General features: G+C 62.1%; 45 protein-coding genes. 28 read left to right on the top strand and 17 right to left on the bottom strand.

Going from position 1 to position 54,170, the window contains the following annotated elements; genetic code table 11:
* A partial coding sequence (locus SGR02S_RS07420) for a TolC family protein (RefSeq protein ID WP_169799656.1) occupies positions 1 to 655 on the bottom strand: 655 nt, incomplete at its 3' end.
* Positions 656 to 707: 52 nt separating this feature from the next.
* On the opposite strand from SGR02S_RS07420, the gene SGR02S_RS07415 reads away from it, so the two are divergent.
* Together SGR02S_RS07415 and SGR02S_RS07410 are read left to right on the top strand one after the other, a co-directional pair.
* Positions 708 to 1,424 (top strand): TetR/AcrR family transcriptional regulator, encoded by a 717-nt coding sequence (locus SGR02S_RS07415; protein ID WP_082797017.1) that lies wholly within the window; start codon positions 708 to 710, stop codon positions 1,422 to 1,424.
* Between the two features lie 24 nt (positions 1,425 to 1,448).
* Positions 1,449 to 1,628: a hypothetical protein gene (locus tag SGR02S_RS07410; protein WP_067107410.1), complete on the top strand. Its 180-nt coding sequence runs from the start codon at positions 1,449 to 1,451 to the stop codon at positions 1,626 to 1,628.
* Between the two features lie 9 nt (positions 1,629 to 1,637).
* On the opposite strand, the gene SGR02S_RS07405 is transcribed toward SGR02S_RS07410, so the two are convergent.
* Positions 1,638 to 2,348 carry a helix-turn-helix domain-containing protein gene (locus SGR02S_RS07405; RefSeq protein ID WP_169799655.1) on the bottom strand — a complete coding sequence of 237 codons (711 nt, stop codon included), beginning with the start codon at positions 2,346 to 2,348 and terminating at the stop codon, positions 1,638 to 1,640.
* A 644-nt stretch (positions 2,349 to 2,992) separates the two neighbouring features.
* Here SGR02S_RS07405 and SGR02S_RS07400 point away from each other — a divergent pair.
* The 9 genes from SGR02S_RS07400 (at position 2,993) to SGR02S_RS07365 (ending at position 11,846) form a co-directional block, all read left to right on the top strand.
* A complete protein-coding gene (locus SGR02S_RS07400; RefSeq protein ID WP_067107406.1) occupies positions 2,993 to 3,526 on the top strand; it encodes a hypothetical protein in 534 nt (177 codons plus the stop codon).
* A gap of 143 nt (positions 3,527 to 3,669) precedes the next feature.
* A complete protein-coding gene (locus tag SGR02S_RS07395) occupies positions 3,670 to 4,512 on the top strand; it encodes a hypothetical protein (RefSeq protein ID WP_067107404.1) in 843 nt (280 codons plus the stop codon).
* A 96-nt stretch (positions 4,513 to 4,608) separates the two neighbouring features.
* The gene (locus SGR02S_RS07390) at positions 4,609 to 5,412 is read left to right on the top strand and encodes a fimbrial biogenesis chaperone (RefSeq protein ID WP_067107419.1); all 804 of its coding nucleotides are present in this window, start codon (positions 4,609 to 4,611) and stop codon (positions 5,410 to 5,412) included.
* A complete protein-coding gene (locus tag SGR02S_RS07385) occupies positions 5,409 to 8,042 on the top strand; it encodes a fimbria/pilus outer membrane usher protein (RefSeq protein WP_255211412.1) in 2,634 nt (877 codons plus the stop codon). The genes SGR02S_RS07390 and SGR02S_RS07385 overlap by 4 nt, the downstream gene beginning before the upstream one ends.
* A gap of 6 nt (positions 8,043 to 8,048) precedes the next feature.
* Positions 8,049 to 8,966: a hypothetical protein gene (locus SGR02S_RS20535; RefSeq protein ID WP_067107403.1), complete on the top strand. Its 918-nt coding sequence runs from the start codon at positions 8,049 to 8,051 to the stop codon at positions 8,964 to 8,966.
* 126 nt (positions 8,967 to 9,092) lie between these two features.
* Complete coding sequence (locus tag SGR02S_RS07375; RefSeq protein WP_067107402.1) at positions 9,093 to 9,506, top strand: hypothetical protein; 414 nt, start codon at positions 9,093 to 9,095, stop codon at positions 9,504 to 9,506.
* A gap of 42 nt (positions 9,507 to 9,548) precedes the next feature.
* Positions 9,549 to 9,935: a hypothetical protein gene (locus tag SGR02S_RS20015; protein ID WP_156483004.1), complete on the top strand. Its 387-nt coding sequence runs from the start codon at positions 9,549 to 9,551 to the stop codon at positions 9,933 to 9,935.
* 8 nt (positions 9,936 to 9,943) lie between these two features.
* Positions 9,944 to 10,876 carry an IS1595 family transposase gene (locus SGR02S_RS07370; RefSeq protein WP_082797013.1) on the top strand — a complete coding sequence of 311 codons (933 nt, stop codon included), beginning with the start codon at positions 9,944 to 9,946 and terminating at the stop codon, positions 10,874 to 10,876.
* Complete coding sequence (locus tag SGR02S_RS07365) at positions 10,869 to 11,846, top strand: P63C domain-containing protein (protein WP_218000118.1); 978 nt, start codon at positions 10,869 to 10,871, stop codon at positions 11,844 to 11,846. The genes SGR02S_RS07370 and SGR02S_RS07365 overlap by 8 nt, the downstream gene beginning before the upstream one ends.
* A 247-nt stretch (positions 11,847 to 12,093) precedes the next feature.
* On the opposite strand, the gene SGR02S_RS20010 is transcribed toward SGR02S_RS07365, so the two are convergent.
* From SGR02S_RS20010 to SGR02S_RS07355, 3 genes are read right to left on the bottom strand one after another with little or no spacing between them, the layout of a single operon-like run.
* Entirely contained in the window at positions 12,094 to 13,479 is a 1,386-nt protein-coding gene (locus SGR02S_RS20010; protein WP_156483003.1) for a hypothetical protein, read from the bottom strand.
* A 52-nt stretch (positions 13,480 to 13,531) separates the two neighbouring features.
* On the bottom strand, positions 13,532 to 13,765 hold the full coding sequence (locus SGR02S_RS07360; RefSeq protein WP_067107401.1) for a hypothetical protein: 234 nt from the start codon (positions 13,763 to 13,765) through the stop codon (positions 13,532 to 13,534).
* Complete coding sequence (locus tag SGR02S_RS07355; RefSeq protein WP_067107399.1) at positions 13,762 to 14,226, bottom strand: hypothetical protein; 465 nt, start codon at positions 14,224 to 14,226, stop codon at positions 13,762 to 13,764. The genes SGR02S_RS07360 and SGR02S_RS07355 overlap by 4 nt, the downstream gene beginning before the upstream one ends.
* A gap of 415 nt (positions 14,227 to 14,641) precedes the next feature.
* On the opposite strand from SGR02S_RS07355, the gene SGR02S_RS07350 reads away from it, so the two are divergent.
* From SGR02S_RS07350 to SGR02S_RS07315, 8 genes are all read left to right on the top strand, one after another.
* Positions 14,642 to 17,467 (top strand): MobA/MobL family protein, encoded by a 2,826-nt coding sequence (locus SGR02S_RS07350; RefSeq protein WP_082797012.1) that lies wholly within the window; start codon positions 14,642 to 14,644, stop codon positions 17,465 to 17,467.
* Between the two features lie 177 nt (positions 17,468 to 17,644).
* Complete coding sequence (locus tag SGR02S_RS07345; RefSeq protein WP_156483002.1) at positions 17,645 to 18,235, top strand: hypothetical protein; 591 nt, start codon at positions 17,645 to 17,647, stop codon at positions 18,233 to 18,235.
* Positions 18,160 to 18,837 (top strand): hypothetical protein, encoded by a 678-nt coding sequence (locus tag SGR02S_RS07340; RefSeq protein WP_169799654.1) that lies wholly within the window; start codon positions 18,160 to 18,162, stop codon positions 18,835 to 18,837. Before SGR02S_RS07345 ends, SGR02S_RS07340 begins: the two co-directional genes overlap by 76 nt.
* A gap of 129 nt (positions 18,838 to 18,966) precedes the next feature.
* Positions 18,967 to 19,434, top strand: coding sequence for a hypothetical protein (locus SGR02S_RS07335; RefSeq protein WP_067107393.1), 468 nt, complete (start codon positions 18,967 to 18,969; stop codon positions 19,432 to 19,434).
* Between the two features lie 148 nt (positions 19,435 to 19,582).
* Positions 19,583 to 19,870: a hypothetical protein gene (locus tag SGR02S_RS07330; protein ID WP_067107391.1), complete on the top strand. Its 288-nt coding sequence runs from the start codon at positions 19,583 to 19,585 to the stop codon at positions 19,868 to 19,870.
* Positions 19,860 to 20,315 carry an MbcA/ParS/Xre antitoxin family protein gene (locus SGR02S_RS07325; protein ID WP_067107388.1) on the top strand — a complete coding sequence of 152 codons (456 nt, stop codon included), beginning with the start codon at positions 19,860 to 19,862 and terminating at the stop codon, positions 20,313 to 20,315. Before SGR02S_RS07330 ends, SGR02S_RS07325 begins: the two co-directional genes overlap by 11 nt.
* A gap of 972 nt (positions 20,316 to 21,287) precedes the next feature.
* A complete protein-coding gene (locus tag SGR02S_RS07320; protein WP_156483001.1) occupies positions 21,288 to 22,280 on the top strand; it encodes a TetR/AcrR family transcriptional regulator in 993 nt (330 codons plus the stop codon).
* Between the two features lie 189 nt (positions 22,281 to 22,469).
* A complete protein-coding gene (locus SGR02S_RS07315) occupies positions 22,470 to 23,978 on the top strand; it encodes an MFS transporter (RefSeq protein ID WP_158501079.1) in 1,509 nt (502 codons plus the stop codon).
* Positions 23,979 to 23,987: 9 nt separating this feature from the next.
* On the opposite strand, the gene SGR02S_RS07310 is transcribed toward SGR02S_RS07315, so the two are convergent.
* Both SGR02S_RS07310 and SGR02S_RS07305 read right to left on the bottom strand, forming a co-directional pair.
* A complete protein-coding gene (locus SGR02S_RS07310; protein ID WP_067107379.1) occupies positions 23,988 to 24,776 on the bottom strand; it encodes an enoyl-CoA hydratase-related protein in 789 nt (262 codons plus the stop codon).
* A gap of 44 nt (positions 24,777 to 24,820) precedes the next feature.
* Positions 24,821 to 26,278 carry a spinster family MFS transporter gene (locus tag SGR02S_RS07305; RefSeq protein WP_053552587.1) on the bottom strand — a complete coding sequence of 486 codons (1,458 nt, stop codon included), beginning with the start codon at positions 26,276 to 26,278 and terminating at the stop codon, positions 24,821 to 24,823.
* 280 nt (positions 26,279 to 26,558) lie between these two features.
* Between SGR02S_RS07305 and SGR02S_RS07300 the strand changes: the two genes are divergently transcribed.
* Both SGR02S_RS07300 and SGR02S_RS07295 read left to right on the top strand, forming a co-directional pair.
* The gene (locus SGR02S_RS07300; RefSeq protein WP_156483000.1) at positions 26,559 to 26,900 is read left to right on the top strand and encodes a hypothetical protein; all 342 of its coding nucleotides are present in this window, start codon (positions 26,559 to 26,561) and stop codon (positions 26,898 to 26,900) included.
* A 10-nt stretch (positions 26,901 to 26,910) separates the two neighbouring features.
* Positions 26,911 to 28,164: an MFS transporter gene (locus tag SGR02S_RS07295; RefSeq protein WP_082797011.1), complete on the top strand. Its 1,254-nt coding sequence runs from the start codon at positions 26,911 to 26,913 to the stop codon at positions 28,162 to 28,164.
* Positions 28,165 to 28,220: 56 nt separating this feature from the next.
* On the opposite strand, the gene SGR02S_RS07290 is transcribed toward SGR02S_RS07295, so the two are convergent.
* The 7 genes from SGR02S_RS07290 to SGR02S_RS07260 form a co-directional block, all read right to left on the bottom strand.
* Positions 28,221 to 29,048, bottom strand: a complete 828-nt coding sequence (locus SGR02S_RS07290; protein WP_053552584.1) for an SDR family NAD(P)-dependent oxidoreductase — start codon at positions 29,046 to 29,048, stop codon at positions 28,221 to 28,223.
* Between the two features lie 49 nt (positions 29,049 to 29,097).
* Positions 29,098 to 30,663: a class I adenylate-forming enzyme family protein gene (locus SGR02S_RS07285; RefSeq protein WP_067107373.1), complete on the bottom strand. Its 1,566-nt coding sequence runs from the start codon at positions 30,661 to 30,663 to the stop codon at positions 29,098 to 29,100.
* Positions 30,660 to 31,049, bottom strand: coding sequence for a c-type cytochrome (locus tag SGR02S_RS19540; RefSeq protein WP_053552582.1), 390 nt, complete (start codon positions 31,047 to 31,049; stop codon positions 30,660 to 30,662). The genes SGR02S_RS07285 and SGR02S_RS19540 overlap by 4 nt, the downstream gene beginning before the upstream one ends.
* A 42-nt stretch (positions 31,050 to 31,091) precedes the next feature.
* Positions 31,092 to 33,533 (bottom strand): polyvinyl alcohol dehydrogenase PvaA, encoded by a 2,442-nt coding sequence (pvaA, locus tag SGR02S_RS07275; protein ID WP_082797010.1) that lies wholly within the window; start codon positions 33,531 to 33,533, stop codon positions 31,092 to 31,094.
* Positions 33,534 to 34,161: 628 nt separating this feature from the next.
* Positions 34,162 to 34,377 (bottom strand): hypothetical protein, encoded by a 216-nt coding sequence (locus SGR02S_RS20005; protein WP_156482999.1) that lies wholly within the window; start codon positions 34,375 to 34,377, stop codon positions 34,162 to 34,164.
* A gap of 262 nt (positions 34,378 to 34,639) precedes the next feature.
* Positions 34,640 to 35,452: a phytanoyl-CoA dioxygenase family protein gene (locus SGR02S_RS07265; RefSeq protein ID WP_067107362.1), complete on the bottom strand. Its 813-nt coding sequence runs from the start codon at positions 35,450 to 35,452 to the stop codon at positions 34,640 to 34,642.
* Positions 35,452 to 36,357, bottom strand: coding sequence for an SDR family NAD(P)-dependent oxidoreductase (locus SGR02S_RS07260; protein ID WP_067107359.1), 906 nt, complete (start codon positions 36,355 to 36,357; stop codon positions 35,452 to 35,454). The genes SGR02S_RS07265 and SGR02S_RS07260 overlap by 1 nt, the downstream gene beginning before the upstream one ends.
* Before the next feature lie 384 nt (positions 36,358 to 36,741).
* Here SGR02S_RS07260 and SGR02S_RS07255 point away from each other — a divergent pair, with 384 nt between their 5' ends.
* Positions 36,742 to 39,252: a TonB-dependent receptor gene (locus SGR02S_RS07255; protein WP_082797009.1), complete on the top strand. Its 2,511-nt coding sequence runs from the start codon at positions 36,742 to 36,744 to the stop codon at positions 39,250 to 39,252.
* Between the two features lie 381 nt (positions 39,253 to 39,633).
* Here the strand turns inward: SGR02S_RS07255 and SGR02S_RS07250 are convergent, their stop codons facing one another.
* A complete protein-coding gene (locus SGR02S_RS07250) occupies positions 39,634 to 40,899 on the bottom strand; it encodes a 3-hydroxyacyl-CoA dehydrogenase (RefSeq protein WP_067107353.1) in 1,266 nt (421 codons plus the stop codon).
* A gap of 16 nt (positions 40,900 to 40,915) precedes the next feature.
* Positions 40,916 to 41,788, bottom strand: a complete 873-nt coding sequence (locus SGR02S_RS07245; RefSeq protein WP_169799653.1) for an alpha/beta hydrolase — start codon at positions 41,786 to 41,788, stop codon at positions 40,916 to 40,918.
* A 115-nt stretch (positions 41,789 to 41,903) separates the two neighbouring features.
* Here SGR02S_RS07245 and SGR02S_RS07240 point away from each other — a divergent pair, with 115 nt between their 5' ends.
* From SGR02S_RS07240 to SGR02S_RS07215, 6 genes are read left to right on the top strand one after another with little or no spacing between them, the layout of a single operon-like run.
* The gene (locus SGR02S_RS07240; RefSeq protein ID WP_067107347.1) at positions 41,904 to 43,106 is read left to right on the top strand and encodes an acetyl-CoA C-acyltransferase; all 1,203 of its coding nucleotides are present in this window, start codon (positions 41,904 to 41,906) and stop codon (positions 43,104 to 43,106) included.
* A gap of 11 nt (positions 43,107 to 43,117) precedes the next feature.
* The gene (locus SGR02S_RS19535; protein ID WP_082797007.1) at positions 43,118 to 43,945 is read left to right on the top strand and encodes an acyl-CoA thioesterase; all 828 of its coding nucleotides are present in this window, start codon (positions 43,118 to 43,120) and stop codon (positions 43,943 to 43,945) included.
* Positions 43,942 to 46,104, top strand: a complete 2,163-nt coding sequence (locus SGR02S_RS07230) for a CaiB/BaiF CoA-transferase family protein (protein ID WP_067107343.1) — start codon at positions 43,942 to 43,944, stop codon at positions 46,102 to 46,104. The genes SGR02S_RS19535 and SGR02S_RS07230 overlap by 4 nt, the downstream gene beginning before the upstream one ends.
* Positions 46,101 to 49,376, top strand: coding sequence for a carboxyl transferase domain-containing protein (locus SGR02S_RS07225; protein ID WP_067107341.1), 3,276 nt, complete (start codon positions 46,101 to 46,103; stop codon positions 49,374 to 49,376). The genes SGR02S_RS07230 and SGR02S_RS07225 overlap by 4 nt, the downstream gene beginning before the upstream one ends.
* A 45-nt stretch (positions 49,377 to 49,421) precedes the next feature.
* Positions 49,422 to 50,930 carry an MFS transporter gene (locus SGR02S_RS07220; protein WP_053552568.1) on the top strand — a complete coding sequence of 503 codons (1,509 nt, stop codon included), beginning with the start codon at positions 49,422 to 49,424 and terminating at the stop codon, positions 50,928 to 50,930.
* Between the two features lie 51 nt (positions 50,931 to 50,981).
* The gene (locus tag SGR02S_RS07215) at positions 50,982 to 51,959 is read left to right on the top strand and encodes a phytanoyl-CoA dioxygenase family protein (RefSeq protein WP_067107339.1); all 978 of its coding nucleotides are present in this window, start codon (positions 50,982 to 50,984) and stop codon (positions 51,957 to 51,959) included.
* A gap of 103 nt (positions 51,960 to 52,062) precedes the next feature.
* Here the strand turns inward: SGR02S_RS07215 and SGR02S_RS07210 are convergent.
* A partial coding sequence (locus SGR02S_RS07210) for a TonB-dependent receptor domain-containing protein (protein WP_067107336.1) occupies positions 52,063 to 54,170 on the bottom strand: 2,108 nt, incomplete at its 5' end.

Here is a 54,170-nt window from a genome sequence, read left to right as displayed (position 1 = left end):
CCTGGTTGTCGAGCCCGGCGCGCGCGCGGTCGGCCGACAGCGCCGCGCTCGCGGTGCGCACGCGCAAGGCTTCGCGCGCGACGTCGAGCGCTTCGTGATGGGCGGCGAGGTCGGCATAGGCCGCCGCGATGCCGGTGGTCAGCATCAGCCGCGCCTGCGCCGCATCGACGCGCGCCGCCTCGGCTTCGGAGGTCGCCGCCGCCAGCGCGGCGCGGTTCCGGCCCCACAGGTCGAGGTCGAAGGACAAGGTCGCGGCGACGTGGCCGGTGTCCTGAATGCCGTCGGGGACGAACTGCGGCGGAATGCCCATCGTCCCGCTCTGCTTCACGCCGCCGGCGCTGCCTTCGGCGCCGAGGCGCGGCAGCAGCGCCGCCCCCGCCTGCCGCGCCAGCGCATCGGCGGCGCGCACCCGCGCCGCGGCGGCGGCAAGGTCGGGCGATCCGGCGAGCCCTTCGGCGATCAGCGTGTCGAGCTGCGCGTCGCCCCACGCGCGCCACCAGCCTTCGACCGGCCATTCGCCGTGCGCGTCGGCCAGACTGGCGCCCGACGCGAGCGAGTCGGCGGCGACGACCTGTGGCCGCGGCCCCAGGTCGGGCGCCGCGCAGCCGGCGAGCAGGCCGAAAAGGGCCGTTGTCGTAACAAGGAAACGGGGCATGGCGTCCAACGATACTAGCTGGTATCGTGCGTCCATAATGGGAGGAGTCGAATTGTCAATCGAAATGATACCAGCCAGTACGGGACCCGCCGACGACGCGAGCGAGAAGCGCCGCCAGGCGTTCGTCGATACTGCGCGCGAAGCCTTTTTCGCCCACGGCTATGCCGGCACGACCATGTCGTCGATCGCGAGCAAGGTGGGCGGGTCGAAGACGACGCTCTGGACCTATTTCCCGTCGAAGGAGGAATTGTTCGAAGCGGTGGTCGACGACATCGTCCGTCAATATGGCGAGATGCTGCACATCGACCTGCCGGTCGACGAGGATGTCGTCGCGGTGCTGCGCCGCTTCGCCAATATCCTGGTCCCGACGCTGATGACCGATCCGCTGCTGTCGCTCTATCAGCTCGTGGTCGGCGAGGCGAGGCGCTTCCCGCATCTGGCCGAGGCTTTCTATGAGCGCGGGCCGCGGCGCGGCAAGGCGCGGCTCGCGGTGTGGATCGGCGAGAAGATGGAGCGGGGCGAGCTCAGGCGCGGCGATCCGCTGCGCGCGGTCCAGCATTTCACGGGCCTGTGCCAGAGCGGCTCCTATCAGTTCGCGGTGCTCAACCTTCCCGAGGCGCGGCGCTGCGACCGGGCGCGGGTGGCGGCCGAGATCGAGGGCGCGCTCGACACCTTCTGTCGCGCCTGGGGGCCCGAAAGCATGGGCGTCGGCGCGCACGCCCTGTCCCAAAAGGCGACAGCCCCGTCGCGCGGCGATGCGAAGGCCTGAGGATTCCCGTGGTATCGAGGCGGCGTGGAACCGATTCGCGACGCCATCTATCATGAGCAACTGGCGCGCGTCGCGCGGCTGAAGGCCGACGCGAGCGGCGATCCCTTCCTCGCGCGGCGGCTCCGCGAAGCGGCGGTCCGGCACGAGCGCACGGCGCGCCGCCTGCGGCGCGAGGAGAGCGCGGCTTCCGACGGAGGGGGTTGAAGCTTTCCCCTAAAGCTCGATCAGGATGCGGATGGAGGCAGCATCGACCCCCGCCGCGCGCGCGATGCGCTGGCGCGCGGTGGCGATCTCGGCCTTCAGCATGTCCATGTCCTCGGCCGCGGCTCGGCGGCTGGCCGCCTGCGCCGATGCCCGCAGGCCGACCATGGCGGCATCGCCGACGATCTCCTGTTCGGAAACGCGCAGCGCGGTCGCGAGCGCGTGCAGGCTTTTCCGGCGCGGCACGGTGGTGCCCTTTTCCCACGCCCAGACGCTCGGCTTGCTGAGCCCGGCCGCCCTGGCAAGGCCCGCAAGGCTCATCCCGCGCGCCTCGCGCAGGCGGCGCAGGCGCATGCCCAGCGGCTCGGCGGCGTCGGCAGCCACAGCCTCGCCCCCGTCGGCCGGATCGACATCGGACGGCAGGGGATTGCGCAGGCGCGCGGCGCTCAGCACGGCGCGCGGCAGCGGCTGGCGGAAGCGGCAGCCGAACAGCCGCTCGCTCTGCCACACGACCGAGGCGACCACCTCGCCCGCCTCGGGCAGCACGATGGTGAAATCCTGGCCGAGCAGCAGGTTGGCAGCGGTTTCGATCAGCGCGCCGGTCACCGACAGATTGTGCACGGTCACGGCGGTCCCGCCCTGCCCTGTCGTACCGCCCTCGACCGTCAGGTTGAGCCGCAGGCGGTCCGCGCGCTGCCGGGCGGTGCCGGCGGACGGTTCCATCATCGTTCCGTGAATGACCATAGGCGCGCGATCTTCGCAGCGAGGCGTTGCCGAGGGGTTAACGGCCCGCCGGGAAACGCCCTCTCCGACATCCGCCGACGACCCGCGAACGGAGCGGGAGGCGGATGACGGGATGGCGGCGGGCGGGAAGACCGGGGGAACGGACGAGGACATGATGCCTTTCATTTCGGCCTGGTCGCCCAACCGCCAGAATCCGGCCGGATAGGCCGTGCCGAGCGAAACGCACACTCGTCAGCGAACGTTGCCGCGATCCGCCGCAAGCTTGGTGCGGTCCGGCGTGGATGCAGTTCGTGTCGACGCTCCGCAGAGCAGAAATCCGGTTAAGATTCGGATGCAGCCTGTTCCATAACAGGACGGCTTGCTTGCCCGGCGTCGCGACCGGTCCGGCGGTTAACCCTCAAGACCCTCGCGCTTCCCGGCTTTCCTCGATTTTCCGAGCATTTACACGCCGTTCGATTTGATCCCGCAGAAATTTTTGGGGTTCACATAAAAATTAACTCCCGTATTAAATTGGCCCTAACGGAGGGGGGGTGAGTCGGGTCGCGACTTCCCCGGGCATAGGGGATGCCCAGGACCGCAATTACGCGGACAAAAACCGTTCAGGTTTATTGGGGGAAGCGTTCATGCGCCTGCTGCTCATTGCGCTCGTTGCGACGGCATTCGCCGCGCCGGCTGCCGCAGCCGACATGCAGATCGACAATGCGCGCTCGATCGACATCGCGGTCAGCGGCTCGATCCGCGAACATTGCGCGATGGGCCAGATTCCGAACGTCGATTTCGGCAACCTCGAGCAGCGCGGGCTGAGCTTCCAGATGGACGTGCCCTTCGACTGCAACCTGCCCTTCACGATGACGATCAGCGGCACGGGCGGCGGCCTGGCGCACACGACGATGCCGAACGGCCAAGGCCCCTATGGCGGCAAGCTGCCCTATAATCTGAGCGTGCAGATGCCGGTTCGTTATCCGAACCGGTCGATGATCAGCCAGTCATTCACCAGCAGCCAGATTCAGGCGGGCGGCGTGATTTCCAGCAATGGCGGAATCGCCACCGACGGCATGACGCTGGCGGTCGAACTGGGCCGCCCGACAGGCGAAGCCGGGCTGTTGCTGGCGGGCGATTATGCGGAGGTGATCACGATCACCGTCACGCCGAGTTGAGATTCGCCCGCGGGGTGTCTCGCGGGCGGAATTAGGGCGATGGGCAGGCACCGTGTCCATCCGCCTCTCCGACCAGCCGGTGCGAAGGAACGGCCGCATCTCCGAGAACCGGGGACACGGCTGAAAAATGAGGGAAGAAGATTATGAAGAAGATTCTTTGCGGCACCGTCGCCGCCCTCGCGATCATCGGCATGGCTTCGCCTGCCGCTGCGCGCACGAATGAAAAGCATTATGCGGGAACCGGAGTTGTTAACGTCAACGTCGGCCCCATCAACCTCTCGGCGCCCGTCGACTACACGTTCACCAATCCGCAGCCGACCAACATCAACCCGATCCCCTTCTTGCCCCCCCTCATGGTCAACGTGGGTGAGGTCCTTGGTGAAACTGGTATCAATCTGGGAGTCGGCACCCGCTACACCGTCCAGGCGACGGGAAGCGACGACAGCGAAACAGCAACGCCGACCGTTGACGTGCAGTTCGCGATGTCGGGCACGGTGAGCAAGGACTGCTCCTTCTATTCGGGCAACAACTACACGACCAACGTCCGCGATATCGACCTCGGCGTCATCGGCGTGAAGACCGGCGACAACGAGAATGTCGGCCAGGCGTTCGAAATGACCGGCAACATCGACGTCGACATCCAGACGCTGACCGCGGGCTGCAACTTCAACAACCGCGTCACGATCGAGAAGGACAGTGTAAAGGGCCTCGTGAACACGGCTCCCGGTTCGTATGACACCGATGAATTCCGTGCCAACATCCCCTACACGGTGAGCGCAAGCTGGCAGGGTGTTCCGCGCGGCGGCCCTTCGGCTGGTTCGACGCAGAATCTGTCCGTCGGCGACAACAGCAAGAGCGGCTTCCTTCTGCAAGGCGCGTGGCGTTCGCAGATGGACATCAACATCACCGCCGCTGCGCTCAGCGACAAGGGCCTGGTCGCCGGTACCTATGAAGGCACGACCACGCTGACGCTGTCCGCTTCGTAAGTTCGATCGGCAAGCAAAAGGAAAGGGGGAAGAGCGATCTTTCCCCTTTCTTTATGAAATAATGGAATTATGCCCTGCTTTGGGGGGAATAAGATGATGTCGGCACTGACGATGCTGAAACGCCGTGCGCGCACCGTCCTGGCCGCGCTGGCCGCGATCCTGTTGCTTGCCGTCCCGGCGCTGGCGATGCGTGTCTCGCCGATGGTGCTGGAAATGGAATCGCGCGGCAGCGCAGCCGTCGCCCGCATGGAAGTGCAGAATATCAATACGGGCACGCTGGCGTTCCAGACGCGTGTCTATCGGATGAACTACGAACCGAACGGCGAAATCACCGAAACGCCGGCCGACGAGGATTTCCTGATCTTTCCGCCGCAGGGGGTGCTGCCGACGAGCGGCCGCCAGGTCATTCGCCTGCAATGGGTCGGCGATCCCGACATCGCCACCTCGCAGGCCTATTATGTCGCGGTCGAACAATTGCCCGTCGCCCTCGATCCGACGACCGAGGAGGGCATCGGCGCCAAATTGCAGGTGCTTTACAACATGCGCGCGCTCGTCGTCGTCGCGCCCCCTGGAGCGCAGCCCAATGTCGCTGCCACCGACGCGCACCAAGTCGATTATCAGTTGCCCCCCGCCCCCGGATCGACGGAGAAGGGACCGATGCAGGACGGTGTCGCGGTCACGCTGACCAACAGCGGCCGCCGCCATGCGATGATGTCGGACCTGACGTGGCAGATTGAGGGCACCGATCGCGAGGGCCAGTATCTGCGCGTCGACCTGTCGCCCGAGGAACTGAGTCGCATTGTCGGATCGGGCTATACCCCCGCGCAGGGCCAGCGCACCTTCAACCTGCCGGTTGCGGGATTCGGGCCGGGGCCGATCAAGGTCCTGTTCAAGAAGTGAGGCGCGCCCTCGCCCTTTGCTCGGTCGCGCTGCCTGCCTTGTGGGCGAGCGCGGCGGCGGCGCAGGTGTCGATTCCCCTGCCGACGCGGCCCGGCACGGCCGAGCGTACGCCGCCCGAAGGCACGTCGACACCGATTCCGCTGCCGGGCACACCGGTGCCGTTGCCAACCCCAGCACCTACCCCGACCGTACCGCAGGTGCCGATCGGGCCGCACGGGCGCCCCGATATCAACCCCTATGACCGCGACATCGACATGACGGTGCCGCTGACGTTCCAGAATCGCAGCCTGGGCGATATTCCGATGCGGCTGACCGCCGACGATCGCTTCATGCTCGACGTCGCGACCTTCATTCGGCTGATGCGTCCGGTCCTTAACGACGAAGCGCAGGCAGGCCTTGTCGGCCGTCTGCAGGGCATGGAGAGTTTCGGCCCCGACGACCTCGACCGGACGGGCGTCCAGTTGACCTATGACCCCGGTTCGCTGGCGGTCGTCGTCGTTCAGGTTTCGCCCGAGCAGCGCGCGATTCAGGATATCTTCGCGCCACCGCGCGATGACCTTAACGATACATCGCTGACACCGGAAGGTTTTTCGGCTTTTCTGAACCTGAACTTGATCCAGAGTTATGTCTGGGATCTCGATCAGGCGGATCGGCCGACGGTCAATTTCGACGGCGCCGTCCGCGTCGGCCCCGTCGTGTTCGAAGGCGACGCGCAGTTCGCCGAGCGCATGACCGACACCGGCGAGAAGTATCTGTTCCGCCGCAACTATGCCCGACTGGTCTACGATCAGCCCGAAGCCTATCGCCGTTGGTATCTGGGCGACCTCGATCCGGAGACGCGGGGGCAGCAAAGCTATGTGCGAATGGGCGGCGTCGGTGTCCTGCGGCAGCGGCGGCGGTTCAACGCCTTTCGCGCTGCCGTCCTGCAAGCCGACCGGCAATTGGTCATCCAGCGCGAATCGACGGTGCGCTTCATGCGCAATGGCACTCTCTATCGCGAGGTGCGCCTGCAGCCCGGTCGCTATGATTTCAGCTCGCTGCCGCTGGTCGCAGGCAGTAACGACGTCCAGATTCAGGTCACCGACAACAGCGGCGCGGTGCAGAACCTGTCCTATCAGCAATATCTGGACCCGATCGACCTCGATCCCGGCGATTTCGAATATGGCGCCTTTTTCGGTCCGACGAGCCGATCGTTCGGCGGCGCGCCCGATTATCGCGGCCCGCTCGCCTTCACCGGCTTTTTCCGCAAGGCGTTCTTCAACCATCCGGCACTGGGCGTCGGCGGCCAGGCCAGCGAGGATGTCCAGGCACTGTCGGGTCAGATGCAGTTCGTGCTCGGCAACGGCGGCCGCATCCTCCTCGACGCGGCGGGAAGCCATGCGAAAGTAGCGGGCGAGGGCTTTGCCGGCGGCTTCAGCTACGAACATTATTTCGATCGCGGCGGGACGTCCGATTATTTCTCGCTTCGCGCGGATTATCAGTCGCCGCATTTCGCGACGCTGGGCAACCCCAATGCCGTCAACGCCAGCGCCTTCACCCTGACTGGTCAATATACCCGCCAGTTCGACCTTCGTCTGGTCGGCACCGCGAACGCCTCCTACACCAAGTCGCGCTTCGGCCTTGGCGACAGCTATCGCATCGGGGCGGACATCCAATATAATATTGACCGCCGCTGGTCGGTACGCTCGGGCGTCGATTATACGAAATATCCGTCCGATTTCGCTGGTCGCGGCAGCGGCGTCAGCTTCAACATCAGCCTGGTGTTCCAGCCGAGCTTCCGGCGCCGTGCCGAAGCGCGCTATGAAACGCGCGCCAACACGGCCGAACTCTCCTATAATCAAAGCGGCCTCAATCAGCTCAACAGCGTCGGCTTCGGCGGCGTGGTGATGCGCCAGGACGGCAATGCCCGCCTGCTCGGCTACGGCAGCTATTCGGGCAACCGCTTCGATGCCGCGCTCAGCCACGCCAGCTTCGGCCCCAGCCTGTCCGACATCACAGCGTTGAACGTGACGACGGCGCGGATCGGGACGACATTGGCTTATGCCGGCGGCATGTTCGGCGTCGGCCGCCGCGTCAACGACAGCTTCATGCTGCTCGAACCGCACGAAAATCTGGGCAAGCGCCGCGTAGTGGTGGGCCAGTCGCTGTCGAAGAATGATTATATCGGCCGCAGCGGTCCGCTGGGCGCGGCGATGAACAATTTCCTCGGTTCATATAGCATGCAATCAGTGCAATATGACGTCGAGGACGCGCCGGCCGGTTATGACACGGGACCGGGCATCGTGCGCGTCAAGCCGCCCTACAAGAGCGGCTATACGCTGCGCGTCGGGACCGATGCCTTCGTCAGCGTCATGGGCACGCTGATCACCGCGCCGGACAAGCCCGTGTCGCTGATCGGCGGGCGCGTCACGCTGCTTGATGTCAAGGACGGCGAGAATCCGAAGCCCGTGCCCTTCTTCACCAATTCGGTCGGCCGTTTCGCCATTTCGAACATGCTGCCCGGCCGGCGCTATCTGGTCGAAACCTATGGCCCCAACGGCACGATCGACAAGGCATTTGAATTCACCGTCCCGGCCGATACCGACGGCCTCGTGAACCTCGGCACCGTTCGGCCGGGCTCGAACAGATAGGAGGCCATGATGCTTCGCTCCTCCCTTTTCATCGCCGCGGCGCTATTCGCCGCGCCTGCATCGGCGCAAACCACGCCGGCCGCAACGGCGCGATCGCCCGAATGCCTGGTCCGCATCACCGCGACCCCGGCGAGTTGGCTCATCCAGGGCTTCGACCCGTTCGACAACCGGAGTCCCGAGGGCAGTTTCAACGTGACCTTCCTCAACGAAGGCGGATCCGAATGCCGCATCACGCCGGTTTTCGAGCTGCCGCAGCCGCCCTTCGGCCTCAAGAAAAACGGTGGGACCGCCGTGCGCTATGCCCTCCTCAACCTTTCCGATTCGCGCGACGTGACTCCCTACGCGGCCCGTTCGTTGAGAAAATTTTCCGATCCGGAACTGGTACTGGCTCCGAACCAATCGAAAATGCTGACCTATAAACTGGTCGTCGATCCCAGTCAGGTACGCGAGGCGGGGATGTTCACGCAGGACGTGACGATCGACGCGCAGGATCGCAACTTCGTATCCTTTGGTTCGACGAACCTAGCGCTGGGAATCCAAGTTCTGCCTTCCGCACGGATGGGCCTTTCGGGGGCTTATTCAATGAACAAGGGCCAGGCCATCGTCGACCTCGGCGAGTTGCGCACAGGGATCGCGCCCGTGGTCCTCGGACTATATGTGAACAGCACCGGTTCCTACGACCTACAGGTCCGCTCCAACAATTTGGGTAAGCTGCGTCTCGGCTCCACCGAATGGACCGTTCCCTACGCCATCTCCATCGGTGACGACGCGATCAACCTGTCCGGAGTCAGCAGTTTGTCGAAGCCGGCTGGCGCCGCTCCCCTTCTCGATCCGCTCGACATCCAGTTCGTGATCGGTGACGTGAGCGATCGGCGCGCCGGCACCTACAGCGATGTGATATCGATCTCCGTCACCGCGCGCTGAGCTCTCTCTACCACTCGCCGTGCGATGCCATCGCGCCGCGCAGGCGCGGCGGCGCTTAACCGATTCTTAGATTTGCGCCGCTAACACCACCCTACGCTTCGGCCAGTTCGGCGGAAAGGGTGGCGAATGACACGGAAACTTTCGATGGGCCTCGCAGGCCTCATATTCGTTGCGGCGCCGACGACCGCGCTCGCCGCCTCCTATGGCTTCAACCTCTTCGCGCGGGTGGCGGTCCAATGCACCGTCAACCATCAGCCCACCGGGTTCGGCGCGATCCAGGGCGACGCCGTATCGCTTGGCATGTTCCGCGAATATTGCAACGCGCCGGGCGGCTATGAGCTCGTCGTCACCTATGCGCCCGGGACGCTGGTCGGCACCCGCCTGATCGCCGGCAACGACGAGATCCTGCTCAACGGTTCGGGACAGGCCGTGCTCAGCCGCGCGCAGGGCCCGCGCGTCCAGGAACGGCCGATCGCCGCGGTGCCGGGCGGCAACGGGTTCGATTCGGATCATCTGGACCTCCAGATCATTCCGAGCTGAGCCTCGACCGCCGCCGGCACGGCCACGCTCCGCTCGAGGGGAATGGCAACTACGATCCGCTCCAAGCCTCCGGAATCCATCCGTCCAGGCAAAATCGATGGCGGAGCAGCCGACCACTGTCGCCAATATCTTATGACTAATGTAGCTGAAACGCTCCGCTTGGTGGTGCTCACCCGCTCTGTCCGCGAATATGAAAACCGCGATGAAGAAGATTTTTTCCGGTCGACCTGGTATTGCCCTATGGCGCTACCTACGATTTTAGCAGTAACTGTCAACTCCGGCCGCGCGCAATCGAAGAGTGGAACAAAGCAAAAGTTAGGATTCCGAATTTGGAATGGTCGGAATGCCGCCCGCTCCGAACAGCAAAAAAGGGGAGCTATATATCTAACTAGCCAAAATAATTTGACACCTGCAGGAGTTTATGGCTAGTAGGGCTCATGACCGACAAGCCCGAAACCGTCAGCCTCTATCAGTTCTTTCAGCGCTTCCCTGATGAGGCCGCCGCTCGCCTCTATTTCGAGCGCAACCGCTGGGCCGATGAAATCTCCTGCCCGCATTGCGGCAGCCTCTCGGTCGCCGAGGTCAAGAACCACAAGCCGATGCCCTACCGCTGCCGAGACTGCCGCCAGCATTTCAGCGTCCGCACCGGAACCGTTCTCGCCGAAAGCCGCCTGCCGCTGCACAAGTGGCTCATGGGGATCTACATGATGACCACGGCGCGCAAGGGGATCCCTTCGACCCAGATGGCGCGCGAGCTTGGCATTACCCAGAAGTCGGCATGGTTCCTCGCGCAGCGCATCCGCGAAACTTGGCTCGCCAAGCCGGGCGACGACATGGGCGATCACGTCCAAGTCGATGAAACCTTCATCGGTGGCAAAGAGAAGAACAAGCACGCCTCTAAGCGCCTTCATATGGGCCGTGGCGGCGTCGGAAAGACCGCTGTTGTCGGTATCCGCGACGATAATGCGCAGGTGCGCGCTACTCCGGTCGCCGATACCACCAGCAAGACGCTGACGAGCTACGTGGAGGCTAACGTGCCGCAGGGCGCTAGCGTCGTGACCGACGAGTTTTCGGCTTATCGCGGCCTGACCAAGAAGGGCTATATCCATCACACCGTCAATCACTCGGCGGGCGGATATGTCCGTCACTACTGCATCCATACCAACGGGATCGAAAGCTTCTGGGCGCTGTTGAAGCGCGGCCACTACGGCATCTACCACTACATGAGCCAGAAGCATCTGCATCGCTACGTCAACGAATTTTCGTTCCGCCAGAATACGCGCGAAGCTGGCACCATGGGGTTCATCGACCAGACCATTAGCCGCATGATCGGCAAGCGCCTCACCTACAAAGGACTGATTCATGCCTAAAGATAAAGACACCATCGAACCGATCGACGCCGACTTTGACGCCGTAGCAAAGGCAATGGTCGCGTCTGAACGCGGCACCGAGGAAGATGGGCCGGGCAAGGGCAACCGCGAGGTTGCTGACGCCGATCTTCCGGCGGCAAAATGGCGCGGCATAATCGATCTCGGAGGAAACGAACTCGACTGTTACGTCCTTGAGGATGGGACGCGCGTTTTGTCGTCCGGCTCGACAACGAAGGCGATAGCCGATGTCGAGCGCGGGAGCCTGCAGGACTATGTAGGGCAGAAAGCACTTAAGCCCTACATTAACGTGGAAAAAATCCTGCAGGAAACCATCCGATTCCGCATACCGGGAACACAGTGGCCCGGCCTTGGCATCACGACCGAGCATTTTGAACTGATTTGCAGGGGTTATGTCCAAGCGCTCTATGAGGGCGCGCCGCTCACTGACCGCCAGCGGGAAATGGCCATTCGGTGCGCCGTCCTGACTGCTGGCTTGACGCGGATCGGGCTTGATGCGCTGGTCGATGAGGCGACTGGCTACCAGTATGAGAGAGCCGACGATGCCCTGCAGGTGAAGTTGCGCGCCTTCATCGCGGACGAGCTTCGCGATTGGGAGAAAACCTTTCCCGACGAGCTTTGGGAAGAATTTGGCCGCCTCACGAATTGGAAGGGCTCGCTTCACTCTCGTCCTAAGTGGTGGGGCAAATTGGTCATCGAACTGATCTACGACACCCTAGACCCCGACGTTGCGGCTTACCTCAAGGCAAACAAGCCAAAGCAGGGCGAGCACTGGCACCGGCAGCTGACCGAGAACCTTGGCGTGCGGCAACTCGTGTCACGTTGCTACGAGGTCATCGGCATGGCCAAGACCTGCCACGACATGCGGGAACTGCGGGACAAGGTCGCCGAGCACTACGGGAACCAGACAGTCCAATTCACGCTGTCGCTTCCAAGGCCAAAGCGAGACTAAAGAGGCGGGGCCTTAGCCCCGCCTGCTACTTGGCTAGCTAGATATATAGGCCCCCAAAAAAGCCCACTAAGCTCTTAGCCTAGTGGGCTTTCTATGGTTGCGGGAGTGTGCAGCCATCTTGATTTGCTGATCTCGGCACGGTGCTAGAGTCCTTGGATCCGTAGCGGCAGTCATTTCCCTCCTCACGAGCGCGGCCTCTAAAGGAGGCTGTCGAGGGCAGCAATTTCACAAGCGCAGCACACGAACACTATCGACCCAAACGGGTCGCGACGCAGACATCTAGGTCATGAAGTGTCCTCATCCGGCCCACAGGTTCCCCATCGGTCGGAAGAGGTGTGCTCAACGCATCCGCGATGAATTTCTCTGCATTAGAGATATGACTATGATCATGTCCTGACACGGCCTCGCCATTCAACGGCCCCGCGTTATGCAAGATAACACGATGAAGATTGTGAACCAGATCAGCAACACGTGTTTTTGAACCAACATCTTGAGGCAAGTAAGTTCCAGGCTGCCAATACTTGTTCTTCACTCCAAAAAGATGTGTCTGCAAACGTTCTTCCCAATAAACGAGCCGAAGTGCAGCTAGGGCCGACATCTCGGCTGGAAGCAGTCCACGATACCAGACCTGACTCATGGTCATGCCTGCAAATCGACCGGTAGGTTCTTTCAGTTCAGCCCAGAATTCGGGATTCTGCTTTTCGAGAGCCTGAGGCAAATCCTGCATGAAACGATCCCGACGGCGTCGAGAAAAAAGCCCGCGATTCCCACCGAATCCGACAAAATCAGCAAAGGCAGCTCGATTGTTTTCTGGAAGACTTTCTCTAATCGTCGCTACATCGTCGTGCTTCGACAATTTGCCTTCCGGCTTGCCCTGGCGAATTTCCTGATTGGTCCGGTATTTAGGAAAATTAAGCTTTGCGATCGTAAAGATCGGCCTCACCACGGCAAACACGGTGTCCGCCTTCATATTTTGCGCCCACCCCGCAATCAGCCCAGCTAGCGGGCGAGTTTTAGACAGGCGTGCCGCTGCGACAGTCGCTTGAACATCATGGGCAGCCCAGACCAGCGCCATCCTGCTGATCAGGCGTACTGCCCGAACACGGGTGAGATGTCTCGAAGCCTCCTTCCGCGCCTGATAATCTAGGGCCGTCCCATGCATGCCTCGTACGACAGCATTAAAAAAAACAGGGTCAGTCCGGCTGGTTTTCCACAGATCCTGGCAGAATTCGTCAAAAATCCTGCCTCCAGGCCTATTGTCATTTTTGCTGCGCCATCCCTCCAAGAAAATATCCCGCAGCGTCGAATCATTTGTCCGATCCAGCAACTTTTCGCAGAGCTCGACCAATGCCTCTTTGGAATTGGGAACCAACCCGGTCGGCAACGGCAACCAGCAAGCGTCAAGAACAGCGGGGAGACAATCGTCCCAAGGGCCGAAAGAATAAAGCTCGGCCTGCAGTTGTTCAGTGGTTTTGTTCAGACCCCGGATATCGTTGAAAAGCTTGCCGAGGAGAGCCAAAGCTTCCTCAACGCTCTGGGATTTTGCTGCGACCACTTGGGAGGTCAGCCATCTGAAACGCCATGACAGCGTGCGCGCTAAATTTTTGTTCGTTGTTGGTTTGTTTGTCATCACGTCTCAACCCTGAATTGCGGAACTCTAAGCGGCAATCTTCCTTAGGTTCTCGTTAAGTTGAGCTAGGCGGCGGCTTCGCTCCGATTTCTGCCAGGGCGTCATCTATGAGTTCGGCCAGGAGACCAGCCACGAACTTGAGTTCTTCATGGAGCCGGTTCGCTTCGCGAAGCGCGCCGACGCCGCTCCTGCCCGCGGCCTGCTCCGCCTCGCAAAGAGAGAGCACATCCGCCAAGGCGTTTTCCTTGATCTGGAACTGCTCATAGAGAGCATCGATATCCATGGTCATGCCTCCCACTCCGCTGGCTCGGTGGGTTCATGCCAATGGGCGGGATTGCCGCCGCGTTCATAAATCCAGTCGAAGGCTTCGCCTTTCGTCAAGCCCTTGGGCAACGGCTCGTCGAGGAGATCGCAAAGCTTGGCGATGAGCGCGATCTGGTCGCCGCTGGCATCGTGCTTGCGCCAACCTTCCTCCGCGCCGGTCGGTCCAGCTTCGATGAACGAAGTCACCGCGGCGTCATATGCTCTCTTGTTATGAAGGCGCCAATGATAGTTGCCCCATTCGCGGCACCAGTCGAGCCGACCAGACTTGCTGATCGCAGCAGAAACCAGTTCGACGAAGGGGATAGCGCCCCGTTCAAGCCGGGCTTCGCATAACCACTGAAGCGCCCGGTCCCCGCTCGCCAGCAGGCCCAGAAGGGCCAGATCATCTGCGCCGGCAAAGCCGAGCTGAACCAGAACGGATCCCAACTTGTATTTCTCTGCATCCGCACTTCCCTCCCCACCGCGTCGCTTGGGCCGCGCCCGAGCCTGCCTTCGGAGTTCAGACAAACTCTGTTCGGCCAAGATGGTTTCCGACCGAGCGTCTCGCTCCAGGGATCGCAGCCTTGCCAACAAGCCGAGCAGGACGTCGTCATCTAGTGGTAGTTCGCATGTCATACGCAGCGACATAGCGAAGGCGGTCCAATCAGGACTCCTGCTCACCCCCATAGATGCCGGTGACGCCTGACACGTTCGACGTTGGGGGGTGAACAGGACCCGCCACCCCATGGGTTTCACTACCTAGAGGTAGAGAGAGAGGGGGTGGTGCGCGGTAAAGTGTTGTTTGTCATTTCGACCATCCAACCCAACGGCCACCCCCTCTCGACCGAAGCAGGAAGAGAAAATGCAGCTGAGTTACGGTCAGGTGAAAGAGCGTTCGGCGGCGGTCGCGGCGGCTATGGCCGCCGAACGCAGCGCTCGTAACCTGGCTTCGCGACGGCGTGCCGAGGATGCACGCGACGAGCGCGAGGCCAATCACCATCGCCGCCGGCGCAAACGCAAAGAGGCCGAAGAGCTGAAACTACTTCGCCAGAGATTGCGTGTCCGCATGCCGCAGGAGGAGCGGCCAAGGATCGGTACGAGCACGGCCAGGAAGCTCTTTCACCGCACCGCTGACATGCTCGTCGGCACGGCCGGAACGACGGACGCACGCGGGCCTGATGGGCTATACTCGATCCATTTCGCCTTCATTGCGCGCGGATTTGCGTCGACCAAGGGGCGCCGCTGGCGAAACGGCGAAGCCGAACGGGCAGCTCTTTATATCGTGCGCGAAGACGCTCTCGAAGGCGGAGAATGCGGCTGGTGGTCGAACATCGCGGCAAACCGCAACGAACTCGCCGCTTATTATCGCACGTCGGAAGCGATCGAGCGGCATGATCGTAGCAATGCGAACGTATACATCGCCGAGATCATCGCCCTGCCGCATGAGCTCAGCGCCCGGCAGCGCCGCAAGGCCGTCCGCCGCATCTGCCGCTTCTTCGATCAACGCGGGCTGCCTTACACCGCCGCTCTCCACCTCCCCGACCGGGCGGGCGATCAGCGCAACTATCATGTCCATATCATCTATTCGCTGCGGCCGTGCGAACGCCACGGAGCATATGACTGGAGCTTCGCGTTCGGCAAAGAGGCCGACATCAATACGCCTGCAGGCATCAAGGCCCGGCGTATCGCCGTGGTCAAGGCGATCAACAAGACGCTGTCCGCAGCCCGCATCGACAAACGCTATACCCATCTCAGCAATAAAGCCCGCGGGATGGCTGCGGGCCAGGCGAAGATCGGTCAGGAAGCCACCTGGATGGCGCGCCGGCTGGAAGCGCTTGAGAAACGGGTGGAACAGTTGCAGCAGTTGTCGGCGATAGCGCGCCGAGTGCGACATGTAATCAGCATAACCGGCCTGGCGCTCCAGCGCGAGCGATCGGTCGCGGCCGAGCGACTGCACGACATTCGTCGCACTTCCGCGGTTGTACCCGCGGACCTCCAGATGATCGACCTTGAAAGCGCCGTTCACGCACGCCTCGCGCTCCAGGCATCAACAGCACAGAATGCGATTGCGACCTACGAGAAGCGTGTCGAGGCGATCGGCAATCAGACAGCCCATGCGACGCGGCGCGAGAAATTGCTGGGGCTGCGCCAGTTGATTCTCGCCGCGGCCCTATCACTGCGGATTAGCCAGATTGCCAAAGATGAACATCTGCGGGGTATTGCAAATCGCGTTCGTCGCACCTTCTCGGAATCGTCGGAAAGGCACATGCAACTCGTGAACCTCAGCGCTACCGCGGAAAAACTCGAGAAAACCGCACATTTGATGGAGTGGTCTTCAGCGATCCACCAAAAATCGACCGTATTCGACGGTGCCATCGACGATACGCGCAATGCGGTCGCGAAGTCGATGTTGGCCAAGAATGAGGCTATCGAGCGCCGGACGAGAGAAGGCTTTTCTCGCCTCGAAAATATCCATCGCGCAAGTGAGCGCATTGCGGCGACCGATCGACTGAACGGGCTGGCCGCCAATCTGGAGGATATAACGGCGGGTGCCATCTCCCGCATGCTGGGCGCCGGACAACGGGTCAGTAATCGGCTGAATCGCATCAGACCTGATACGTCGACCGCCGTGACACTCGCACAGGTGCTCGCCAGTCTCGGCGAGGTCGCCCAGCGACACCATCGTGATCAGCAGCTTTCGGAATTAGCTATCACGGTCAAACAGGTGATCGCATCGGCGGATCGACGGCTGAATGCTCTACATCAGCGAGCGGCGATGCTGGATCACGGCATTGACCCGGTCATTCCGGTACCGTTGCCGCGCACGGTGCCCGTCCCAACCAACGAAACTCGCGGGGACAGCGATCGGCGCAAGGCAATAGCGGCAGCCGCTTGGCAATTCCGCCGAACCCCCTTCCCACCGCAAGTTCGGACGGCAACGGGATTTGCGATTGCGCAGGGCTTCACGTCGCAACATATCGATGTCGATCGCTTTGAAGCCGAGGACATCATCCAGCGCATCCATGCCCGTAAATGGGAGGCAATGCTCACGGCGTTGAAACGGCATGTTGAGAAAAGCGCCCGATCGCCATTTGTCGCCGGCGAAGGCCGGCCAAAGCTCGATCCCTATAGTCTCGATATGCATCTCCGGAATGCCTATTGGGCAGCCTATCCGTCGCGCGACATGCAGATGCTTCTTGAAGGGCTGCGGCGGGATTGGTTGGTCCGCGAAGAGGCGAAGCGCCGCGAGCAGAAGAAGGTGGCGCAGGCGAAGGCCGAGGCCGACGCTGAGCTCCGCGAGCGCGCCGACCGGATTATCGCGCGCGCCGAGACATTGGTCGAACAGGGGAAATGGCCCGGGGCCAATGATATGACCCTTGCCGCCGTGGGCGTGATCGCAAAGGCCACCATCAAGGGGCAGTTTGCGATGCGCATGGTCGGTAGCGACGTACATGTCTACTGCGAGTCCGAGGCCCTGCGGAGCATTGCCGGAAAACTCGAGGCTTCGCCAACCGGGCGGAACGCCCTGGTCGCGCTCGGCAAGCTGACCGCCGACCGGCCGATCGACCGCAAGGCGCTCCCGCTTGCCTGGACATTGCTCCTGCCGCGGGCCGCGCGCAGCACGGAGAGCCCGCCCGAACCGTCACGCCCCGGTCCGTCGCGCGGGCGCGGCGGCCACGAGCGGTGAACCGCCGGACGCGGGTTGCGTGCACGCAACCCGCGCCAAGTAGGCAGGATCGCGGCGGTCCCCGCCGCTTGAATGGGGAAGATGAGCCAGGTGGCCCTGCTGAAAGGATGAAAGACATCTGAAGGAGAGCTGCCGCCCGAACCCCGGCAACCGGGTTCCCAATTAAGAGCAATGCCCGTGCAATTTTCGACGATATCCGATTCACTGGACCTGGCCGATGGTTCCGGCTCCATGATTCACACAGCCCTCAGGGGCAGTGTTCTACTCCCCGCAGCGACGCGCCCCGACAGCAAACTCATGCACCATGTTGCTGCGCTTATGCATAGTTCCGCCCGTCCCGACCGTGGAATGGCGGCGACGTTGCTCCCCGGGAGCCTCTTTCTGAAGACGCCGGGCGTTGTTGTGCATGCCACCGCGGCTGCGGCTCCGTTGTTCCTGGGCGAGACCGAAGTCGTCGCGATCGCGACAGGCCACCCCGTCCTGTTGCTCCGGCGAGCGGCCGACGGATCATCGACCGATGTGACGGTCGACATCGCCCTGCCCGGCTCTGCCGATCTCGAATGGTTTCTGGGCTATCGCCTGTTCCGCAGCCTCGCCGGCGATAGCTGGCTCGTTCCGCCGGGCAGCGGCCCATCAATCCATCTGATGCGGCGCGGTCTGTTCCTGTCCGAGCATCATCCCTTTGCCGATGAGTGGGACCACGAAGCCGGCATCGAGCGGGCGAGCGCTCATCTTGCCTCGCACCGGATCGGAGGCTGGTCGTGGTAATGAAGAAAATCCCTGCCCCCGGTGACCTCGACTTCGTGCCCATTCCCGGCGGCGATGATCCGAACTTCATATTCGGCGTCGTGCGCCGGCAGATCAAGAATGGTCCCGTCCGGACTGTTCCGACCTCGGTCCTCAAGCGTCTTTGCCCGGGGCAAAAGGTCGACGTCTCGGCGCCGTGGGTACCCAGTTGTTATCGCTGGGACGTTCTTTTGCCACCCCACGCGAACGACGAGTTCCTCGACCCGAAACACCTCTGCGAAAAATATGAGGAGCAGGCGTGTAGCCAGCTCAAGGATCTCCTCGTCATGATCACGCTGCGCTTTCCCAACCCCGATCGCTTGCATCGGGCTTGGGAGGATGTTCGTGCGTTCGCGATCGAACGATTGTGCCGCGAGCGCAATGTCGCCGTGATCGCCGCGATGCACCTGCCGGTCACCGTGGGCTCGACCAATCCGCCGCATATCCATTTGATGGCGCCCGCCCGCGAGCTTCAATGCTTCGGCTTCGGTCCGTTCGTCCGGCCGTTTTCCGCCGATGCGGGCAAAGCGATGGTCGCAGCCGAATGGGCCGAATGGCAGAGGCAGCCCGTTAGCGGCGAATGACCGGTGTCGGCCACATCGACGCCCCAGGCCTTGGCCGATCACTCAATGAAGAAGCACCAGCTTTTGGCTGGGACGAAGAGATGAAAGCAGCGGCCGTCCAGCCTGAGCCGCCGCAAGAATGGATTGACGATGAAAAAATATATGACCGCGAGAGACCGGGCCGAAGAGGCCGAGACCCTCAAGATCGCCCTCACGATCATCGAGATCGCCGGCCTCGATCTCGACAGCGACATTTCGATGCTGCCGCGCCAGTTCGCGCAATTCCTGATCGCACCCGACGCATATCTTCTGATCGTACCAGCCGTCTCTTTGGACGAAGGCGGCCGCAGACGGGTCGAGAATGCCATGTGCATGTCCAAATGCGACGCCATCGTTGTCAGCGTTTCTAGACCCTCCATCGGACCCAGGAAGGTCACCCTGGAAATCGGCATCGATGGCCTCGTGCCGGTCTGGTATTCGGAATATTGCGCGCGCCTCATCGATGGCGCGCTCTATTTCGCACCCGCCTTCGATCCGGCCGGGCCGCTCTTCAAACTGACGAAAAAAGGCCTGACAGCGTCCTCCGATTTCGACGGGGTGTGCTTCGGCGAGCAATGAAGGAACGAACAAGGCCCTTCTCGCGCCTGCGCTGCGTACCTTTTTCCGATTGGCCGAAAAATGGCCCTTGGATGAGGCCCTGCGAAAAGCGGAGGCGAAGGGTAACCCGCCGACGCGTACCTCATAATATGGATGTTAGGAAAATTATATGCTGGTTGTAACTGTCGAGGTCTGGCCGTGGGGCCGCGCCGAGCTGAAACGCAAAGTTGGCGAGATCACCGCGGGGAACATCGCGGGCTCAGGACCCATCGGGACATATGAAATACGCGTACATCAGGATGAATATCGGGAAGCTGGCGTCGCCGAGATATCCGAAGAACTAATACTGCGCGACCATGACCGCCGCGCCGGCCCTCTCGCGCTGGTCCGCGATGCTTTGATACTGGCCATCCCCAAGTCCGGCGACACCGGGAGTGGGTCTGACGATGACCGATGATCGCCGCCGCCTGAGCGCCCCCGCGCTCCGTACCTTTCTAGCCATCGCAGGCCTGTGGAGACTGACCGGGGAGCAGCAGCGCCTGATCCTCGGCTCTCCATCCCGCTCGGCCTATAGTCGCTGGCGCAAGAGGGTTCGGGAGCATCGCGAAATCACCTTGAAAGAGAACGCCTTGATGCGGATCTCGGCGGTGCTCGGAATTCACAAGGGCCTTGGAGAACTATTCGCCAACGAACTCGAAAGCGTCGCCTGGTTGCACAAACCCCATAGCGCTACCTCGTTCGGTGGTAATCCGCCGATCGACCTCATTGCCGATGGAACCTTGGAGGGACCGATGACCGTCCGGCGTTTCGTCGACGCGGCGAGAGGCGGTCTGTACATGCCGCCCACCTCTGAAGAGGCAAATGTCACCCCTTACGAGGATAGCGAGATCATTTTCGAGTGATCGTCGATGCCCCACGCTTGTTGCATTGATCTCGGCAGATTTCTGAACCCGCGCTTCTCTTGCTCGCGCGATGGCCTGCGCGTCCACGAATTACGGAGCCCCCAACCCGTGAAGATACCGCCCAACCGGCGTAAGACAGCCCGCGCATCCCTGCGTCGCATTGCGAAAAAGCTCGGCATCCGATTTCAGGTCGGCCGCTCGGTTCGCACGTCTCTCAGCGAGCGCGATCCCTCCGATCAGACCAGCGAATAATGGCCGTTTTCCGCCGATCCGTTTTGGCGTTACCGTACAATAATCGTTCCGTCTGCGACGCTATCCGCCCCGTGCGACCCAGGAGAGCTCTTCCTTTCAGGAAACACAGCTCTTCATCTGACGCCCGCCCGGTTTCGATTGGGCGGGCGTTCTTTTTAGCGCGCTCACAGATCCGCTGCGGCTCGAGAAGTTGGCCGATAGCGGCCAGTCCTTGGGCGCAGATCGGTAATAGCGGCCATTGTGCCCGACGGTCGATACGCCGTTCGGCAGGCACTGTTCCTCTGGAGGCGCGAGCGCGGTCGCGGGTTCTGCGATCATGCGACAAGCTATCAGCGAACAGTTCCACTCGCCAGCGACCCAAATCAACAGCCTTGACGCCGTGCGCTCCCACCGAGGCAAAAGGGCATCGCTTGCTAGCGAGGGCGCTCGTTGGTAGGCAGAATGACATGTATATGAGGAACCCACCTATTGCCTGAGACGGTTACATTGAGTTCGCAATCTCCTGAAAAAAAGAGGCGGCCTCGTTTCGAAGTCCGCAAGCAGGAGATTCTGGACGCGGCGGGAGCGCTTTTTAACGAGCACGGGTTGCGGGACGCGACCCTGTCCGTTGTCGCTTCCGAAATCGGCCTCAATTGAAAAAGCCTTCGTTACTATTACGAAAAGAAGGAGGATTTGGTTTCGGCAGCGTTTCTCCACTCGATCTCATTGCACGACGAGTTGGTGAGCGATGCCCTGACGATAACGCCCTTCGAGAAACGGATCCGCTCGTTTCTGAACAGTTACTTCGCGCTGCTCGCCAGAGTAGCGCGTAAAGAGATTCCCGAGTTTGTCCATTTCGGTGACGTGCGCGCGCTCGGCGAACCCCATCTGAGCACGGTTGGAGCGGCGTACGTCGGGCTGTTTCGCGCCACGCGGAAGCTGTTCGACGACATGCCGCGCGCAATCTCCCAGGAGCAGCGCAGCGCCTATGCCCATATGCTGCTGTCGCAGATGCATTGGTCGGTGGTCTGGATCTGGAACTATGTGCCGGAAGACTTCACACGCGTTGCCGACCGCATGGCCGATGTGCTGCTTCATGGTCTCGCCGCTCAGCGCGTCGATCTCACCAATGCCGCGGCGGCTATTCCGACGCCGTTCGTGTCGACGGATAAATTGTCGCAAGACAGCTTCCTTCGCGCGGCGACCGATCTCATCAACGATCATGGCTACCGCGGCGCTTCGGTCGATCGCATTTCGGCAACGCTGAAGGTCACCAAGGGCGCCTTCTACCATCACAACGAGACGCGCGACCAACTGGTCGTGGCATGTTTCGAACGGACGTTCGACATCGTCCGCGAGGCTCAGAACCTGGCCATGGCCGAAGAAATGGACGGACTCTCGCATGTCGCGGCGGCATCGGTATCCCTCGTTTCGAGGCAAATGCTTCCCGAAGGAGCCCTTCTGCGCACATCGGCCCTCACTGCGGTGGGTCCCGAGCTCCGCATGGAAATGCAGCGCAAGCTGACGCTTTCGACCTATCGGTTTGCCGACATGCTCAATGACGGTCTTGTCGACGGGTCCGTGAGGCTATGCGACATGCGCGTCGCCTCGGAAATGGTGACGGGCATGGTGAACTCGGCGCAAGAACTGCAGCGGTGGGTTCCGAGCGCCTCAGTCGAAAATGCCGCGCAATATTATGTGTGGCCCCTCTTCTATGGCTTCCTGGCCGAATAGCGCGGCCGGGCAATTCCCGCCTCACTGCTGATCGATCCTTCCCCCTTCGGGAAGCAATGATCCGCGTCCGGCGAACTGCATCCTCGTGGGGGCGCAATTCATCCTATTGACATAAGCGAACCAACCGATAGCTTGCATTTGAGAAAAACGGTATGCCGCATCTGAGCAATGCCGTCGGAGGGGATGGACATGGCGTCAGCAGCGGCTGATCGTGAAGGCGCGCAGGCCCGAGCCGATGCGGGGAGCGGCCAGCCGGCCAAACGCCCGTGGCGCGTCAAATTCTTCTACGGCCTTGGGTCCATCGCCTTTGGCGTTAAGGACAATGGCTTCACCTATCTGCTCATGATCTTCTATAACCAGGCGCTGGGCGTGCCCGCCGCCGCGGTGGGCCTGGCCATCATGGTCGCCCTGCTCGTCGATGCGATCGCCGACCCGCTGATCGGGACCTGGTCCGACAATGTCCGATCGAGGCTCGGGCGCAGGCATCCTTTCATGTATGCTGCGGCCCTGCCCATCGCGGTCAGCTATTTCTTCCTCTGGAACCCGCCGTCCGATTACGACGCGCAGGAGCTGTTCTGGTATCTCCTCATCCTGTCGATCCTCATCCGGCTGTGCATCTCGATGTACGAGATTCCGAGTTCGGCGCTCGTCGTCGACCTGGCCGAAAGCTATGACGATCGCACCGAGTTCCTGAGCTATCGCTGGTTTTTCGGATGGATAGGCGGCTTGACGATCAGCATATTGGGCTTCAGCGTTTTCCTGCGCTCGACCCCTGAACATCCGACCGGAACATTGAATATCGAAGGATATTCGCTTTACGGGCTGACCGCGTCGCTGATGATGTTCGCAGCCATCCTCATCTCGAGCTACGGCACGCAGCATCTGGTCAGGACATTCCGGCCAGTGCCCGAAAGGCGTCCCTTCATTTTCGCCCGCTCGGCGCGGGAAACGATGGAGACGATCGTCAACCGGCCGTTCCTGACGATCGCCGGGGCAACGCTGTTCAGCTATGCGGCAACCGGTATAGCCGCCGCCGTTCTGACCTATTTCCGGGTTTATTTCTGGGAATTGACTGGCGACCAGATTTCGCTGCTGCTGGTCGGAAATTTCGCCGCGGTGTTCATGGCCCTGTTCGTCGCGCCGCGTTTCGCGACGCGGATGGGAAAGAAGCGCGCCCAGATCATGCTGTGGATCGCCTTCATCATCGCGAGTCCGGCCATGTACTGGAGCCGCCTGATGGGATGGCTTCCGGCCAACGGGACCGAACTGCTCTACTGGCTCCTTTTCACGTCGAGCTTCATCAACACGCTGCTTGCGGTATGCCTCGGTACGATCGGATCGTCGCTGCTGGCCGACGTCGTCGAGCATAGCGCCGCGCGGACCGGCCGGCATTCGGCCGGGCTGATCTTTGCAACCAATGCCTTCATGCTCAAGGCAACATCGGGAATCGGCGCGTTCGGAGCGGGCATCATCCTTGCGTTCGTCGAATTCCCCGAAAATGCGAAGGTCGGCGACGTCAGCCAGCAGGTGCTGGTCAATTTCGCCTGGACCGAACCTGCCGTGATCATGGCGCTCCAGCTTTGTGCGCTCGGGCTGATTATCGCCTATCCGATCACCAAGGCCATGCACGAGGCCAATCTGCGGACGCTCGCGGAGCGAAGCAAGGCAAGCGAGAATAGCGCAGCGCTGGGAGGCTAGAGGCCCGGGTCAGGCCCCCGCCCATCGCGGCGGACGACGTTCACGAAACGCCGCAATGCCCTCGGCCTTGTCGGCTGTTCCCATCAGGGCGATGAACCGTCGCCGTTCCTCGGCATGATGCGCGCTCAGCGGCAGCTCATCGGCTGCGCGAATACAGGCTTTTGCTTCGCGAAGCGCCAGCGGGGCTCGTCCGGCCAGAATAGCTGCGATCTCTGCGGCGCGTTCGAGCGCGCTGCCGGCCGGCACGACCTCGGCGATCAGGCCCACCGCGAGCGCGCGATCGGCGCCGATCGGCTTTCCGGTCAGGATCATCATGCTGGCAAGCGCCCGCCCGACCCGGCGTGTCAGGAGGCCGGTTCCGCCGCCTCCCGGGATGAAACCGAGATTGGTCTCCGGCTGACCGAATTGCGCTTCATCGCCGGCGACGACGATATCCGCGACCATCGCGAGTTCGAGTCCCGCCCCGAGGCACCAGCCTTCGACGGCCGCGACAAGGGGTTTGGGAAAGGCGCGGATCGACTGCCAGGCGCGATATCGGGTGCCGTCGACCGGATCGTCGGGGCCGAGCATTTCGATCTCGCCGATATCTGCCCCCGCGGCGAAAATATCCCGCGTGCCCGTCACGACCGCGACGCGGCATGCGGGATCGGCAGCCGCGGCTTGCAGCGCGGCGGCAATCGCCTGCAACACGTCCGTGGCAACCGCATTGCGCCGCTCGGGCCTGTCGAGGCGCAAGATCAGCACGCCCTGCGCATCGGGAACTGCCAGCAGATTCGCTTCCCACGGCTCTCGATCCATGCTCACTCCAGCGTCTTTAAGAAATGAGGTATTCATTTCAGCGCCTAGACGGCCCGCGACTCCCTGCTACGCCGAAGGGCCATAGCCGCCAGAAAATAATGAAACGCGGCCCACAGGCTGATGCCGAATGCGATCAGCACGCCTTCGCGGGTCGCGACTTCGACGGCCGCCTTGCAGGCCCGGTCGGCGCCGCTTCCCGCCACCGCCCCGACGCCGCCGGGACATGCGGCCTGAAAGCCCGACGTGTCGGCGCCAAAGGCCTGGGTGAAGGCCGACCATGTCGAGAGCGGATCGGCGGCATAGAAATGGGCCGCGCCCAGATGATCGATCAGCATGCCCGTCAGAGGCGGCCCGAAGCCCAGTGCGATCAGGTTCAGCACGAAGAAAAGAACGGCGGTCGCCGTTGCCCTCTGCGCCGGCGAGAAGCTGTTTTGGACCACGCCATAGGTGGGGCCCATATAGGTATAGGAAAGCGCACCGGGAAACAGAAGCCAGATGGCCGCCATTTGCCAGCTTTCCACCGTGTATATGGCAAGGATGAATGGATAGGCGGCAGCAATACCGAGGGCAGGCACCAGGCCATACCATACAGCCTTGCCCGAGCGCGCCAGCCGGTCGCTGAGCAAACCGCCGAACAGAACGCCCACGCCCTGACTAAAGCCGCCGATAAGCCCGGTGATCAGACCGATTTCAGCATAATCCAGACCAAATGCGCGGCTCCAATAGGGCTGGATGAACGCACCGCCCCCATAGCCGGCAAAGGAGACAAGCGTGATCCCGATCATCATGTTGAACAGAATCCAGTTGCCGAACAGCTTCCTGCCGACGCAGGCAATCTCGCCGAGGTCGCCGCGCAAGCTGTAGGCGGGCCGCGGCGGCGGAGGAACCTCCTCCATCGCGCCGCGAACAGGTTCCTTCACCAGCCATTTCATAGTCAGCGCCAAGATGACGCCCGGGAACCCCAGCGCGATAAAGGCGACCCTCCAGGAATAGTTCTGCGCAAGCCAGCCTCCCGCCACCGCGCCGATCATCACACCGATGGGGACGCCCAGCGAATAGATGGAAAGCGCCGATGCCCGCTTGCTGGGTTCATAGCTATCGCTGATCACCGAATGCGCGGGCGGCGACAATCCGGCCTCGCCGACACCGACGCCGAACCGGAAAAGCGCCAGCCAGAAATAGCTCGTCGCCAGACCGCACAGGGCAGTAAAGCCCGACCAGATGAATATGGCAACGGCAATGATGTTGACGCGCGACACGCGCTCGGCGAGCCTTGCCAGCGGAAGCCCCAGGATCGTGTAAAGCAGCGCGAAATACAGGCCGCCCAAGAGGCCGAGCTGGGTGTCGGTGAGCTTGAGGTCTACCTTTATGGCCTGCCCGATCGAGGCGATGATCGTCCGGTCGACGAAATTGAGCGTGTAGGCGGCCGTCATCATCGCGAGCATGACTTTGCGCTGGTGATGATCGACCGCACCAACCTGCGTCGTTTTATTGCCGCTCATCCTCGCTCCCTTGCCAGACCTATTTTCTTATATCGTTCTGCTTAGCGTCAAATCGCGTAGGAGCAAGCGCCATATTCCGTCGATCTAACTTCATAAAACCTCACTTCCAATGACTCGTCACCTGACAGACGGAAAGAAGGTTGAGACATACCAATATTCTTAATATAAGAGATCTAGTCATTGCAGTGACACCGCGTCGTCAAGGCGTCCATGCGGTCAAAGCACATCGCCCATCAGCGGGGTGAGTGCCAGAATGAGGAGGAGAGGAATGAAATCGATTTTGACCCTGATCCTGTTGGCCGCAGCCGCCCCGGCCATGGCCAGCGACGCACAAAGTCCGATGGCAGGCGCGTTCGGCAACACGATCCTGTCTATTTCGCCGGACGGCGTCGAGACGCGGACCTATGTCGACCCTGACGGCACGTACCGGTCGGTCACCGAGGGCGTGGAATCTGCCGGGACCTGGCAGGTCGTGAAGGGACAGATTTGCTATCAGGCGCCGGCAGCACCGCCGCTTTGTGCGCTCGGACCGAAGAAGAAGGTCGGTTCGAAGTGGAAGATTTTCGTCACCGACGACCGATATTATTCCAATTCGATCGTCGCGGGGCGCGAGGGAAAGTAGAAACGCGCGAATGTCGGAGGGGATAGCGGCTCGCGGCTCGTTGCGAGGGGATCAGGACGGGCCGCCGGCTTATGCCGCGCTGACCCTCGTCGGCATCCTGTTCATCAACATGGTCGGCTTCGGTATCGTCATACCGTTGCTCCCCTTCTATGGCCTCGCCTTCAGCGCCGAGCCCTGGCAGGTCGCACTCATTTTTTCGGCCTTTTCGGTCGGCAGCCTGTTCGGCGAGCCATTATGGGGGCGGCTCAGCGACCTTTATGGCCGACGCATTCTGCTTATTTCGACGGTCTCCGGCAATTGCCTCTGTTATTTGGCACTCGCCTTTGCCGACACCGCATGGCTTGCTTTCGCTATCCGGCTGCTCGGCGGGTTCGCCAGCGGGAACGGTTCAGTCGTACAAGCTTATATTGCCGACGTAACGCCACCCGAGAAACGGGCGCGCAGAATGAGTTGGCTCGGCGCGGCCTTCGCCATCGGCCTGATCGTCGGTCCCGCGATAGGGGGTAGCTTTGTCGATGAGAGCCGCGGCGTTCCGGGCTTTCGCATCCCGCTGCTCTTGGCATCGGCTGCATCGGCATGCTCGTTGGTCGCGCTCCTATTGTTCGTCAAGGAACCGCGCACACGGATCGTCGTCGCCCGTCCGAAATTGAAGATCGGCTCCGCACTCGCGCAGGTCGTCAAGCATCCCGTCATCGGCCGCCTGATGCTGCTGACCCTGCTCGTGAGCTTTGCCTTCACCGGGGTCGAGGTGATGTTCGGGTTGTGGGCGCATGCGCGTTTCGGCTGGGGGGCGCGTGAGATCGGGCAATGTTTCGCGATTGCGGGCGCAATTTCCGCCTTTACCCAGATTTTTGTCACCGGCCGCTTGTCGGAACGATATGGCGAAGCCCATGTCCTTGCCGGCGGGATGGCCATGACCGTCGTCGGATGTTTTCTTCAGCCTTTTTCGAACGGCCTGATGATGACCACCGCCCTGATTTCGCTGACGGCGGCCGGGCAGTCGATTGCATTTCCCAATGTTGTCACGCTGATCTCGCGAACGTGCGATCCCTCACGCCAAGGTCAGGTGCTCGGATTCAACAACGCGACCGGAGCATTTGGGCGAACGACGGGCCCCTTCACCGCAAGTCTCGGATTTAGCCATATCAGTCCGAACCTCCCCTATTTCGCGGCCGCCGGCCTCGTGGCCCCCGCAATACTCCTGGCGCTGAGCGCCGTACGGCATGAGCGACGGCACAATATATCGAAAGCACCGCCCAAATAAAAAGGCCGACCAGAGCAGTTCCGGTCGGCCTTGCCGCAACGCTTGACCTGGGTGCCCTACCAGGTCGGTGCTGGCGGCTTGCCTTCGAAGCTGGTCTTGCCGGCAGCGGTCATGCCCGCGTCGATCACCAGATCGTGGCAGGTCACGAACCGACCCTCGTCGCTCGCCAGGTAGAGCGCGCCATAGGCGATATCTTTCGGAAAGCCCGAGCGTTGCATCGGCGTTGCCGACGCCAGATTCTTTTCGAGCTTCGCCATACTGGCGGCGACATGCCCTTCCTCCATGCCGGCCGCACGTTCCGAACCGCCGAAGAAGATCGGCGTCGCAATCCCGCCGGGCGCGATCGAGTTGACGGTGATGCCCCATGGTGCCAGTTCCGATCCCGCGACCTTGGTGATCTGGCGGACGGCCGCTTTCGCGCCACTGTAGAGATGACCGCCATAGTTGGTACGCAGTGCGGCGACGCTGGCATTATTGATGATCGCGCCCGAACCCTGCGCCTTCATGATCGGCGCCGCATATTTGATACCGAACACCACTGGGGCGACCAGCAAATCCATCGCATCGCGATAATCGTCCCAGGTGACGGTCTCTAGCGTTCCGCGCGTCGGGCCCCCGGCATTGTTGAAAAGGCAGTCGAGCCGCCCGAACCGGTCCGTCGTCGCGTCGATCGCCGCCTTGACGGCCGCTTCGCTGCGGATGTCACCTTCGACGAAGAAGGCCGCATCGCCGAGGCGCGCCGCGATGGTCGCACCCTTGTCGGCATTGCGTCCCGTAAAGACGACCTTGCAGCCCTGTTCGATAAAAAGTTCGACCGTCGCTTCGCCGATCCCGCTCGTCCCGCCCGTAATCAGCGCGACCTTACCCACAAGCCTTTCGCCCATATCCCTGTTCCTTGATCGATGTTGAAAATCGTAGTTTGCTTGCCGGAGCTCAGGCCGCGCCTTCTGAGGCCATCAGGTCCTGGAGCTCGCGCTTCAATATCTTGCCGATGGCGCTTCGCGGCAGCGCATCGACAACGCGCACTTCACTGAGCCGCTGCGTCTTGCCGAGCCGGGCATTGGCGAAATCGCGCAGCATGTCGCCATGGGCTTGTCCTCCGGGCACGAGGGTCACGAACCCGACCGGTGTCTCCCCCCAGTCGCGCGACGGCACACCGATGACGGCCGCTTCGCGCACGGCATCATGCGCGACGAGCGCGGCCTCGAGGTCGACGGGATAGATGTTGAAGCCGCCCGAGATGATCATGTCCTTCTTGCGGCCGATCAGCGTGAAGAAGCCGTCCTCGTCGACCGAGGCGAGATCGCCGGTGCGAATATAACGATCGCCCTCCGGGCTGTACCATTCGGCTTCCGCCGTCTTGTCGGGCTTGTTGTGATAACCATTCATCATCGCGCCCGACCGGCCCACCACTTCGCCCACTTCGCCGGGCGCGGCAAATTTGCCGTCGGCATCGATGACCCGGATCTCATGCCCCGGGAGCGGCTGGCCCACGGTGTGCAGCTTGTCGGGATGTTCATGGGCGATGAGCTGGCACGAGCCGCCGCCTTCGGTCATCCCGTACCATTCGATGAGGCCGCCCGGCCAGCGGGCGAGCACTTCGGCCTTTAGCGCTGCCGAAAAGGGCGCCGATGTGCAGAATTTCATGATGTAACTCGAAAGATCATATCGGTCGAAGTCGGGCACATCGAGGATGCGGCGATATTGCACGGGCACCAGCATGGCATAGTTCGCGCGATGCTGTTCGCTCAGTTCGAGGAAGCGGCGCGCGTCGAATTTCGGCATCAGGACAACTGTGCCGCCGGTTGCCAACGCCGGCAGGAACACGACCAACGTGGTATTGGAATAAAGCCCGGTCGAGATCATCGTGATCGACCCCGGCCCATAGCCGCCGAGGCGCCCGACATGATTCCATCGCATCTCATGGGATTGGACGATGCCCTTCGGAGTCCCGGTGGTGCCCGACGAGTAGATGATGTTGAAGGCCCAGTGGGGCTCGACCGGAACAGGCGTCGGCGCCGCCCCGTCGGCCAGCAGCCAGTCTGCGAACCCCGCACCCCGCGCGCCGTCGTCCAGCGCGACGCGTTTTGCGGTAATGCCGTCCTCGACGCCGGCAAGGTCTCGCGAGACCGAACCATCGGCAAAGAGGTGGGTCGCTCCGCTGTCGGATACCATGGCCGCAAGCTGGTCCGGTGTTGACGTCGGAGACAAGGGCGAGATGGCCGCCCCTGCCCGCAAGGTCCCGATGAAGACCGCGACATAGGCGATGCTGCTCGACGCGCATATGGCGACAACGTCGCGGCCCTCGACACCATCGCGCTGCAAGCTGGCAGCGACACGATCGGCAAGCGCATCGAGCGCGCTGTAACTGATTTCCTCACCCTCGCAGTTCAGGGCGCACGCATCGGGGAAGGCTTTGGCGTGGAGCGCAAAAAGCCGTTCGAATGTACCGAATTCCTGCGCCTGACAGGAGGCGATCTCAGCCGGGATGTCGGTCATTTGGATGCCGTCAGATAGGCAATGATCGCGTCGCTGTCGGCCGTCTTCGAAATATTCGGATTGGGCATGGTCGTGCCGGGGACAGTCGTCTGGGTGTTCTTGAGATAGGCGGCGAGATTGGCCTTGTTCCAGACAATGCCGCTCTTCTTGAGCGCCGGCGAATATCGGCCACCCGGACGCGTGGCGGCCTTACTCCCGACGATCCCGGCAAGGTTCGGACCCATTTTATTGGGCGCGCCGCGAACCACCGAATGGCAAGCTGCACATCGGGCGAATGCGGCCGGCGCTGCAGGGGCCTTAGCAGATGCATCGGTCTCGACCGTGAGGGTCGCTACAAGGAAGGCACCGACCGATCCGAAAACAGTCAACTTGCACGCATCATTCATCCAACGCTCTCCACTTGATCCTCGCCCGACAGGCATTAGCGATCATTTTCCATCGACCGAGAAGGCCATCAGGATGTTGCCGTCCGTGCCGCGCAGGTCCCGCCCGCCGCTTTCGCTCGATCGGCCGGCATAACCTGAATGGACATAGACCATTCCGCCGGCGATCGTCGGCCCTGCCCCGTCCATCACGCCGCCAAAGGCTTTCGCGCCGCTCAGCGTCGTGACCGCCTTTGTGCCGGTATCGACGTCCCAGATGATCTTGCCCGTCGCGGTATCGAAGGCGCGGAAATGTCCATCATAGCTGCCAGCGAAGATCGCACCGGGAATAACGCTGATCGCCTGGCTGAAGGCGCCATGGCACCACCAGTTGTTCCAGCGGCACTTCGTATCCGGCGCGTTCAGGAAGTTCCAGGCGACCTCGCCGGTCCGAATATCGAGCGCCCAGAGACCAGGTTTACCGCGGTCCTTGGCCTGACTCGCGATATCGGAAACACCCGCATAGACCTTGCCGTCATCGGCCGCCGTACCGAATTCGATGCCGCCAAGCGCGCTACCAAGGCTCAGCTGCCGCTCCCAGATCTTCGCGCCCTTGTTGGCCGGATCGAGCGCGTAGATCATGCCCGATTTCTGCCCGACAAGGAGAAACTCCTTTCCGTCCGCCATCTTCCTGTAAATCGGCGCAGCGCCGATCGAGAAGTCGGGGCCAAGCGGGTTGGGGCAGTTCGCATGCTCCTTCCCCTTCTGCCAGCAGCCGTCGATATAATTGTCGTCGGCGAGCAGTTGCACGGTCCAGCGAACGGCGCCGGTGTCGGCATCGATGGCCATCACCGAGTCAGAATTGTCGTAGGGAACATCGGTATAGCTGTTCGACGTTCCCACATAGATGAGGCGGCGCGCCTCATCGACCGTCGGCGTTACCCAGATCGCGCCGCCCGAAGGTCCCCACATTTGCCGGCCGGCCTTGTTGAGCTTGAACGGCCTCGGTTCCTGTTCGGTTGTGTAGCGCTTCCAGAGGATTTTGCCCGTCGCAGCATCGAGCGCCACAAGCGCGCCCCGGAACTTGCAGCATTCCCATGTCGGGATTTGCGCAAATGCCTCGGTGCCCGACGAGATCGGCACATAGATCTTACCGTCCCAATATGTAATCGAACCGGTCATCTGCAACGCCGGCTGGTCGTCGACCACCGTCTTCCAGAGCTGCTGGCCGGTTTCGGCATCAAGTGCGACAGCCGCCTTGGTAAAGTCCGAGAAGAAGAGCGCGGTCTTCGCTGGCGCGCCTTCGGGCAGGGCCGCGATGACGGGGCTGGTGCGCGTCGCGCCTTCGGCGGCGTGCCGCCAATAAACGCAGCCGGTTTTGGCGTTGAGAGCATAAACCGCGCCCGACATGCTGGTCGTGAACAGCCTGTCGCCGATGACCGTCGCCTGCCCGTTCTTCGAGCCGGGATACTGGAATGCCCATTTCAGTTTAAGCTTCGGTATGTCGGCGACGTCCAGTGCGGGCTTGCGCTGGAAACGGCCGTTATCCTTTTCGGTGCTCCAGCCGTTCCACTGGTTGGCCGCGCCGAGATCGACGGGCGTTGGCGCCGAAGAACATTGTGGTGCATCAAGCGGCGTCCCTTCGACGCTGTTGCCCCAGATCCGGCGCAAGTCGATGCCGTCGTCGGTTTTTGCGTCTGCCTTCCCGACCGCACGCGCGATCGCGGTCATTTCCTCGAGCGTCAGGCCTTCGGCCATCGGTACCATCGCGCCCGTTCGCATGCTTGCGAGGATGAAACTGGCCGGGTTCTTCGAAAGCACCTCCCGGCTCGGTGTACGCCCTTCCGCATTGTCGTGGCAGGCGGCACAGCGCGCCTTGTACAGGGTCTCGCCATCGAGCTGGTCTGCCGGGACAGCATGCCCGGATTGGGGCGCCGTTTCGGCCACGGTGCCGGATGCATGTACGACCGACCCGAAAGCGATCAGTGTCGCTGCCGAAAAAACAGCCCCGCCCCAAGCATGGGAGCCCATGATCCGGCTCATCGCTTCTGTGAGCTTGCTCATTTGTAATGATCCGTAAATCGTCCGATTTTGCACGAATAACCTTCCGGCGGGGCGGTGAGTTTGAAATCCTTGGGCGAGCTGCCCTTGGGATGCGACGCCATCGTGTTCAAAGCCCAGAGATTGAAGGCGTCGGTATTGACCTGCGGCCACATATGTCCGTGCGTAGCGCTGCACGCGACATGGACGACGTTGGAGATCGAGCTGAAATAGTTGGAACTGGCCTGCGTGGTGGGGCGATAGTCCGAGCAAAGACCGAGCGGAGGCCCGCAGTCCCACAAGTCCTTTTCGCCTCCCCACACAGTGATCACGACCATCGGGTCTAGCTTCGACGGCAAGGGATAGGGGCCGACGCGGCCCTGCCAGATCTTGGCCGGCGCGGCCGCCACCATCTTGCGCGTTTCCTGGAAGGGGACGGTGCTTCCATCGTCCTTCGTCGAATACCATTCGCCCGAGATCGGCATTCCACCGGCCCAGAATTCGGAATCGAACAGCAAGGCGCGGTTCGTCATCGTGCCACCCGCCGAGATACCGCCCAGGAAGAGGCGTTTGCGGTCGAGCTTCCACTTTGTCCCGACGCAGCGGACCATCGCCTCGAAGAAGCGGACATCGTCACCCGCATCGGTCTTGTACTTGTCGCCTGAAGCATCGGGTGCACGCCCGTCGTTCCAAGGGTTCCACGTCCATCCATCCTTGCCCACGCCGTTGCACGCGCCCGCCCCGAGATTCGGATCCTGCTCCGCACACTGGCGAACAGGAGAAATTACCATATAGCCATGCTCGGCCAGCTTCGCGTTATTGCCGCTTCTAGGTGCGTTGAGATTCCAGTTGGTTGCCTCGACCGTGCCGACCATCGGAACCCACACGGGGGCACCCCCGGCCGAATCCTTCGGTGGAACGACGACGAAGGCCCGCTTCTTGCCGTCGGATGGGAAATCGGTGTTTAGGCCCGCCTTAGGCGTAAATCCCTCGGGGCAGGCCCATTCGCTCTTGGCCTGCGCTGTTGAAGAGAGGGTCGCGGCTACCATCGCCAGACAGCCGGCAAGATAACAAAACGAACGGCTTGGCCGCGACTTTACAACAGGTTTGAACATGCCTCTCTCCCATATCTTTCCGCCGACATACCAGTTTTCTCATTAATGTCCAGAGGCACCATGGCGCACCCCACCTCCGCGATCCCAAAATGGCAGCCCAAGCCGATTACGCGCACGGTAATGACGTTTTTCTGTCGATCATCGTGAATACCGGGAATCGCCTGACAGCGGCCGATCTTGATTGCTGCATCAGCCATCTTCCAGCCTGCCCAGCAAAAAACCAGAAGGCGACGGCATCAAAAACTCCCGGGCACCAGCGAGCCGCGCACCCTCGTTTATCCCCTTAATAAATAAACAAAAAAAAATCCCCGAATGGCCGGCTTCTCTCAGCAGGAGGGACGCCTCGCGGGCCTGCCCTCCCCCATTGAAAGATAACCAAGTCTTGATGCGAGAGAAATATAGTATGCCGCGGAAAGCTGGGCATCAGACGCCACGGGAATTTTCCGGAGCATCGGAACTTCAATCCGCTCCCCGCCGGCCTGCATATATCCGGGTGCGAACATCGGGCAGGATCGCACGCATGGGATGACGCCCGTCGACCCAGCCGACAAACTGGCAAATATCGTAGCCCAGCAGCTTCTGAACGTCGTCGGGCAACAGGCTAACGACTTGGGGATCAAGCCCGAGATACTGGTTTTCCTGCTGGCGAAGCCACCCGCGACAATAGTTGAGGCTGAGGCCGAAGCGCGCTTCCTGCGTTACATTCGCGCCGCCGCCATGCCAGAGCTGGCCGTCCCACAGCAATGCCGAACCCCGCGGCATCTCGATAGCGATCGAGGGCGCTCGCGTATCGACCGGATCCGAACTCAGGTGCGAACCCGGAACGACGCGCGTCCCGCCATTGGCGTCCGTGAAGGGCGTCAACGCCCAGATCGTGTTAACGACCAGCGGAGGATGCGGGCGTACCGGGAAATAGGCATCGTCCTGATGGATCGCCTGCGCAGTTTCTCCGCCATGGATTTCCATCGTGGATGCGATCGAGAGTTGCGCTTCGGGGCCCAGGAGATGGCGGACCAGCCGAACCACGGAGGGCTCGGTCAGCAAGGCATCCAGCTCCCTGGTCTTGGCGAAGAGATTGAAAACGCGCTTCGTTCTCGTTCCCGCAAAATCATTGTCGCCGAAGGCCTGCGCATCATGCAGCGTGTCGAGGCATGCCCGAAGGCGATCGCAACCGGCGTCGTCTATGAGACTCGTGACGATCGTATAACCGTCGCGCTCCAGTTGCGCTTCGTGGTGGGCGATCTCTTCGTCGGTCAGCGTCCGAAATCTCATCACACAGTCCCCGAGATAGCGTGCCAGGGCAGGAGCTCACGTTCATCGAGAGGGCGCCGATCCTCGCCCCACGTCATGACCAGCGGATTTTCGGCACGCATGGCGCGCCCCATGGTCTCCGCCAAGAATGCCGACCAGGTGTTGCCGGCAAAGATATAGAAGCTGCCGTTCCGGACCCCGTCGAAGGTCGCATCGGCAATTTGTTCCGGGCTCAGCCCGCGACCTTGAAACTCTTCACTGCCTTGCCTGAACGCTTCGTCGGCATATTCGCGGTCGCTCCAGGCATTGTCGGCCTCTGGCCTGTTCCGCCAACTCCGGTGGATTTGCGTTGCAACCATGCCCGGACACAGGATGGATACGCCAATGCCGGTCATCATCGCCGCCATTTCGCTGTAGAGCGATTGGCTCATCCCCAGCAGGGCCGCCTTGGACGAGCAATAGGGCGCGTGATCGCCATTGCCGTTGAACGAAGCCAGCGAACCGGTGTTGATGACATGCCCGCCCTCGCCCCGATCGATCATGTCGGGAAGAAAGGCGCGTATGCCATTCACCGCTCCCCAGACATTCACGTCCCACACCCAGCGCCAGTCGTCGGGCGACATCTTCCAGGTCGGTCCCGTGATCGAAACACCCGCGTTGTTGAACAACAGAGCCGTATGGCCAAATGTCGAATTCACCCGATCCCGCAGGCCCTCCACCGAATGAAGATCCGAAACGTCGGTCCGGTGACCCTCCGCCTCGATCCCGCTGCCGCGCAGCTGATCGACCGCGACCTGCAGCGCCTCCTCCTCGATGTCGGCCAGCATGATTCGGCACCCTTCGCGCCCGAAACGATTGGCGAGGGCCAAGCCGATCCCGCTGGCGCCGCCCGTAATCACGGCCACCTTGCCCTTGAAGTCCTTCATCGCACACCCTCTCCTTGCCGCGACCGAGTCATGATCAAACCTCTTTTCTTAAAATATGTAATTATCGAGATTATACAATAAATTATAATATACCTTATATCTGTTAAAAGCATGATTGCGTCGATGGACAGGGGACCGACGAACCCCTCCGACGGGGAGCGGCCGAGAGCGCGGAGGCGGAACGCGAACCTGCGCATAGAGGATTCATATTAAGAACATAGGTATGAACGAGATTCGCCCGCATATCCTCCATCCCCTCCTTCATATAGCGCAATATAGCTGCTTGACTATCACACCGAAAGAGTCAAAACATCGTTTTAAGAAATACGGTTTGGATTAACGAGCCGTGAATTCCCGAATGATTCGGGCAGGGAGAGGGAAGTGATGTCGGTGAAATGTCTTTTGCGCATGTCCTGCGCTGTTTCGGGGTTGCTGATCGCGAGCACGGCGGCGGCGCAAGTCAGTGACGAACGGGCGGAGCGTCCGGCCGAGGCCAGCACGCAAACGACCCAGGAGGACTCCGAGACACCGGATGAAGCCCCTCGATCGGGGGTCGAGGAACGCGAGATCACGGTTACGGGCAGCCGTTTCAGCAAGCTTCTCGATCAGCCGCAGCCGAAGGCCGTCATCTCGGCGGAAGATCGCAACTTGGCAGGCGTGAATTCGGCGAGCGAGTTGATCCGCTCGCAACCGGGTTTTAACATCACCGGCGATTTCGGGATCAACGTACGCGGGGTTGGCCGCCAAACCGCGCAGACGCTGCTTGGGCAAGAAAACACCGTGATCCAATATATCGATAATTTCATCAACCTCGTGCCCGAGGACATCGCCGAGTCGACGCTGTTCGGGGGCAATATCACATTTGTCCGCGGGCCGGCCGGCACCACCTATGGGCGCAACGCGATCGCGGGCGCGATCAACGTCATCTCGCGCGCGCCGACCAAGGATTTCACGGCCCAAGTCGTAGCCGGTACCGCGCGGGCGGGCGCTTATAACTTCGGCGCCAACCTGTCCGGCCCGATCACCGACAATCTGGGTTTCCGTGTCGGGATGCAGCGCTTTGTCCAACCCAGCATCTTCAAGGCGGTCGGCGGCGCAAAGGGCGCGGGCTTTGCTATCGACAACACCTATTTTGAATTCCAGCTCGACTGGAACATCGGCAATCTGCATGTCCGCAATCGCGCGACGACCTTCAGCTACGACAACCAGCCAGGTTACCCGACTGTCAGCCGCTACAACAATGGCCTTAACGGCAATACGAGCGCGGCGTTCGGCGACTTGTCGCCCAATCCCGCGTTCGGATACGACGGACCGCTTCCCAACCAGCCATATCAGACCAACGTCAATGTCGTCGGCTACGATCGTCTGCGCGGCAATTTCCAGAATGTGCTAAACGCTGATCTTGATCTCGGCTTTGCCACATTTTTCTATACGGGTGGCTATCAGGAATATGTATCGTCCGGCGAAGCGGATCGGGACCTCACGTCGCGTGTGAGCTATGATGGCGATACGATCGCGCCGGGTACCTTTGAGCCGGGCACCCAGGTTCCAACCGACTATCGGACCAATTATCTCAACGACAATTATTTCTGGTCGCAGGAAGTCCGCCTCGAGGGCAACGGGAACGGCCCGCTCGACTGGGTGCTCGGCTTTTACTATTTCAACCAGAAATTCGACGAGCAATATTGGGAGAATATTGCCAACGCGACCGACGCAATCCTCAATCCCATCGTGGGAACCCCCGGACTGACGCTTGCGCCCAACCCGCGGCGCTCCACGTATGAACAACGCAATCTTTATGAAATCCGGTCGAATGCGGTGTTCGGGAATGTTACCTGGGACATTACGCCCGAAATCCGTTTCGACGGGGGCCTCCGATATACGATGGACGAGAAGGAAGCGCAGACCGACTTCCGCCTCATCTATTATTATCCGCCACTCTATGCAGGCGATTTCTCGCCACTCGTCCACAGCGCAAATCCAGAGCGGCGTGACAAGGGGCTGTCTGGACGGGCCGCGATCGCATGGCGCCCCGGTCCCGGCGACCAGATTTACGCATCCTATGCGCGCGGCTATCAGTCGTCGGCATTCACGCTTGGACAGGGCCTGCCGCCGGACAATATCGCCGACAAGGAATATCTCGACGTCTTCGAGATCGGGGGTAACTGGACAAGCGGTCGTCTGCGTTTCGATGGCTCGATCTTCTATCAGATCTTCCACGACCAGCAGATTCCCATCCGGACGCGCGGAACGTTTGTCGGGCCAGATGGACCGGTGCTGGGACCGGTGTTCACCACCTTCGCAAACGCCAAGAAGACCGAGATCTACGGCGCGGAAGCGCAGTTGTCCTGGCGGCCCAACGACTTCTCCAACGTCGTTGCATCCTACACTTATCTGCACCCAACATTCACCGATTTCTGTCCGCAAGCTCCGGGATCATCGACGTGCGGCGTCGTCAATATCGCAGTACCGGAGTTTCTGGATTCGCCGACCAATCTCGTTCCCAACCCGGATTATGGTCCCCTCGACCTGACCGGTAATGAACTTCCGCGCGCGCCCCGACATAAGGCGTCCCTTTACGGCTATTACGGCATCGATATGGGCGCCGCCGGCCGCCTCTATCCCGGCGGCAGCATCTATTATCAGTCGAGTTTCTATACGTCGCCGTTCACGCTTCCGAACTTTCGCGTTCCCGGACGCGCGCTCGTGAACGCGACGCTGACCTATCGAACCGCCGACGAGCGGCTCGATATCACTGCGGTTGTGAGCAACCTGTTCAGGAAACGTTATGCCGATAGCTCAGTTCTCGCGACCTTCGGCTCGGGTTCGGTGCAGCAGAATGTCTATTACGGTGCGGATCGACACTGGTCCCTTACGGCCCGCTACCGCTTCTAGTGGAGGAAATGCCTCTCCGATTATCCTCTCAACTGGCCCTGTCGCAAGACAGGGCCAGCTTTTTATGGGCCTACGCCGTGCGCAACGATCTTTCCTGGCAGGACGGGCAGCCGTTGCCCGCCTTGCCGGCACGCATGTTTGGAAGCTCGAAATAGCCAGCACTCGCCCGCTAAACTGCTACCCCATTTTACCGAGAGCCAATGCGGCGGCGCAGCCAGCGCGCGACCGTGCACGAGCAGACGCGCGCGTCTGGGCCGGGCCTTCGGCGTGCCGTCCTTCGTCATGCAGGACGGCACGCTCCTATAAAGGCCGGGGCAGTCAGACGATCCCGGCTGACTGCCCCGCTTGGGCGATACAGATCTTCGGCAGTGACCGGACCTTTTACAGGTCGGCGAATTTCCTGTTCTCGCTCACCAGCGTCTTGAGAAGCGCTGCCGGCGCGTACCAGCCATTATCCTTGCCGAGTTCCTCGGCCTTGGCTGCCACCTTCTCGAGGCCCACTTTGTCGGCCCAGCGCATCGGGCCTCCGGTGTCCTGCGGCCAGTTGTAGCCGAACATCCAGACGACGTCGACATCCGAAGGGCGCTGCGCCATCTTCTCTTCGAGGATTTTCGCGCCTTCGTTCACCATCGGGAACAGGCAGGTCTCGAGGATCTCGTCATCGGACGGCGGCGTTGCATCGGGATCGACCCCGAGCGTTTCGCGGATCAGTGCCGCCACTTCGTCCGACGGCGTGGCAGCCCGATTGGCATCATAGTCATAATAACCCTTTCCGGTCTTCTGACCGCGCCGCTCGCGCTTGCACAGTTGGTCGCGCAGCGGATCCCCCTCGCCCGGCACCCAGCCGATATCGAGGCCGGCCAGATCGCTCATCTCGAAAGGCCCCATCTTGAAGCCGAAGGCGCGGAGCACGCGGTCGACATCCCAGGGCATGGCGCCGCGCTTCAGAAGTTCGGCCGCCTGAAGCTGGCGCGGATACAGCATCCGGTTGCCGACGAATCCCGGGCAGACGCCCACGACGACGGCGACCTTGCCAATCCGCCGTGCCATGTCGAGCGACGTCGCGATGACTTCGTTCGACGTCTTGTCGCCGCGCACGATTTCAAGCAGCTTCATGACATTGGCCGGCGAAAAGAAATGCAATCCGATTACTGCTTCCGGCCGGCTCGTGACCTCCGCGATCTGGTTCACGTCGAGACCCGATGTGTTGCTCGCCAGGATCGCGCCCTGTTTGACGATGCCGTCGAGCTTCGCGAATATGCTCTTCTTCAGTTCCAGGTCTTCGAACACGGCTTCGATCACGATGTCGCAGTCGGCAAGATCGGTCATATCGAGCGAACTGGAAATACGCGCCATGCGCACATCGACCTCTTCAATCGGAAAGCGACCGCGGTTTGCGCTGCGCTCGTAATTGCCGCGGATGACGCCGAGGCCGCGATCGAGCGCTTCCTGCTTCGTCTCGACGATGCGGACGGGAACGCCGATATTCGCGAAATTCATCGCGATCCCGCCGCCCATCGTCCCGGCGCCGATGATCCCGACTTTCTCGATTGCGATCAACGGCGTGTCGGCGGGAACGTCGTCCACCACGCGCGCGGCTTCCAGGGCTTGGCTGACATAGGCGCTGCTGTCTTCATATTCGGTCATATTCGCTGCTTCTTCCTCATAGATATTTGTGGAACCACGCGATCGCGCGATTGGTGGAATCGCCATAATGCTCGTCGTAAACGGCGTAGTGTTTGCACGGATAGGTCGCGTACTCGGCCGGAGCGTTTTGGCGGATCGCCATATAGGCGGCCCAGCCGTGTTCGAGCCGGTTGTTGAGTTCCTCGAACTCGGCGTCGAGAATGAGCGTCGGGACCTTGACGCGCGCCGCGGCGCCGAGCTGCGAATGCTCGGCCATCCGGCCTACGTCGGGCGTGCCCTTGAGACCCTCCACGCCATCGACGCCGTCTTGCGGTACGATCGTGTCTAGTTTGCCGCGCGCCTTGTCGGCCGCACGCTCGCGCGCCCAGTCGCGATGCTCAGGCGGAAAACCGAAGCCGCCGATCTGCGCCACGATCGCTTTGACTCGGTCGTCATTGCCGCCGGTGAATACGGCATGGCCGCCGCCATAGCTTGTCCCCCAGATGCCGATCCGCGAACGGTCGACGCCCGGTTCGGACCAGAGATAGGCGAGGCAATTGCGGATGTCGGTCGTCTGATCGACCGGGTCGACGATCTCGCGCAGCACGCGCACCTTGAGTTCGATCTCGCCCGCCTCGAGCAGCCGGGGCGCGTCGCGGGTTGCGATGACGCGCCCGTCCGATTCCCCCCACCCACGATAGTCGAAGGTCATGCAGACATAGCCTGCTTCGGAGAATTTTCGGGCGTAGCGCGCCAGATGATCCTTCAATCCGCCCCAGCCATGGCAGAGCAGGATCGCGGGCCAGCCTTCGGGCGGCGCCTTGCCGGTCGGCGTGAAGATCTCGGCCGCGATGCGGCTGCCTTCGCTGTAGAGCGTGACCTCCTTGGGCGACGCATTTCCCATTGCCATATACCTCTCCGCATCGGTCATTCCAACAATCTGATATAGCCGCCCTTGACAGATTGATCGTGTTATTACAACCATACCTTAATTCTCAAAACGATTTTTAGGGATGGATGCCACAATGCATGAAGCCGTAATTGTCTCGACCGCCCGTACGCCCATCGGAAAAGCCTATCGAGGTGCGTTCAACGATACGCAGGGGCAGGCGCTCGCCGGCCATGCGATCAAACACGCCGTCGCTCGCGCCGGCCTGGAAGGCGACGAAATCGAGGATTCGGTCTTCGGCTGCGCGCTCCAGCAAGGGTCGACCGGTTTCAACGTAGCGCGCCAGGGCGCGCTGTGGGCGGGACTTCCCGAAACGGTTCCCGGGACCACGCTAGACCGTCAGTGCGGATCGGGCCTGATGGCAATCGCTGCTGCGGCCAACCGGATTCAGGCGGGCGAGCAGAAGATTGCGGTGGCGGGCGGGGTCGAATCGATCAGCCTCGTTCAAAACAACCACTTGAACGGCTATCGCAATGCCGATCCCAAGCTGCTCGCCGAGATTCCGCAGCTCTATATGGGCATGCTCGAAACTGCGGAAATCGTCGCGGATCGCTATGGTATCAGCCGCGACGCGCAGGACGAATATGCGCTCCAGTCGCAGCAGCGTGTCGCCGAAGCGCAGGCGGCTGGCCGTTTCACGGCCGAAATCGCGCCGATGACCACGACGATGCTGGTCACCGACAAGGCAACCGGCGACACGTCGCGACGCGAAGTGACGCTGGAACAGGATGAAGGCAATCGTCCCCAGACGTCGCTTGCCGACCTCCAGAAGCTCCAGCCGGTGTTCAAGGGTGGGCAGCAGGTGCAGGAAGGCCGCTTCATCACCGCCGGCAATGCCTCGCAACTGTCCGATGGTGCGGCGGCGGTCGTGCTCATGGAAGCCAAGGAGGCCGAACGGCGCGGGCTGCAGCCGCTCGGCGCCTATCGCGGCCTCGCGGTCGCCGGCTGCGGGCCGGAGGAAATGGGGATCGGCCCTGTCTTTGCCATTCCCAAGCTGCTCGCGGCGCACGGCCTCGGCGTCGACGATATCGACATGTGGGAGCTGAACGAGGCCTTCGCGAGCCAGGTCCTTTACTGCCGCGACAAGATCGGCATTCCCAACGACCGCTACAATGTATCGGGCGGGGCGATCTCGATCGGCCATCCCTACGGTATGTCCGGCGCGCGCATGACGGGGCACATCATGCACGAAGGCAAGCGCCGCGGCGCGAAATACGGCGTCGTCACCATGTGCATGGGCGGCGGCATGGGGGGAGCCGGACTCTTTGAAATCTTCTGAGTGCATTCCGCATGCATCCGCAGCTCCAATCCGAGCCGCTTGGTGGCGACCGCTTTGAAAGTCCCGCCGGCGGCGGGGACGAAAGGCGCACATTCGGCGGCCTCGTCATAGCGCAGACGCTGGTCGCGGCAGCCGCCACGGTCGAAGGCCGGCCCTGTCACTCGCTTCACCTGTTATTTACGGGGGCGGGAGATGGAGCCCGGCCCGTCACGCTCGCCGTCGAGCGTCTGCGTGACGGCCGAGCTTTTGCCGCGCGCGGCGTCCGCGCGGAGCAGGATGCCAAGCTTCTCGCGAGCGCCACCCTCTCCTTTCATGACGGCGATGAGGGACCGCGTCACCAACCCGCGATGGGCGATGTGTCCGATCCCGAGACTCTGGAAGATCAGCGCGAAACGCGGCGGCGCAACGCAGAAGCGCGCGGCAGGCCGGCGAGACGTAGCGTAGCAGAAGAACTGGTCGACGCACGGCCTGCGGAATCATTGTCCGTACAAGGCGGCCAGGAGGTGCGACGCCATCTGTGGTTCCGCAGTCGGAAACCGCTCGGCGACGATCCGATATCGCACCAGGCGCTCATTGCGTTCGCATCCGACATGGGTCTGGTCCATCTCCAGCTCCTTGCGAACAATGCGGCGGGGGGTGGCCCCCTCGATTCCGCGAGCCTCGATCACGCGATCTGGTTTCATCGTCCGGCGCGAGCCGATGACTGGCTGCTTCATGTCCAGCATGCACCCGTCGCCCATGGCGGGCGCGGGCTGACGCTGGGCTGCATCTATACGCAGGGCGGAACGCTGGTCGCCAGCGTCGCGCAGGAAGTGCTGATCAGAGAGCCGCGGCCATGAACCGCCCGCTGGCCCGTTTCGACGTTCTCGATCGGTCGACGAGCGTGGCGGGCCGATATTGCGCCAGGCTGTTCGCTCAGCTCGGTGCGCATGTATGCCGGACCGCGGCGACCGACGATCGCTTGCTCGGCTATGGCGGCGAAGCCGGTATCGCGTTCGGGAAGTGGCTCGACGCGGGAAAGGTGCGGTCGGCAGGAAGCGCCCCATCTTCGGCAACCGTGGCGATCGTTGACGATGGCGAGCCGACACCGGACGATATTCTGCGCCTCGAGATCGGATGGTTTTTTCCCGACGGCCCCTATTCGCACTGGCTTGGCAATGATCCGATCGTCCAGGCGCTCGCGGGCCTGGCCCACGGGTTCGGCCCTGCCGAAGGTCCACCCATACTCGCGCGTGGACATGCGCCACAGATCGTCGCGGGCACCACGGCATTCATCGCGGCGCTTGCCGGACTGATCGGGCGGATGCGCGGCGCGTCGATCGACAGCGCCGCCGTGTCGATATTCGAGGCGGCCTGCTGTTTCAGCGAGCCCAACGCAGTTTCCTACGCGCATTTCGGACATATGGGCAGCCGGCTGGGGATCAACCGTTTCATTCCCACCTATCCCTGCTCGATCTATCCCGCCGCCAACGGCTGGCTGGGCGTCACCTGCCTGACGCCCGCCCAATGGGGCGCGCTGGCCGACATGATCGGCAAGCCCGAACTCGCCCACGACGGGCGTTTCGCAACGACATTGGATCGCCTCGACCATGCCGATGCCATCGATGCGATCCTGCGCCCGGCGTTCGCCGATCGCGACGCGATCGAAGCTGCCGAAGAAGGCCAGGCGCGCCGCATCCCGATGGCTGCCGTGCCCGACCTGGCAGACCTGCCCGCCATTCCTCACTGGCGCGATCGTCGATCCTTCGATGCGAACGGTGCCCCCACCCTGCCCTTCCTGCTCGACTGGGACGCGGCGACATCGCATCTGCCGGCAATCGGCAGCGACGATCCGCCGCTCGCCGGCATTCGCGTCGTCGATTTCACGATGGGCTGGGCGGGTCCCCTGAGCACGCGCACGCTTGCCGATCTGGGCGCTGACGTCATCAAGATCGAATCCGACGCGCGGCCCGACTGGTGGCGGGGCTGGGAACGTCCCGAACCCGGCGCCGCGGTCGAAGCGGCGCCCGTATTTTCCGTCGTCAACCGCGGCAAACGCGGAGTGGTTCTTGACCTCAAGACCCCCGAAGGGCTTGTCCAGGCTGAAGCCCTGGTCCGCCGTGCCGATATCGTGATCGACAATTTCGCGCCCGGCATCTTGGCCAAGCTCGGCCTCGATCAGCACAGGCTGCGCGAACTGCGTCCCGGCGTCGTCATCGTATCGATGGGCGCCTTCGGTGCCACCGGCCCATGGTCCGGCTTTCGTGCCTATGGCTCGACGGTCGAGCAGGCATCGGGCATACCGACCATCAACGGCGCCGAGGACATGCCGCCCGCCCTCCAGCATATCGCATATGGCGACCCCGTGGCGGGACTCTATGCCGCGGTGGCTGGGCTTGTCGGCCTTGCCGCAAGGGAAGAGAAAGGCGGCTGCACGGCCGACCTGGCGCAGGTCGAGACCTTGTTCCAGGTGGCGGCCGACGCGATTATCGCGCGCCGGGTTACCGGGGCTGCGCTCCCCAGAACCGCAAGCAAACGGTCGACTCTGGCACCATGCGGCTGCTTTGCCGCGGCAGGAGACGACCAATGGGTTGCCGTGGCATGCCATGACGAGGACACATGGCATGCGCTCTGTTTGTTCACCGGCCGCGCTGACTGGATATTGGACCATGACCTTGCGTCGCCCGAAGGCCGCAGCAGGCGGTCGGACGAAATCGAAGCGATGCTCGCGCGCGTCATCGCGGGCCATGATCCGGAGGCCATCTCTGCGGCGTTGCAGGCCGCAGGCATTCCGGCCGCGCCTGTCCATTCCATCGAGGCGCTGGTCGAGGACCCGCAATTGCAGCAGGCCGGCTACTGGGTGGCGCTCGAGCGCGCGCACCTTGGCCGCCATGTCGCGGGCGCGGCTCCCTTTCGTTTCGATGGCACGCGCCCCTACGCGGACCGTCCCGCTCCGCTGCTGGGCGAGCATCAGGATGCAATACTGGTCGGCGTGTCACAAAGCCGGACACTCGCATGAAGAAACTGCTAGTCGCCAATCGCGGTGAAATCGCCATCCGGATCATGCGGTCGGCTGCAGAGGCCGGGCTCGCGACTGTCGCGATCTATCCTGAGGACGACGCTGGCTCCAGCCACGTCGAGGAAGCCGATGAAGCGGTGATGCTGCCCGGCGCGGGGACGTCGGCCTATCTCGCGATCGATGCCGTGATCGAGGCTGCCCTCGCCGTCGGCGCCGATGCCATTCATCCCGGCTATGGCTTCCTGTCGGAAAATGCCGCGTTCGCGCGCGCCTGCGTGGCTTCGGAAATCCGCTTTGTCGGCCCCCGACCGGAAACGCTCGAACTGTTCGGCGACAAGGCCCGCGCCCGCGCCCATGCGCAATCCTGCGGCGTTCCGATGCCCGAGGGAACGCAGGGCCCGACGAGTCTGGAAGAAGCGCGAAGCTTTCTGACCTCGCTCGGCCCCGGCGGTGCGATCATGCTGAAAGCGATCGCTGGCGGCGGCGGCCGCGGGATGCGTCCGGTCGAGCATATCTTGGACCTCGACGCCGCTTTTGCCCGCTGCACCACCGAAGCGCACAACAGCTTCGGCGACGGCGCGCTCTATGCCGAACGCCTGTTCCCGTGCGCGCGCCATGTCGAGGTCCAGATCGTGGGCGACGGCAGCGGAGCCGTCAGCCATTTGTGGGACCGCGAATGCACTCTGCAACGCGCGCGCCAGAAGATCGTAGAATGGGCTCCGGCCGATGCGGTGCCCGGCAGCACGCGGCAGGCGCTTCTGGATGCCGCGGTCCGCCTCGCCCGGCAGGCAAAGCTGCTCAGCCTTGCGACCGTCGAGTTTCTGGTGACGCCCGATGGCGACAATTGGGCTTTTCTGGAGGTGAACCCCCGGCTCCAGGTCGAGCACACGGTGACCGAGGAGGTGATGGGCCTTGACCTCGTCCGCGTACAGCTCGCGCTTGCAGACGGCGCGACGTTGGCTGACCTCGGGCTGGAACAGGACAGGATCGCCCCGCCGCGCGGGCATGCGATGCAGGTGCGCGTCAATCTGGAGACGATGACGCCCGACGGCGCGCGCCCGACGGCCGGCGTCATCGCGCATTACTCGCCGCCCACGGGACGCGGCATCCGCGTCGATGGCTTCGCCCACACGGGCTATCGGACAAGCCTGCGCTACGACCCGCTGCTGGCGAAGCTCATCGTCAGCGTGCCCGAGGGCGGCTTTCCCGCTGTCAGCGCCAAGGCGTTGCGCGCGCTCGAGTCCTTCCAGATCGGCGGCGTCGATACGAACATCCGCTTCCTGCGCGCCTTGCTCGCCCATCCCGTCGTCCGCGCCGGCGGGGCGCATGTGCGGTTCGTCGATGAGGATATCGACGCGCTGCTCGACGCCGAGGCCGCCCTGCCGACAACCAAGGCGTCTGGCGTCGAAGACAATGCTGCCGGCGCTGCAACGATCGCCGCGGCGCCGGAAGGCACGGTCCCGCTGTCGGCACCGATGCTGGGGATGCTCGTATCGATGACGGTCGCGACGGGCGATACGGTCGTTGCGGGGCAAGAAGTCGCGGTCGTCGAAGCCATGAAGATGCAGCATGGCGTCACGGCGAGCCATGGCGGCATTGTCGCTGCGCTGGCCGCGACCGTCGGCGACATGCTGCTCGACGGGCAGCCGATCCTTTTCATGCGCGCTTCGGGCGATGCACACGCCGACGTGACGCAGGCAGTTGCCGATATCGACCCCGATCATATTCGCCCCGACCTTGCCGAGGTGCTCGATCGCCACCGGGGAACGCTCGACGCCGCGCGGCCCGATGCCGTGGCCCGGCGCCGCAAGACCGGCCACAGGACCGCGCGCGAGAACCTCGACCATCTTCTCGATGAAGGCAGTTTCGTCGAATATGGCGGGCTGGCCATTGCCGGGAGGAGCCGGCGGGCGTCCACCGAGGAACTCGTCGAACAAAGTCCGGCGGACGGGCTTGTCATGGGTCTGGGGACCGTCAACGCCGACCTGTTCGGAGCAGAGCAGGCGCGCGTCGCCACCATGGCCTATGACTATACGGTCTTTGCCGGCACGCAGGGTGCGCGCAATCACGTCAAGACCGACAGGCTCGTCGAACTCGCCGACCGCTGGCGTATCCCGTTCATCCAGTTCGCCGAAGGCGGCGGCGGGCGGCCCGGTGACACCGACGGCGGCGGCTTCATCCGGGCATTCGAGTGGCTGCCCAAGCTGAGCGGCCGCGTGCCGATGGTCGGGATCGTGTCGGGGCGCTGCTTTGCCGGCAATGCGTCCTTCCTCGGCTGTAGCGACGTCGTCATCGCGACACGCGACACGACGCTGGGCATGGGCGGGCCGGCGATGATCGAAGGCGGCGGGCTCGGCGTCTTCAAGCCCGAGGAGGTCGGCCCCGCTGCGGTGCACGTGGCCAACGGCGTGATCGACCTGCTCGTCGACGACGAAGCGGCTGCGGTCGCGGCGGCGAGGCAGTATATCGGCTATTTTCAGGGGTCGCTGGCCGAGTGGAGCTGCGCCGACCAGCGCGGACTGCGTCATGCGATCCCCGAGAACCGGCTACGCGTCTACGACATCCGCGCCCTGATCTCGATCCTTGTCGATGAAGGAAGCTGGCTGGAACTCAGACGCGGGTTCGGGCTCGCGATGGTGATCGGCCTTGCGCGCATCGAGGGCCGGCCAGTCGGCATCATTGCAAATGATCCCAGCCATCTCGGCGGCGCGATCGACAGCGATGCGGCGGACAAGGGTGCGCGTTTCCTGCAGTTATGCGAAGCGCATGGACTGCCGGTGGTCTCGCTGAGCGACACGCCGGGCATCATGGTCGGGCCAGAGGTCGAGAAGACAGGTCTCGTTCGCCACGCAGCACGCATGTTCGTGATCGGCGCCAATCTTACCGTTCCCCTCCTGTCGGTCGTCCTGCGCAAGAGCTACGGGCTCGGCGCCATCGCGATGACGGGGGGCAGCTATCAGGCGTCCTTCTTTTCGGTCGCATGGCCCACCGGCGAGTTCGGCGGCATGGGCCTCGAGGGCGCGGTCCGGCTCGGATACCGGAAAGAACTGGAAGCGATCGCCGACCCCGCCGCACGCCAGGCCAAGTTCGACGAGATGGTCGCGCAGCTCTACCGGCACGGCAAGGCGCTCACGACCGCGGGCTATTACGGCATCGATGACGTGATCGACCCCGCCGACACGCGTCGGTGGATCAGCGCCGCGCTGCGCACGGTGCCGCCGGCAAAAATTCCCGAGGAAGGAAAACGGCTGCGCTGGATCGATCCATGGTGAGGCCCTGAAAAATAAGTCCGGGAGCGGACGAAAAGGAGAGGAATTATGACCGAGAAGACGGCTGCGGCGGGCGTCGCCCCGGCGCCGAGCACGATCCTCGAACAGGCGCCGCCGCTCGAGAAGACGGTCGTCGACCGGATCCTGTACGGGCTCGGTTCGGTCGCTTTCGGCGTCAAGGACACCGGTTTCACCGTGCTCCTGATGATCTTCTACAATCAGGCGCTTGGACTCCCGGCGGCCACGGTCGGATTTGCGATCATGATCGCCTTGATTGTCGATGCCATCGCCGATCCCGTCATCGGCCGGCTGAGCGATGGCTTGAGGTCGCGATGGGGACGGCGACACCCGTTCATGCTGGGCGCCGCGCTTCCGATCGCGATCAGCTATTATTTCCTCTGGAACCCGCCCGAGGGCATGAATGAAAATGGGCTGTTCTGGTATCTCATGACTCTCGCGATCGTGATCCGGATATTCATTTCGGTTTATGAGATTCCTTCGAGCGCATTGGTCGTTGACCTTGTGCGCGATTATGACAAGCGCACCGCGTTCATGAGCTGGCGCTGGTTTTTCGGCTATGTCGGCGGCCTCGGCAGCAACATCCTTGCGTTCAGCTATTTCCTGCGACCCGGCCCCAACGACCCCGCCGGGCAACTCAATGTCGAAGGCTATGCCAACTACGGTCTCACAGCCTCGTTCATCATGCTGGCCGCAATCGTCATATCCTCGCTCGGCACGGCCAAACATATTCCGAGTTTCGCTCCGCCGCCGCCGCGCCGACCGTTCGTCTTCACGGAAAGTGCGCGCGAAATCCGGGACACATTGATCAACGCACCGTTTCTGCTTCTGGCGGCAGGAACCTTCTTCGCCTCTGCCGCCGCGGGCATCACGGCCGCGACGCTTACCTATTTTCGTGTCTATCTTTGGGAACTGTCGGGCGACCAGATCTCGGGCCTGATGATCGGCTATTTTGCAGCGCTGGTAACCGCCCTGTTTTTCGCGCCCTGGCTCGGCGCCAAGCTCGGCAAGAAAAATGCAGCGATCTTCCTTGCGGTCGCGCTCATCATCTGCAGTCCGATCATGTATTTCAGCAGAGTGCTCGGGATCGCGCCCGAAAATGGCACACAGCTTCTTTACGTGATGCTGTTCGTGATGGGATTCATCAACACGACACTGGGGGTAAGCGCCGGCACGATGGGCTCCTCGATGTTCGCCGACGTCGTCGAATATGCGGCCGTGCGCACCGGACGCGATTCTGCGGGGCTCGTCTTTTCAGCCAACGCCTTTCTTTTGAAGGCGATGTCTGGCGTCGGGGTGTTCGGCGCGGGGCTGATCCTGACCTTCGTCGCATTTCCGGACAACGCCGCGCAGGGTGGCGTATCCGAGGATGTATTGATCGCGCTCGCGCTGGCCGAACCCGCTACCATCATGGCGCTCCAGCTTTGCGGCCTTCTCGCGATCATTTTCTTCCCGATCAACCGGGCGGTTCATGAGGCCAATCTTCGCAAGATCGCCCAGCGGCCTGCTGACGAACCCGAAATTGCGACCGGACCATGAGCGATGTGATCACGCACGATGAACGCGTCATCGGCGCGGGGACGAAGAGCCATGAATAGCGAGAAAAGCGGCGACGAAACACGCCAGGGCCGCCCCGGTTATGTGTCCGCGCCTTTCCTCGACGTGCAGCAACGCAATACCCTTCTCTTCCCCGAACTGCGCCGGCTTGGGCTCGAACAGCATATCGCCGAACTTGCCATGCAGGGTTATACGATCGTTCCACCGGAAAAGGTGGCACCGCCCGAATATATCGCGGCGTTGCGCGCGGCGGTATTGCGTGTCTCGGAAAAACGGACCGGGATCCTCCCCGACTGGGAGGCGGGCCTCACCCATCAGGGGCAGGCTCACCCGCTCGGCCAGTTCATGCGTTATGTCCTGTGGGAAGACGCGATATTCGAACCTGTCCTGACGCACCCGGTCCTGCTCGGCCTCATCACCTATCTCGTTGGGTTCGACGCGATACTCAGCCTTTACGACGCCATGCTGAAAGGCTCCGGCGGCAAGCCGCTCCCGCTTCACAACGACAATGGCGATCTCGCCACGCCGGTCTACGCCGACCAGCCGCAATCGGCCAATATCAACCTGCTCCTAAGCGATTATGAGGAAGGCAGCGGGCCGATCGCATTCCTGCCGGGAAGCCATGCCTTCCGCAGGCAGCCCACATTGGCCGAAATACGCGAGCTCGAACCCGAGATGGTTCCGGTCATCGCTCCGGCCGGATCGGCGGTGATCTGGCCTGCCAATACATGGCATGTCGCGCGCCCGCGCACCGATCCGGGCATTCGCGCGACCCTGCTTCTCGATTTCTGCCGCGGCCATCTGCAGACGCAGTCGCCTTTCCGCGCCGACGTGACGCAGGCTGCGCTCGATCGCAATCCGCCCCGCTTCGCACAGCTCATGCACCAATATGGCGCCTTTCCCTTTCGCGAGGAAGATATCGATCGCGAGCGGACGGCAAAGGGAGGCGAGCGCCACAGCCTGTTCGATTGTCACGCGCAATGGCGGCAGTTTTTCGGCATCGGATTTTGAGCGCCAGCAGGGCAACTCCGGGACAATCGCAAATCGGCGCCCGAACAGGTCGTGGCGACGCATGGTTGATGCGCCGCCACGATGCCTGACCCCGAAAATAAGATCAGAACTTCTTGCGCAGTCCGATCTTGAACGTCCGTCCGATCGGATTGCCGATGAACGGGTCATAGCTGTATTCGAGGCGCGCCTTCGGCGGATCGCGATCGAACACGTTGAGGATTGACGCCGACAAGGTGACATCCAGCGGCAATTCCACGCGGTAAGTGAAATCATGCATCATGAAGGATTTCACCCGCAGCCCGAAGTCGACCAACTGGCAATTGGTCGCGATGCCGGCATTGACATTGTCGACGCTGCAATTTGTCGAGGGGCCGGTCTGGGCGACCGTTGGCCCGCGATTGTCGTCGACCCCGCCGATATAAGTGGTCGTCCAGTTGAAGCTGTGCGGTCCGGTCGCGAAATCGAGATAGGCCGACGCCCGCAGCTTCGAGACGGTGCCGGGCGCCCTGTCATAATTGGCAAAGCCGGCGGCATCGAATGCAGGCGATACGAAGATGCCGTTATAAACGAACTCGTCCTGCTTGTAGTGGAACAGGTAGCTTCCCGTCGTACCGATATCGAGCGTTCCGCCGAGGACCTGATCGAAACGATAATTGATGTCGAAGTCGATGCCGTTGAGACGGATCGTCGGGCCGTTGGTTACGTCGGACCGCACGCGCTCGATATCGTTTCCGGTGGTCACGCCCTGCGTACAGGCATTGGCGTTGTTGAACGTGACGAACGAGCGAAGCGCGCTGGAGCAGTTGACGAACTGGCTTCCATTGCCGGTGCCGGCAACCGCCGTCGCGACGACATTGGCCGGGACAGCGAGGATCTGGTCTTTGACCTTGTAACTCCAATAGTCGATCGTGGCCGTCAGTCCGCCGGTCTGCAGGATCGCGCCGACGCTGTAGCTAAGCGCCTTTTCCGGTCCCACGGCGGGGTTGCCGAACGTGTCGATCGATTTGAAGACGTTGCCGGAAGCCGCGATGCCCTGAAGCAGCGTGACGCCGGTCGGCGCCGAATCCAGCACCGTGGGGCCGCGGAAGGATGTTCCCACCGATCCACGAACCGAAAGCCAGTCGGTCAGATCCCATTTGGCACGGAACTGCGGATTGGTGGTGGAACCTGTCAGACCGCCATAATCCTCATGCCGAACGGTCAATTGCGCATTGAACCCGTCGAACAGCGGAACGCTGAGTTCGCCAAAAACTGCTTTCACCTGAAGGTCGAGGTCGAGCGGAATGTTCTGACCCAGAAAAATATAGGGTCCGGTCTTCAGCGCGCAATCGGTCTGGCCCAGGACCGGGCAGGGATTGAGGTTGGCGTTGAGAATGTCGGACACATCCTGATTGAAATCGACATGCCGATACTGGGCGCCGACGGCAAATCCGACTTCCCCGCCCGGCAATGTTATCGGCAGTTTGCCGCTGACCACGGCATCGGCCACCCATGTCTGGGTCTTGGCGGTGTAGCGCTGCGTATCAAACAGCCAGGCGACAAGGTCGGTCGAGTTGGCATTGGCAGGCACATAACCGGGATTGGTCAATTCGAGCGGCCGGTTGCCCGCATAGCCGTTCGAGAACGGGTTGAAATATTGGCAGCCATTGGCGCCGGGCACGTTGCCCGAGCAATTCGGTCCGCCGAGGCCATTGAGCGCCCGTTGCAGCCGGTCGATCAATACGTCTGGCGTCTGCTGTACCTGATCCTCGATGATATAGGTCGCAGCCACGTCGAAATTGAGGTCCTTGGCAATCTCGCCCTTCACCCCTGCGGACCAGCGCATTTGCTCATATTCGCGCTTGAGGATCTGTCCGCCCAGACCGTCGGTCGTCGGATTGCCGCCGACGGCGATCGGGCGAAGCCGGTTCGTGAGAATGCTTTGCGCGACACCGATCAACGCACTCTGTCCCGTTTGGGAAAGGAACGTGTTGAAGCCCGGATTGGAAGAGGGAATGCTGAAAGACGTACCCGGTCCAGTGGGTCCGTTGCTGGCAAGATAACCCGAGGTCACGCGATAGTCGGGCAGCTTGGTGTTCGCGTACAGACCCTCGATATGGAATTCGATATTGTCCGAGATATCGAAGTTCAACTCGCCGTAGAACTGATACTGGTTCGTCTCTTCGATCAGATTATCGAACGGCATATATTGGTAATAACAGACAGGCGAAT

This window comes from Sphingopyxis granuli NBRC 100800, assembly GCF_001591045.1.
Taxonomy (GTDB): Bacteria; Pseudomonadota; Alphaproteobacteria; order Sphingomonadales; family Sphingomonadaceae; genus Sphingopyxis; species Sphingopyxis granuli.
The sequence above is the reverse complement of the archived record's forward strand: the minus strand, read 5'-3'. Positions and strand labels throughout refer to the sequence as shown.

Excerpts from the sequence above, each read along its gene's own strand:
- SGR02S_RS07405 (WP_169799655.1), bottom strand. The coding sequence starts at position 2,348 with ATGGAACCGTCCGCCGGCACCGCCCGGCAGCGCGCGGACCGCCTGCGG.
- SGR02S_RS07400 (WP_067107406.1), top strand. The coding sequence starts at position 2,993 with ATGCGCCTGCTGCTCATTGCGCTCGTTGCGACGGCATTCGCCGCGCCG.
- SGR02S_RS07395 (WP_067107404.1), top strand. The coding sequence starts at position 3,670 with ATGAAGAAGATTCTTTGCGGCACCGTCGCCGCCCTCGCGATCATCGGC.
- SGR02S_RS07390 (WP_067107419.1), top strand. The coding sequence starts at position 4,609 with ATGTCGGCACTGACGATGCTGAAACGCCGTGCGCGCACCGTCCTGGCC.
- SGR02S_RS20535 (WP_067107403.1), top strand. The coding sequence starts at position 8,049 with ATGATGCTTCGCTCCTCCCTTTTCATCGCCGCGGCGCTATTCGCCGCG.
- SGR02S_RS07375 (WP_067107402.1), top strand. The coding sequence starts at position 9,093 with ATGACACGGAAACTTTCGATGGGCCTCGCAGGCCTCATATTCGTTGCG.
- SGR02S_RS20015 (WP_156483004.1), top strand. The coding sequence starts at position 9,549 with ATGGCAACTACGATCCGCTCCAAGCCTCCGGAATCCATCCGTCCAGGC.
- SGR02S_RS07370 (WP_082797013.1), top strand. The coding sequence starts at position 9,944 with ATGACCGACAAGCCCGAAACCGTCAGCCTCTATCAGTTCTTTCAGCGC.
- SGR02S_RS07365 (WP_218000118.1), top strand. The coding sequence starts at position 10,869 with ATGCCTAAAGATAAAGACACCATCGAACCGATCGACGCCGACTTTGAC.
- SGR02S_RS07360 (WP_067107401.1), bottom strand. The coding sequence starts at position 13,765 with ATGACCATGGATATCGATGCTCTCTATGAGCAGTTCCAGATCAAGGAA.
- SGR02S_RS07350 (WP_082797012.1), top strand. The coding sequence starts at position 14,642 with ATGCAGCTGAGTTACGGTCAGGTGAAAGAGCGTTCGGCGGCGGTCGCG.
- SGR02S_RS07335 (WP_067107393.1), top strand. The coding sequence starts at position 18,967 with ATGAAAAAATATATGACCGCGAGAGACCGGGCCGAAGAGGCCGAGACC.
- SGR02S_RS07330 (WP_067107391.1), top strand. The coding sequence starts at position 19,583 with ATGCTGGTTGTAACTGTCGAGGTCTGGCCGTGGGGCCGCGCCGAGCTG.
- SGR02S_RS07325 (WP_067107388.1), top strand. The coding sequence starts at position 19,860 with ATGACCGATGATCGCCGCCGCCTGAGCGCCCCCGCGCTCCGTACCTTT.
- SGR02S_RS07315 (WP_158501079.1), top strand. The coding sequence starts at position 22,470 with ATGGCGTCAGCAGCGGCTGATCGTGAAGGCGCGCAGGCCCGAGCCGAT.
- SGR02S_RS07310 (WP_067107379.1), bottom strand. The coding sequence starts at position 24,776 with ATGGATCGAGAGCCGTGGGAAGCGAATCTGCTGGCAGTTCCCGATGCG.
- SGR02S_RS07305 (WP_053552587.1), bottom strand. The coding sequence starts at position 26,278 with ATGAGCGGCAATAAAACGACGCAGGTTGGTGCGGTCGATCATCACCAG.
- SGR02S_RS07295 (WP_082797011.1), top strand. The coding sequence starts at position 26,911 with ATGTCGGAGGGGATAGCGGCTCGCGGCTCGTTGCGAGGGGATCAGGAC.
- SGR02S_RS07290 (WP_053552584.1), bottom strand. The coding sequence starts at position 29,048 with ATGGGCGAAAGGCTTGTGGGTAAGGTCGCGCTGATTACGGGCGGGACG.
- SGR02S_RS07285 (WP_067107373.1), bottom strand. The coding sequence starts at position 30,663 with ATGACCGACATCCCGGCTGAGATCGCCTCCTGTCAGGCGCAGGAATTC.
- SGR02S_RS19540 (WP_053552582.1), bottom strand. The coding sequence starts at position 31,049 with ATGAATGATGCGTGCAAGTTGACTGTTTTCGGATCGGTCGGTGCCTTC.
- pvaA (WP_082797010.1), bottom strand. The coding sequence starts at position 33,533 with ATGGTATTCGACGAAGGACGATGGAAGCACCGTCCCCTTCCAGGAAAC.
- SGR02S_RS20005 (WP_156482999.1), bottom strand. The coding sequence starts at position 34,377 with ATGGCTGATGCAGCAATCAAGATCGGCCGCTGTCAGGCGATTCCCGGT.
- SGR02S_RS07265 (WP_067107362.1), bottom strand. The coding sequence starts at position 35,452 with ATGAGATTTCGGACGCTGACCGACGAAGAGATCGCCCACCACGAAGCG.
- SGR02S_RS07260 (WP_067107359.1), bottom strand. The coding sequence starts at position 36,357 with ATGAAGGACTTCAAGGGCAAGGTGGCCGTGATTACGGGCGGCGCCAGC.
- SGR02S_RS07255 (WP_082797009.1), top strand. The coding sequence starts at position 36,742 with ATGTCGGTGAAATGTCTTTTGCGCATGTCCTGCGCTGTTTCGGGGTTG.
- SGR02S_RS07250 (WP_067107353.1), bottom strand. The coding sequence starts at position 40,899 with ATGACCGAATATGAAGACAGCAGCGCCTATGTCAGCCAAGCCCTGGAA.
- SGR02S_RS07245 (WP_169799653.1), bottom strand. The coding sequence starts at position 41,788 with ATGGCAATGGGAAATGCGTCGCCCAAGGAGGTCACGCTCTACAGCGAA.
- SGR02S_RS07240 (WP_067107347.1), top strand. The coding sequence starts at position 41,904 with ATGCATGAAGCCGTAATTGTCTCGACCGCCCGTACGCCCATCGGAAAA.
- SGR02S_RS19535 (WP_082797007.1), top strand. The coding sequence starts at position 43,118 with ATGCATCCGCAGCTCCAATCCGAGCCGCTTGGTGGCGACCGCTTTGAA.
- SGR02S_RS07230 (WP_067107343.1), top strand. The coding sequence starts at position 43,942 with ATGAACCGCCCGCTGGCCCGTTTCGACGTTCTCGATCGGTCGACGAGC.
- SGR02S_RS07225 (WP_067107341.1), top strand. The coding sequence starts at position 46,101 with ATGAAGAAACTGCTAGTCGCCAATCGCGGTGAAATCGCCATCCGGATC.
- SGR02S_RS07220 (WP_053552568.1), top strand. The coding sequence starts at position 49,422 with ATGACCGAGAAGACGGCTGCGGCGGGCGTCGCCCCGGCGCCGAGCACG.
- SGR02S_RS07215 (WP_067107339.1), top strand. The coding sequence starts at position 50,982 with ATGAATAGCGAGAAAAGCGGCGACGAAACACGCCAGGGCCGCCCCGGT.